49 protein-coding genes (2 of these 49 running past the window's edge) are annotated in these 57,671 nt (G+C 33.5%); 27 read left to right on the top strand and 22 right to left on the bottom strand.

Annotation, left to right across the window (positions count from 1 at the left end; all coding sequences use genetic code 11):
- The 5 genes from flgA to flhA all read left to right on the top strand — a co-directional run.
- Positions 1-669, top strand: partial view of a flagellar basal body P-ring formation chaperone FlgA gene (flgA, locus tag DKK70_RS16095; RefSeq protein ID WP_110434888.1) — the 3' portion only. 6 nt of this gene lie to the left of the window's left edge; only the last 669 of its 675 coding nucleotides appear in the window; its start codon lies off the left edge, out of view; the stop codon is at positions 667-669.
- A gap of 83 nt (positions 670-752) precedes the next feature.
- The gene (gene flgM / locus DKK70_RS16090; protein ID WP_110434887.1) at positions 753-1,052 is read left to right on the top strand and encodes a flagellar biosynthesis anti-sigma factor FlgM; all 300 of its coding nucleotides are present in this window, start codon (positions 753-755) and stop codon (positions 1,050-1,052) included.
- A gap of 22 nt (positions 1,053-1,074) precedes the next feature.
- Complete coding sequence (locus DKK70_RS16085; RefSeq protein WP_110434886.1) at positions 1,075-1,509, top strand: flagella synthesis protein FlgN; 435 nt, start codon at positions 1,075-1,077, stop codon at positions 1,507-1,509.
- 143 nt (positions 1,510-1,652) lie between these two features.
- Positions 1,653-2,783: a flagellar biosynthesis protein FlhB gene (gene flhB / locus DKK70_RS16080; protein WP_110434885.1), complete on the top strand. Its 1,131-nt coding sequence runs from the start codon at positions 1,653-1,655 to the stop codon at positions 2,781-2,783.
- A gap of 25 nt (positions 2,784-2,808) precedes the next feature.
- Positions 2,809-4,896: a flagellar biosynthesis protein FlhA gene (flhA, locus tag DKK70_RS16075; RefSeq protein ID WP_110434884.1), complete on the top strand. Its 2,088-nt coding sequence runs from the start codon at positions 2,809-2,811 to the stop codon at positions 4,894-4,896.
- A gap of 41 nt (positions 4,897-4,937) precedes the next feature.
- Here the strand turns inward: flhA and DKK70_RS16070 are convergent, their stop codons facing one another.
- The 3 genes from DKK70_RS16070 to DKK70_RS16060 all read right to left on the bottom strand — a co-directional run bounded on the left by DKK70_RS16070 (position 4,938) and on the right by DKK70_RS16060 (position 8,719).
- Entirely contained in the window at positions 4,938-6,320 is a 1,383-nt protein-coding gene (locus DKK70_RS16070) for an NCS1 family transporter (protein WP_110434883.1), read from the bottom strand.
- A gap of 53 nt (positions 6,321-6,373) precedes the next feature.
- Complete coding sequence (gene allB / locus DKK70_RS16065; protein ID WP_110424591.1) at positions 6,374-7,741, bottom strand: allantoinase AllB; 1,368 nt, start codon at positions 7,739-7,741, stop codon at positions 6,374-6,376.
- 342 nt (positions 7,742-8,083) lie between these two features.
- On the bottom strand, positions 8,084-8,719 hold the full coding sequence (locus DKK70_RS16060; RefSeq protein WP_110434882.1) for an NAD(P)-dependent oxidoreductase: 636 nt from the start codon (positions 8,717-8,719) through the stop codon (positions 8,084-8,086).
- Positions 8,720-8,853: 134 nt separating this feature from the next.
- Here DKK70_RS16060 and DKK70_RS16055 point away from each other — a divergent pair, with 134 nt between their 5' ends.
- The 6 genes from DKK70_RS16055 (at position 8,854) to treC (ending at position 16,759) form a co-directional block, all read left to right on the top strand.
- A complete protein-coding gene (locus DKK70_RS16055; RefSeq protein ID WP_110434881.1) occupies positions 8,854-9,192 on the top strand; it encodes a winged helix-turn-helix transcriptional regulator in 339 nt (112 codons plus the stop codon).
- A 153-nt stretch (positions 9,193-9,345) separates the two neighbouring features.
- The gene (locus DKK70_RS16050; RefSeq protein WP_110434880.1) at positions 9,346-10,764 is read left to right on the top strand and encodes an McrB family protein; all 1,419 of its coding nucleotides are present in this window, start codon (positions 9,346-9,348) and stop codon (positions 10,762-10,764) included.
- Positions 10,765-10,769: 5 nt separating this feature from the next.
- The gene (locus DKK70_RS16045; protein ID WP_110434879.1) at positions 10,770-11,858 is read left to right on the top strand and encodes a 5-methylcytosine restriction system specificity protein McrC; all 1,089 of its coding nucleotides are present in this window, start codon (positions 10,770-10,772) and stop codon (positions 11,856-11,858) included.
- 575 nt (positions 11,859-12,433) lie between these two features.
- Positions 12,434-13,396: a trehalose operon repressor TreR gene (gene treR, locus DKK70_RS16040; RefSeq protein WP_110434878.1), complete on the top strand. Its 963-nt coding sequence runs from the start codon at positions 12,434-12,436 to the stop codon at positions 13,394-13,396.
- 180 nt (positions 13,397-13,576) lie between these two features.
- Entirely contained in the window at positions 13,577-15,004 is a 1,428-nt protein-coding gene (gene treB / locus DKK70_RS16035) for a PTS trehalose transporter subunit IIBC (RefSeq protein ID WP_110434877.1), read from the top strand.
- 78 nt (positions 15,005-15,082) lie between these two features.
- Positions 15,083-16,759 (top strand): alpha,alpha-phosphotrehalase, encoded by a 1,677-nt coding sequence (treC, locus tag DKK70_RS16030; RefSeq protein ID WP_110434876.1) that lies wholly within the window; start codon positions 15,083-15,085, stop codon positions 16,757-16,759.
- Positions 16,760-16,824: 65 nt separating this feature from the next.
- On the opposite strand, the gene DKK70_RS16025 is transcribed toward treC, so the two are convergent.
- On the bottom strand, positions 16,825-17,886 hold the full coding sequence (locus tag DKK70_RS16025; RefSeq protein WP_110434875.1) for a nucleotidyltransferase domain-containing protein: 1,062 nt from the start codon (positions 17,884-17,886) through the stop codon (positions 16,825-16,827).
- A gap of 15 nt (positions 17,887-17,901) precedes the next feature.
- Positions 17,902-18,657 (bottom strand): nucleotidyltransferase domain-containing protein, encoded by a 756-nt coding sequence (locus DKK70_RS16020; RefSeq protein WP_110434874.1) that lies wholly within the window; start codon positions 18,655-18,657, stop codon positions 17,902-17,904.
- A 757-nt stretch (positions 18,658-19,414) separates the two neighbouring features.
- Here DKK70_RS16020 and DKK70_RS17745 point away from each other — a divergent pair.
- The 3 genes from DKK70_RS17745 to DKK70_RS16890 all read left to right on the top strand — a co-directional run bounded on the left by DKK70_RS17745 (position 19,415) and on the right by DKK70_RS16890 (position 20,607).
- Positions 19,415-19,687: a PAAR domain-containing protein gene (locus DKK70_RS17745; protein ID WP_110434873.1), complete on the top strand. Its 273-nt coding sequence runs from the start codon at positions 19,415-19,417 to the stop codon at positions 19,685-19,687.
- A 247-nt stretch (positions 19,688-19,934) separates the two neighbouring features.
- Positions 19,935-20,186, top strand: coding sequence for a hypothetical protein (locus tag DKK70_RS16010; RefSeq protein ID WP_110434872.1), 252 nt, complete (start codon positions 19,935-19,937; stop codon positions 20,184-20,186).
- Positions 20,173-20,607 (top strand): hypothetical protein, encoded by a 435-nt coding sequence (locus tag DKK70_RS16890; RefSeq protein ID WP_110434871.1) that lies wholly within the window; start codon positions 20,173-20,175, stop codon positions 20,605-20,607. Before DKK70_RS16010 ends, DKK70_RS16890 begins: the two co-directional genes overlap by 14 nt.
- Positions 20,608-22,048: 1,441 nt before the next feature.
- Here DKK70_RS16890 and DKK70_RS15990 read toward each other — a convergent pair.
- Entirely contained in the window at positions 22,049-23,269 is a 1,221-nt protein-coding gene (locus tag DKK70_RS15990) for an RtcB family protein (protein WP_110434868.1), read from the bottom strand.
- A gap of 263 nt (positions 23,270-23,532) precedes the next feature.
- Between DKK70_RS15990 and rtcR the strand changes: the two genes are divergently transcribed.
- Both rtcR and DKK70_RS15980 read left to right on the top strand, forming a co-directional pair.
- Positions 23,533-25,152 carry an RNA repair transcriptional activator RtcR gene (rtcR, locus tag DKK70_RS15985; RefSeq protein WP_110434867.1) on the top strand — a complete coding sequence of 540 codons (1,620 nt, stop codon included), beginning with the start codon at positions 23,533-23,535 and terminating at the stop codon, positions 25,150-25,152.
- Positions 25,153-25,302: 150 nt separating this feature from the next.
- The gene (locus tag DKK70_RS15980) at positions 25,303-26,700 is read left to right on the top strand and encodes an RtcB family protein (protein WP_110434866.1); all 1,398 of its coding nucleotides are present in this window, start codon (positions 25,303-25,305) and stop codon (positions 26,698-26,700) included.
- A gap of 132 nt (positions 26,701-26,832) precedes the next feature.
- On the opposite strand, the gene ggt is transcribed toward DKK70_RS15980, so the two are convergent.
- The 15 genes from ggt to DKK70_RS15905 all read right to left on the bottom strand — a co-directional run bounded on the left by ggt (position 26,833) and on the right by DKK70_RS15905 (position 45,104).
- Positions 26,833-28,578: a gamma-glutamyltransferase gene (ggt, locus tag DKK70_RS15975; protein WP_181416036.1), complete on the bottom strand. Its 1,746-nt coding sequence runs from the start codon at positions 28,576-28,578 to the stop codon at positions 26,833-26,835.
- A 286-nt stretch (positions 28,579-28,864) separates the two neighbouring features.
- Positions 28,865-29,260, bottom strand: a complete 396-nt coding sequence (locus DKK70_RS15970; protein ID WP_110434864.1) for a hypothetical protein — start codon at positions 29,258-29,260, stop codon at positions 28,865-28,867.
- Between the two features lie 107 nt (positions 29,261-29,367).
- On the bottom strand, positions 29,368-32,220 hold the full coding sequence (locus DKK70_RS15965) for a PIN domain-containing protein (RefSeq protein ID WP_110434863.1): 2,853 nt from the start codon (positions 32,218-32,220) through the stop codon (positions 29,368-29,370).
- Entirely contained in the window at positions 32,220-32,549 is a 330-nt protein-coding gene (gene gapS6a, locus DKK70_RS15960) for a GapS6a family protein (protein ID WP_110434862.1), read from the bottom strand. The genes DKK70_RS15965 and gapS6a overlap by 1 nt, the downstream gene beginning before the upstream one ends.
- A gap of 341 nt (positions 32,550-32,890) precedes the next feature.
- Positions 32,891-33,541, bottom strand: a complete 651-nt coding sequence (locus DKK70_RS15955; protein WP_146210891.1) for an IS1 family transposase — start codon at positions 33,539-33,541, stop codon at positions 32,891-32,893.
- Positions 33,542-33,663: 122 nt separating this feature from the next.
- Positions 33,664-34,545 (bottom strand): hypothetical protein, encoded by an 882-nt coding sequence (locus DKK70_RS15950; protein ID WP_110434860.1) that lies wholly within the window; start codon positions 34,543-34,545, stop codon positions 33,664-33,666.
- A gap of 208 nt (positions 34,546-34,753) precedes the next feature.
- On the bottom strand, positions 34,754-35,221 hold the full coding sequence (locus DKK70_RS15945) for an STY0301 family protein (RefSeq protein WP_110434859.1): 468 nt from the start codon (positions 35,219-35,221) through the stop codon (positions 34,754-34,756).
- A gap of 101 nt (positions 35,222-35,322) precedes the next feature.
- Positions 35,323-36,183: a pyridoxal kinase PdxY gene (gene pdxY, locus DKK70_RS15940; RefSeq protein ID WP_110434858.1), complete on the bottom strand. Its 861-nt coding sequence runs from the start codon at positions 36,181-36,183 to the stop codon at positions 35,323-35,325.
- 14 nt (positions 36,184-36,197) lie between these two features.
- The gene (locus DKK70_RS15935) at positions 36,198-37,478 is read right to left on the bottom strand and encodes an MFS transporter (RefSeq protein WP_110434857.1); all 1,281 of its coding nucleotides are present in this window, start codon (positions 37,476-37,478) and stop codon (positions 36,198-36,200) included.
- A gap of 303 nt (positions 37,479-37,781) precedes the next feature.
- Complete coding sequence (locus tag DKK70_RS15930; protein WP_110434856.1) at positions 37,782-38,462, bottom strand: hypothetical protein; 681 nt, start codon at positions 38,460-38,462, stop codon at positions 37,782-37,784.
- A gap of 15 nt (positions 38,463-38,477) precedes the next feature.
- Positions 38,478-39,302, bottom strand: coding sequence for a hypothetical protein (locus DKK70_RS15925; RefSeq protein WP_110434855.1), 825 nt, complete (start codon positions 39,300-39,302; stop codon positions 38,478-38,480).
- 523 nt (positions 39,303-39,825) lie between these two features.
- Complete coding sequence (gene licT, locus DKK70_RS15920) at positions 39,826-40,662, bottom strand: BglG family transcription antiterminator LicT (RefSeq protein ID WP_110434854.1); 837 nt, start codon at positions 40,660-40,662, stop codon at positions 39,826-39,828.
- Between the two features lie 14 nt (positions 40,663-40,676).
- On the bottom strand, positions 40,677-42,143 hold the full coding sequence (locus DKK70_RS15915; RefSeq protein WP_110434853.1) for a glycoside hydrolase family 1 protein: 1,467 nt from the start codon (positions 42,141-42,143) through the stop codon (positions 40,677-40,679).
- 12 nt (positions 42,144-42,155) lie between these two features.
- Positions 42,156-44,018: a beta-glucoside-specific PTS transporter subunit IIABC gene (locus DKK70_RS15910; RefSeq protein ID WP_110434852.1), complete on the bottom strand. Its 1,863-nt coding sequence runs from the start codon at positions 44,016-44,018 to the stop codon at positions 42,156-42,158.
- Positions 44,019-44,378: 360 nt separating this feature from the next.
- Positions 44,379-45,104: a hypothetical protein gene (locus tag DKK70_RS15905; RefSeq protein ID WP_110434851.1), complete on the bottom strand. Its 726-nt coding sequence runs from the start codon at positions 45,102-45,104 to the stop codon at positions 44,379-44,381.
- A gap of 555 nt (positions 45,105-45,659) precedes the next feature.
- On the opposite strand from DKK70_RS15905, the gene DKK70_RS15900 reads away from it, so the two are divergent.
- The 11 genes from DKK70_RS15900 to DKK70_RS15850 all read left to right on the top strand — a co-directional run bounded on the left by DKK70_RS15900 (position 45,660) and on the right by DKK70_RS15850 (position 57,364).
- Positions 45,660-48,461, top strand: a complete 2,802-nt coding sequence (locus DKK70_RS15900) for a sigma 54-interacting transcriptional regulator (RefSeq protein ID WP_110434850.1) — start codon at positions 45,660-45,662, stop codon at positions 48,459-48,461.
- A gap of 105 nt (positions 48,462-48,566) precedes the next feature.
- Positions 48,567-48,986: a PTS sugar transporter subunit IIA gene (locus tag DKK70_RS15895; protein WP_034884330.1), complete on the top strand. Its 420-nt coding sequence runs from the start codon at positions 48,567-48,569 to the stop codon at positions 48,984-48,986.
- 4 nt (positions 48,987-48,990) lie between these two features.
- Positions 48,991-49,476 (top strand): PTS system mannose/fructose/N-acetylgalactosamine-transporter subunit IIB, encoded by a 486-nt coding sequence (locus DKK70_RS15890; RefSeq protein ID WP_034884328.1) that lies wholly within the window; start codon positions 48,991-48,993, stop codon positions 49,474-49,476.
- Positions 49,477-49,501: 25 nt separating this feature from the next.
- The gene (locus tag DKK70_RS15885; RefSeq protein WP_034884326.1) at positions 49,502-50,248 is read left to right on the top strand and encodes a PTS mannose/fructose/sorbose/N-acetylgalactosamine transporter subunit IIC; all 747 of its coding nucleotides are present in this window, start codon (positions 49,502-49,504) and stop codon (positions 50,246-50,248) included.
- Between the two features lies 1 nt (position 50,249).
- Positions 50,250-51,122, top strand: coding sequence for a PTS system mannose/fructose/sorbose family transporter subunit IID (locus DKK70_RS15880; RefSeq protein ID WP_110434849.1), 873 nt, complete (start codon positions 50,250-50,252; stop codon positions 51,120-51,122).
- Positions 51,123-51,198: 76 nt separating this feature from the next.
- Positions 51,199-52,308, top strand: a complete 1,110-nt coding sequence (locus tag DKK70_RS15875) for a DgaE family pyridoxal phosphate-dependent ammonia lyase (protein ID WP_110434848.1) — start codon at positions 51,199-51,201, stop codon at positions 52,306-52,308.
- A 21-nt stretch (positions 52,309-52,329) separates the two neighbouring features.
- Positions 52,330-53,073: a 2-dehydro-3-deoxy-phosphogluconate aldolase gene (gene dagF / locus DKK70_RS15870; protein WP_110424564.1), complete on the top strand. Its 744-nt coding sequence runs from the start codon at positions 52,330-52,332 to the stop codon at positions 53,071-53,073.
- Positions 53,074-53,542: 469 nt separating this feature from the next.
- Positions 53,543-54,445 (top strand): L(+)-tartrate dehydratase subunit alpha, encoded by a 903-nt coding sequence (gene ttdA, locus DKK70_RS15865; RefSeq protein ID WP_086326586.1) that lies wholly within the window; start codon positions 53,543-53,545, stop codon positions 54,443-54,445.
- Positions 54,442-55,056, top strand: a complete 615-nt coding sequence (ttdB, locus tag DKK70_RS15860; protein ID WP_034884698.1) for a L(+)-tartrate dehydratase subunit beta — start codon at positions 54,442-54,444, stop codon at positions 55,054-55,056. The genes ttdA and ttdB overlap by 4 nt, the downstream gene beginning before the upstream one ends.
- 104 nt (positions 55,057-55,160) lie before the next feature.
- Positions 55,161-56,444 carry an MFS transporter gene (locus DKK70_RS15855; protein ID WP_110434847.1) on the top strand — a complete coding sequence of 428 codons (1,284 nt, stop codon included), beginning with the start codon at positions 55,161-55,163 and terminating at the stop codon, positions 56,442-56,444.
- Positions 56,445-56,521: 77 nt separating this feature from the next.
- Entirely contained in the window at positions 56,522-57,364 is an 843-nt protein-coding gene (locus DKK70_RS15850; RefSeq protein ID WP_110434846.1) for a fumarylacetoacetate hydrolase family protein, read from the top strand.
- Positions 57,365-57,406: 42 nt separating this feature from the next.
- Here DKK70_RS15850 and DKK70_RS15845 read toward each other — a convergent pair whose 3' ends face one another.
- Positions 57,407-57,671: the 3' portion of a GntR family transcriptional regulator gene (locus DKK70_RS15845; protein ID WP_086326590.1), read on the bottom strand. 377 nt of this gene lie beyond the right edge of the window; the window shows 265 of its 642 coding nt (coding positions 378-642); its start codon lies off the right edge, out of view — the gene reads right to left on this strand; its stop codon occupies positions 57,407-57,409.

Here is a 57,671-nt window from a genome sequence, read left to right as displayed (position 1 = left end):
AATTTTATTAAATTTATATGCTTTTTTTGTGTGTTGGGTAGCTCAAAAATAGTTTTAGCCACTTCACTAGAAAAACAGATTGAAAAACAGATTAGCGATCTAGTTTATCAACAAATTAGTGATACTAATGTTGAAAATATTACTATTGATTATCCGAATTTGAAGCCTGAATTGAATTGTGATGCACCAAGACTAACGATTTTAAATAAAAATAAGCAATGGGGAAATTTGACGATTAGTGCCAAATGTGAAAATAGCACTAAATATATTCAGGTTTATGTTGCTGTAACCGGTAGTTATGTGGTGGCCAATCAATCAATAAGCGCTGGAGCGCTAATGACGGAGCAAATGTTGAAAATGCAACCTGGTCGGTTGGATAAATTACCGCCAAATATTATTTTGAATAAATCTGAGGTGTTAAATCATATTGCTTTACGTAATATCGATAATGGTGAACCGATAAAAAATTCAATGTTGCAAAAAAACTGGTATGTTAAAGCTGGCCAGACGGTAAAAGTGATTGTTAATGGTGAGGGTTATTCAATTACTAGTAATGGTAAAACACTTAGTAATGGTGCGTTAGGTGAACTAATAAATGTTAAACTTAATACGGGTAATGTTGTAGAGGGTGTTGTCTCTGAAGATGGCATCATAATTTTGAATAAATAATATTAATGATTTTTTGATTTTTGCCGATAATTGGATTAACTATCCTATAAAACCATAATCATAACATTAATTGAAGGAATATTATGAGTATAGAAGCAACAAAAAAGGTAACTACCGTATCTGGGGTTCCTAATCGTAATCTAATAAATAAGCAAAATAAGAAAGCCAAGGTATCTGCGCTACAATCAAGTAGTTTGACGTTTAATAGTAATGTTAAATTGAACCAAAATACTATAGCAATGTTACATTCCACAGAGAATGATATTGATATCAATAAAATTGAAAAGATTAAACAGGCCATTACTGAAGGTAAATTAGTCATCAACCCACATAAAATTGCTGATGAAATTATTAAGCAAACATTTGAACATATTGACTGCTAATTATTATTGAAGGAATGTCGTCATGTTAGAATTAGATAACATTTTTAATAGTATAACGGTTATGTTGCAGGATCTTTCAGTTATTTTAGAAGCTGAACAGCAAATATTAATTGAAAATAGTTCAATAAATCAATTGAGTGAAGTTATAAATCAAAAAAGCCAATTGCTTATTGAGTTAAAGTTAGTTGATGAAAAACGACTAAAAGTAAGTCAGCAATACAATATGCAATCACCTTATAGTGAAAACCAAGAGATAGCTTTAAAATGGCAAGCAATTACAGATATGACGCAGCGATTAGCTCAAATTAATCGAGACAATGGTATACTTATTCAAAATCGAATGAACGTGACTCAAAAATCAATCGATTATTTGAAAAACATGAATAATCCCTCTGTTTATACTTATAATGGTTATCAACAATCAGAAACTATTTCTTCTGAACGCGCTAAAGTTTAATCTTTTTGATGTTATCTAACGGTAAACGAGATAAATAACCGTTAAATTATGGTCTTATTAAGCCAATAACTTTATCAAGTTGAGTTCATACTGTGTTATCAAGGTAAACGGTAATTAGATAATAAAATTGATTTAGTTAAGATATGGCTGATGATAGTGATCTAGATAAAAGTGAACAACCCACCGAAAGTAAATTAAAAAAAGCTAGGGAAAAGGGACAAATTCCGCGATCTCGTGAATTGACATCGTTAATTATATTACTAGTTGGTATCATGCTGTTCTTGTCAATGGGTGCAAATTTTGTCGGGAAGTTAAAAACAATTATTAAACAAGCCATCTTGGTTGCCTACCGAACCGATGATGATAAACAAATTATCTTCAATTTAATTGATTTGTTAAGTGCTGGATTTTGGGCAATTTTTCCTATTTTTTTTGGACTTGTAATTATAGCTATCATTGCACCACTTAGTGTTGGTGGTTTACTTTTTAGCTTACAATCAATCAAACCCGATTTTAGTAAATTGAATCCAATTAATGGTTTCAAACGAGTATTTGGTATCCGGATTTTATCAGAACTATTTAAAAGTATTCTTAAAGTGGTTTTAATCGGTTTTGTTGCATCACTTTTTTTATTAAATCAATTTTCAAATATGCTTTCGCTACCGAATATGTATTTAAATAATGCATTATCAGATGCTATGCAGATGATTATCTATTCTGGACTATTATGTGTTTTAGCATTAATACCTATGGTTGGGTTTGATATTTTTTATCAGATCTGGAGTAATTTCAGAAAATTAAAAATGTCAAAACAAGAAGTTAAAGATGAGTTTAAAGAGCAAGAAGGAAATACTCAAATCAAAGGTCGTATTCGTCAAATACAACAAGCAATGTCAAGACGTCGAATGATGAGAGATGTTCCCAAAGCAAATGTCATTATAACTAACCCTACCCATTATGCCGTAGCGCTACAATATGATGAAAAAACTATGTCGGCACCAAAACTTTTAGCCAAAGGTACCGATAATATTGCTATCAAAATTAAAGAAATTGCCAAAGCGCATAATATTCCACAACTAGAGGCTCCACCTCTAGCTCGTGCATTATATCGCTATGGTGAAATAGGAAAAAATATCCCAACAGAACTTTATGCGGCTGTTGCGCAAATTTTAGCGTGGGTTTATCAATTAAAACGTTGGTATAAACATGGTGGTGATAAGCCACGCAAACCGACAAATATTACGATCCCTGAATCTTTATCAGTGAATGAATAAATAAAGGCAACACTCTATTGTTATGATGAAATCAAAATTTACTAATTTATTATCAATAAATGCATTAAAGAAAGGTCATTATCAAATTTTAACTGGGCCATTGCTAATTTTATTGATTCTTTCAATGATGGTATTACCTTTACCAGCATTTGTTTTGGATCTGTTTTTTACTTTTAATATTGCATTATCAATTATCATTTTAATTGTTGCATTGTTTACTAAGCGAGTCTTAGATTTTGCGGCATTTCCTACTGTTTTGCTTTTTGCAACGTTATTGCGCTTATCACTCAATGTGGCCTCAACGAGGGTAGTATTATTAAAAGGACACACCGGTAGTGATGCCGCAGGTCGAGTTATTGAAGCGTTTGGCCATTTTTTGGTTGGTGGTAACTTTGCTATTGGTATTGTTGTCTTTGTTATTTTAGTCATCATCAACTTTATGGTTATTACTAAAGGTGCCGGTAGGATAGCTGAAGTTGGTGCTCGCTTTGCGTTAGATGGTATGCCAGGCAAACAAATGGCAATTGATGCTGATCTTAATGCAGGATTGATTGGTGAAGACGAAGCTAAAGCACGACGTGCAGAAGTTACCCAAGAAGCTGATTTTTATGGGTCAATGGATGGGGCAAGTAAATTCGTACGTGGTGATGCTATTGCCGCTTTACTAATTATGGTCATTACTATTGTTGGTGGTTTATTAGTTGGGGTTATTCAGCATGGTATGACGTTATCGGATGCTAGTCAAACCTATGTACTTCTAACTATTGGTGATGGTTTAGTTGCACAGATCCCCTCATTGATTATTTCAACCGCTGCTGGTGTTATTGTGACTCGGGTTTCCTCACAAGAAAACATTAGTGACCAAATGCTTAAACAGCTGTTTAATAACCCACAAGTATTGATTTTAACAGCGGTGGTTATTGGTTTGCTTGGACTTATTCCTGGTATGCCAAATTTGGTATTTTTAATGTTTACTGCAGTTTTATCACTAATTTCTTGGTGGTTAAGCAAACAAAAGAAAAACGAAAAATCAGTTGATAAAACCAAAACCAATGAACAAGCGACCAAACCAGCCAGCATCGAACCTTCATGGACTGACGTTAGTATTGAAGATAGCTTAGCTATGGAAGTTGGATACGGACTCATTCCTATGGTTGATCAAAACCAAAATGGTGAATTGCTTGGTCGAATTCGTAGTTTGCGCAAAAAGTTTGCGCAAACATTAGGTTTTTTACCGCCTCAGATTCATATTCGCGATAATCTCTCGTTATCACCTTACCAATACAAATTTTTTATAAAAGGTGGTGAAGTCGGCCAAGGCGAAATTATGAATAACAAATGGTTGGCAATCAACCCAGGTACAGTGACCGAAACCATAGAAGGTATTGCAACTACCGAACCAGCTTTTGGTTTGCCGGCATTTTGGATAGATAAAGGCGACAGAGAAAAGGCGCAAATATTGGGTTATACCGTTGTTGATACCAGCACTATGATTGCTACCCATTTCAATCATTTATTAACTCAATTTGCGAGTGACTTATTGGGTCGTCTAGAAACACAAGAATTACTAGATAGAATAAAACAAGAAGTACCTAAATTAGTTGAGGATTTTATTCCTGATGTAGTGCCATTAACTACTTTCCATAAAATTCTTCAAAACTTACTGGCTGAAAAAGTATCAATTCGTGATATGCGCACAATTATTGAAACAATTTGTGAACAGGCTCCAAACCAAAATGACCCATACCATTTATTGAGCGTGGTTAGAATAGCTTTAGGAAGAGTTATTACTCAGCAGTGGTTCCCAGGGGCTGGGCCTATAAGAGTCATCGGATTAAATATCAATTTAGAACGATTATTATTACAGGCCTTACAAAATACCAGTAATGTTGAACCGGGTTTAGCGGAAGATATTATTAATCAAGTTAAACAAGCTATTCATCAACAAGATGCAATTGGTGCTCCACCTGTTTTATTGGTTAATCATTCATTGCGGGCTATGCTTTCGCAATTTTTAAGAGCGAGTTTCCCACAACTGGCGGTATTATCAAACTTAGAAATAACTGATAACCGAGAAATTAAAGTGACATATCAAATTGGCAGCGACATGTGATAACACATTAAATTTGCTGCCATTTAATTGTCACTTAAAATTTATTTGTTTTCAAAAATGGTTCCATTTTTGAATGGCGAATTTTTAAAAGTGTATTTGGTTAATAAGATATAACTTATTCCGCCAACAACAAAGCCGACAATCCACGTTAAGCTTACTTCATAAAATGCAGCCGCCGAACCGATTAGCATAGCTAGAATCGCGGCTGGATTATAACCAGAGAATTGACCATTATTATCATATAACCTGTTTATATCAATTTTTTGGCGACGCAATAGATAATATTCCACCAATAAAATTGCCACAATTGGTCCCAAGAATGCGGAATAAATTAAAATAAATAAACCTAATCCTTTTGCTGAGGTATCTTGAACTAAAACCCAAGGGAAAGAAGCGATAGCTAATAACCCGGTAATGGTCACCGCCACTTTATATTTAGCTTTTGTTAATAACGTAATTACGTAAGCTGGTGGGATGATATTCGCAACGATATTTACCGCAACAGTACCTAACACGATAAAGGCTGATACCACGATGGTGATATATGGATTGTTTACCACAATTGCAAATGCTTTAACTGGATTAGAGTTACCGGTGACTGACGCCAACATCACCCCAATGGTAATAATAAAGCCGTAAGCGACAAATATTGGTAAAAAATAGAGAAGACCTCTTTTGCGATTGCTAAAACCGCTTTTCAGTTCTCGCGAATAATCTGCTGCACTTAAGAAGATTGCAGCATAATTACCTAAAAACATCATAATAAAACCACAAAATGGTAATCCCCAAGTTCCTTCTGTGTTCACCCATTTATCTATAATAATCTCTTGATGATTATTGAGTAATATAATAAAGACATAAATTAATGCACAAAGAATAACTACTGAAATTAACGTTTCTACCCATTTTATGGCATGGAATCCATATAGTGATAAGACAATTTGGAAAAATTGCAAAATAAGGAAACAGATAAATACATTATTAAAATCGCCATTAGATAATATTTTAATAATTTCATTGAGTGCTGTTGCACCTATCCAACTTTGAAATCCATACCAAACGATAGCAGGAATGCCTCGTAGCAATGAAGAAATAATCGCGCCTTTTATCCCAAATGACATGCGCAGTTGTACCACGTAAGGAATACCGGTACGATACCCTAAACGATCATTAAAGACAAAAATGGTGGTAATAATTAATATGGCAATAAACGTTGCGGCAAACGTTTGGAAAATATTCATGGTGGCGACACCCGCAACTACTAAGCTTGCCCCTAAAGTCATATTACCCAAATTCATACCATCACCAATCCACATAAAGGAATAGGCTAAAGGATTCATAGTTCGATCTTTGCTGGATTTGGGTAAGAGCGAACTATCAATCTGCGTTGGTGACGTCGGTGATTGTGCTGTGTTATTCTTCATGGTTTTCCTTTCCTACTTATTTTTTATCTATTTTTTATTGTTTTATATAATGATTAACGTCGAATAAATGTCCCTCTTGGAGTTGAATCAACACCAGAATTTATCTGATAAATGGTTTCGCCACGTAATAGTGTTTGCACAACTTGGGCACCAATTTGTCGTCCTACATAAGGGCTAAATTTATTGCGATATTCGAGATCTTGTTCTTTTAATACATAGTTTGAATGCGGTTTAATAAAGATAATGTCTGCGTCTTTACCAACTTTAATCGAGCCTTTGGCTGGTAAGTTATATCTTTCGGCTGGATTTTTAGCGATGATATCGGCAAATTGTTTTAACGACATACCACGCTTTTGTACAGCTTCATCAAACAGGATATCGACATTATTTTGTACTCCAGAGATTCCGCCCCATGCATCAAAAGCATTAGCTTTATCTTTTAGATCATAAGTGCATGGTGAATGGTCAGAAACGGCCGTGATAATGTGACCAGCAAAGAGATACTTCCATAATCCTTCTTGAGCTTGTTGATCACGAATTGGTGGTGAACATTTTGCAATTGGTCCAATGGCGTCTAGCTGATCAGTAGTAAAATAGAGATAATGGATACAGGTTTCACAAGTCACATTTACACCTTCTTGGCGTGCTTTGATCACTTCCTCAACCCCTTCTGGGCAAGCTACATGGCAAATGTGAATTGGGCATCCAGTTTGCTTAGCAAAAAAGATAGCTCGACGAATAGCTTCAACTTCAGTAAAGGCCGGACGAGTAGCCACATATTGTGATAATGTGCTTTCGCCTCGCGCTTTAGCTTGTTGCCCTAAGATATCTGTAATGGCGGCATTTTCTGCATGAATGGCTAACACTTTACCGGTTTTGGCAATTTGGCGCATCCCTTCCCATAGGGCATAATCATTTACATTAGCAAAATCACCATCAAGATTGGGATCCCCACAGGTTGCCATAAAGCATTTAAATGCCGCGACGCCTTCTTCAACTTGTTCGGCAATACCATTATTAGTCAGGTTATAAGGTACTAAGCCACCATAAGAAGCTACATCGACATAGAGTTTTCCTTCGCCGGCAGCATATTTAGTGCGAAGTGTTTCACCACTAGTTGTTGCTGGAAGTTGATTCAGCGGCATTTCAACAAAGGTTGTAACTCCGCCTTTTGCACATGCTTTGGTTCCTGTGACATAGCCTTCCCACTCATGACGTACACCGCCAGGTTCACTAATATGAACATGAATATCAACCATTCCGGGGCTAACAATCAAGCCCTCAGCATCAATAATTTTATCGGCTTGCACTAAATTAGGGCCAATTGCTGCAATTTTGCCATTTTTTATTGCAACATCGCTAAAGATCTCGCCAGATTCGAGAATAACAAGGCCATTTTTAATGATTAGATCGTACTGCATAATAGTTTTCCCAAGTAAAATGATTACAAATTAAACGTATAATAAATCATATTATCAGTATTATTGGTATTATCAAATTATTCATAATAATCTTTGATTTATGCAATAAACGTGCCAATTAATAAACAACTAAGTAATGACAGATATGACCTTATTTTCTTAGATTGATGATGCACTAAAATGATCCATTTGCGCGCAATGGATTAATTGTTTTGCACTATTTTGGGGTGTTGACAAGGAAGATTGCATTAGATGTATAAAATAAAAGATTAATTTATGTGCCTTACATTAAAATCAACCATTTGATTGTTGACTCTCTTAATGTAAGGCTTAATAAGAATATTATTCAGTGGCAACAGTAAAACGTTGTTTGATATGTTTTGCTTTTTCTGCTTCATCAATCATGGCGATCGCATAGTCAGCGTAGCTGATTTGACTTTTTCCTTGGCTGTTAACCAAAATTTCTTCGCCACCAACAATGTAATGACCTGTTCTTGGGCCATCAGCAATAAATTCAATCGCTGGACTTAGATAGGTCCATTGCACATCATTACAATTTCTTAATTGATCTAAAGCTTTCGCCATATTATTGGCTAATGGTTTAAATTCATCAGGGAAATCCGGTGAATCAACTAAACGAACAGTATGCTCTGGATTGACATATAAACTACCTGCACCGCCAACAACTAATAAACGATTAGGTTTACCGCTTAAAATATCGGTTAAATGTTTTAGACTAGTTTGATGTAGTGGTAGCGATTCAGGCGCCCAAGTACCAAATGCATCAATGATCACATCAAATGGTTTTAAATCGTCATAAGTTAATTGAAACAAATCTTTTACTAATACTTTCGCTTTTGAATCGGTATTTGAACTAGGATTACGCACGATCGCGGTAACATCATGCCCTCGAGATAATGCTTCTTTAACCAACAATTGTCCTGATTTACCATTTGCACCAATTACTGCAATTTTCATCTTATTCTCCTTATTACGATTTAGATAAATTAATTTTTTTAGCTTAATATCCAAAGTTTCTATTGTAAAGTAGGTACTAAGTAGTAATATAGTTACCAATTGGATACTATTGTTGAAATTAAAGGAAAATTATTATGCAGGCGATCGAAAATTTACCGCCATGTCCTGTTGAAACCACCCTATTATTAATGGGTGACAAATGGAAAGTGCTAATTGTTCGAGACTTACTTTCTGGCACCAAACGTTTTGGTGAACTAAAAAAATCACTCAACGGCATCTCACAAAAAGTTCTCACTTCGCATTTAAGAACGATGGAAAAAAATGGCTTAATTACCCGCAAAGTGTATGCTCAAGTGCCACCTAAAGTGGAATATACCTTAACCGAGGTTGGACAAAGTTTAAAACAGGTGCATGATGCGATGTTAGATTGGGGAAAAAATTATCAACATCAATGTAATACTACAATAAATTAAGTGATAAAAAATTCATTAGAGATATTCTAAATTTAGAGTTTAGTCACAAATAAAAAAATAAATTAATTTATTATTTAAAGATAGAATAAAATTTTCCCAAAGAATAATTTTTTACTATTAAAAGTATCAAATAATTGGATATAAGGACTCAAATTGGAAGGAATAAAAACTTACTGGTTTTTAAGTGCTAAATTTAGTGGTGGTTTGGATCAAACAGAACGTTTTATAAAAGATGGAATTTGGGAAAACGGCTATGAAAACAAATTTCTAAATGTAGTTCGTTCTATTGCCGTTGGTGAAAAAGTTGCTATTAAATCTACTTATAATTTAAAAAATAATTTGCCTTTTAATAATAAAGGTCAACCAGTCTCTGTGATGGAAATTAAAGCTATTGGCACAGTAACTAAAAATCATCAAGATGGTAAATTATTAGAAATTGATTGGCAAAAAACTAATTTAAATAAGAAATGGTATTTTTATACTAATTTATCCTCTATTTGGAGTGTTAAAGATGATTTTCCGTTGTCGAAACAGTTAATTGACTTTACTTTTTATGATAAACCACAAGACCTAGATTATTTTCGTAATGCCCCCTATTGGAAATCACGTTATGGTGATGAAGACGATTATTTCCAATATGATGACAATATAGATAATGATGATGTTAATCAACAATTAATAGCTAAACAAAGTTATAACTTAGTTGACTTAATTAAAGAAGGTTGTTTTGTTGACGAACAGCTAATATCTAAGATGATTTCAAGTCTAAATCGTAGAAAAAATATTATTTTACAAGGTCCACCAGGGACCGGTAAAACATGGCTTGCTAAACGTTTAGCTAATATTATCGTTGGTTATAAAAATTCAAATAATATCAAATCAATACAATTTCATCCTGGTATGTCTTATGAAGATTTTATTCGCGGTTATCGACCATCGAGTGAGGGTAAATTAGTTCTTATTGATGGGCCATTTTTGGAAATGGTTAATAAGGCAAGAAATGATTCGCAATCTAATTATGTAATAGTAATTGAGGAAATTAACCGTGGTAATCCAGCTCAAATCTTAGGGGAAATGTTGACACTGCTTGAAGCTGATAAACGAACACCATCAGAAGCTTTAGAACTGACTTATCGACGAGAACATGAAAATGGTATTTTTATACCTAATAATTTATACGTCATAGGAACTATGAATCTTGCAGATAGATCGTTAGCTATGGTTGATTTTGCCTTACGTCGTCGTTTTGCCTTTTTTAATTTATCACCGAACTTTGATGAAGGTTGGTTAAATTATATGATTGAAAAAACGAAACTTTCTCGACAAACCTTAGAGAAAATTAAAAATGCTTTGAATGATTTAAATCAATATATTACCGATGAAAGAATGTTAGGCAGTGCTTTTACAATAGGTCATAGTTATTTAACGCATGATAATGTTATACCTGATGCTTTGTCATGGTATACCGATATTATTGATTCAGAAATTAAGCCTTTATTAGAAGAATATTGGTTTGATGATAAAAATAAACTTGAAACTGCTTTGAATAAGTTAGTACTTAATGATTTATAAATGATATGACCCTTAATCATTTACCTTCATCAAATAATACTCTCAATAAGATACCAATAAGAAATATATGGTTACTTTTGTTATATGCTTCGGATTTATATAGAGACATCAATGAACAACAGAGAGTTAAATTTGAGGAAAACCCTGAAAAAATTATTGATCTTATTGCAGAACTTTATTTTAAAGTAGTCAATGATCGATTTCGCAAATCGTTATCAAACGGTTACCAATCTCGGATAGATACTTTAACAAGAGTTAGGGGAAAAATAGATAATTTTGGTACTGCAAGGAAATTTTTGTTAGAAAAAGGGCAGGTTCAATGTTCATATAATGAATTGACGTGTAACATTCCTAAAAATCAATATATTCATGGCGCAGCACATGTTTTATTCAATCAATTAACTGATCATAATTTACGTAATGAATGCAAAAAAATAATAAATAGATTTAATAGGTTAAAGGTTGGGCAATTAAAAAATTATAATTATAAAGCTGATTATTTTGATAAATATAATCGACAAGACATTCTATTGCTGTCTATAGCAAAGCTTATTTTTGAATTATCAATTCCAACGGAATTTGTAGGAAATCACTCGGTTAATATATTGAATAAAACGGATGAATGGTTAAGATTTTTATTTGAAAAAGCAATTGTAGGTTTTTGTCAAATTCACTTTGATCATAACAATTATTCAATATCATCAGGAACACAGTTTAAATGGCAATATACGCAATCTACAAATAATATTGAAAAATTTATGCCTAATATGAAAACTGATTTAATCATTGAAAATATTACGACACATAATCGATTAATCATTGATACTAAATGTACTTCAATTTTTTCTAAAAACAGTAGCTCTTTTAAAACATCTCATCTTTATCAACTCTATGCCTATGTTAGAAGCCAAGAGCAAATCAACGATCCATTATCTCTATCATCATCAGGAATGTTATTATATCCAACGGTGAATAAATCAATATATGAACATGTAATAATTCAAGGGCATAAATTAATCTTTTGTACGATTGATTTAACCCAAGATCCACAATCAATTAAAACTAGTTTATTAACTTTATTCTCTGATATATAGGTAAAACTTCAAATCAAAATATAGCACTAAAACTAGTAGGGTTTAAGCTTACTCAGAAAAGGGGCTATTCTGCCCTTTTTAATAAATATGCTTGGCGCTTAGCCCACAATCAAAATAAAATTCATCTCGGTTTAGATTTTTATTACGAGCAATAATTATTATCTTTGGATAAGGGTTTTGTTCAGTTTTCGATGTGGTCTATTTATAGTAATCGCCAATACCATCCTAGCGTAGGATTTGTTAAACACAATAAAGAGCTAATACTGTGGTTGATAAATTCGATGTAATCAACGTAATGATTAAAAATCACTTATTGAGTCAATTTAAGTTTTTAAATGATGGCAGTCATGAGAATAATTGACTTTGCTATCAAGATTTCGCAGTCGATAACAATAAATCTATTACTAGCAATATATGCTGATTGATTATAATAAAAACAAATTAAAACAATATATTAATATTATTTTCCAATAACAAATTAAGTTGTTTTGCCACCGCATAATAAGCGTCAATATCGCTATTTTCTTCAATCTATATTACTATGATTTAATTGATATTCATTTCGTAAATTGATTATGAGTAAGTCACTAACTAATTTAACCATTAAAGATATTGCCAAATTGAGTGGTGTTAGTAAATCCACTGTTTCGCGAGTCATTAATCACGATCCAATGGTGAAGGAATCAACTCGCAATAAAGTGATGGCAATCATTGAACAATATCAATTTACGCCATCGAAATCGGCTAGAGCAATGCGTGGTTATGGTAATAAAGTGATTGGCATTATTGTCACTCGCCTCGATTCCATCTCGGAAAATCATGCTGTTCGAAGTATGTTACCCATTTTTTATGCTAATGGTTATGATCCGATTATTATTGAGAGCCAATTTAGTGCGCCTAAAGTTGAAGAGCACCTGAGAATGTTAAAAGAAAAACAAGCTGATGGTGTGGTGGTTTTTGCTTTTACTGGATTAGAGAGTTCTCGGTTAGCATTTTGGCGAAATAAATGTGTGGTTATTGCAAGGCCTTTTCCTGATTATTCTTGTATTTGTTATGACGATGTGGGCGCGGTAAACAAAGCATTAACCTATTTATATCAAAAAGAGAAACACAAAAAAATTGGTTATATCGGTATAACTAAACAAGATCAGACCACCGGTGAACTACGTTATCAAGCCTATACTGATTTTTGTCATACTCATAAAATTAAGCCAAATGCGGTGCTTGGTAAGTTAAGTTTTTATTCAGGTTATGAACTTGCTGAATCAGTCTTACTTGATTCGCCAACAGCGATCGTTTGTGCCACCGATTCAATTGCCTTAGGTTTAAATAAATACTTATCTGAAAAAAATATTAATAATATTGTTGTTATTAGTATCGGTAATAGCGATCTTCTTAATTTTTTATTTACCAAAACGATTATCGTCGATCTTGGTTTTGATAAAGCTGGCACCTATGCCGCAAATGAACTCTTGCAAACGCTACAGAGCGAAGTAAAAGCGAAAATCATTACGGTGCCTTCCCAAATTGTTAATTAACGATTTTTAATCCTATAGTGCGATATTGCCGCAAAATTGTGAGGTTTGTCACAAAAAGGGAACGTTCCCATTTATTTAAATAGTAATTCCATTTATGCTTAATCTCTATCAAATTAGGATCGAAATGATTTAACTAAAAACCAAAATATTGGCTTAAATTGAAAATAAGGAGACTTAACAATGGCGAAAGCACCCAAAGTTTCAACCGCATCAATTATGCAATTAATTGAGCTGGTTGGCGGAAAAGAAAATATTGCTAGTGTCACCCATTGTTTAACCAGATTAAGATTTGCGCTTGCCAATCCGAAAATAGCCGATGTTGCAGCCATTGAAGAATTACCCTTTGTCAAAGGTTGCTTTAATAATGCAGGCCAATTTCAAATTATTATCGGTACTGATGTTGACAGTTATTACAAATTACTCATTGAACAATTAAATATCGACGAAGCGACGAAAGAGCAAACTAAAGCCGCAGCTAAGCAAAATATGTCATGGTTTGAACGGTTAATTTCAAACTTAGCTGAAATCTTTGTGCCATTGTTGCCAGCCTTAATTGCCGGTGGTCTATTACTTGGTTTGCGAAATGTGATTGGTGAAATGCCAACTATTGACGATAAACCGCTTACCGATACCTATCATTGGTTAATACCGATTCATAGTTTCCTATGGTTACCTTGTGAAGCGATTTTCCATTTTCTACCGGTGGCTATTTGCTGGTCTACGGTTAAAAAAATGGGGGGATCGCCGGTTTTGGGTATTGTTTTAGGTATAACGTTAGTTTCGCCACAACTGATGAATGCTTATAATTTGGGTAAAGTCATTCCAGACGTATGGGATTTTGGTTGGTTTACCATTGCTAAAGTTGGTTATCAAGCACAAGTTATTCCATCAATTTTTGCTGGATTAGCATTAGGATGGATTGAAACCCGCCTTCGTAAAGTTATTCCTGATTACTTAAATCTGGTTATTGTGCCAATCGTAGCCTTAATGTTGTCAGTCGTCTTAGCTCACTTTGTTTTAGGGCCAATTGGTCGTATGCTTGGTGATGGTATTGCTTATGTGGTTAAGTATTTAATGACTGGTGATTATGCCTTCATTGGTTCAGCTATTTTTGGCTTCTTCTATGCTCCTTTGGTTATTACAGGTATTCATCACACCACATTAGCTATCGATATGCAGATGACCGAAAGCATGGGTGGCACGCCTATTTGGCCAATTATCGCCTTATCCAATATCGCCCAAGCATCAGCGGTGGTAGGTATCATCTTAATAAGTAAAAAACATAATGAACGTGAAGTATCCATTCCTGCGGCAATATCCGGCTATCTCGGTGTGACAGAGCCTGCGATGTATGGTATCAATTTACGCTATAAATTCCCGATGTTCTGTGCCATGATTGGTGCCGCTTGTGCCGGATTAATTTGTGGTTTATATGGGGTGTTATCCAATGGTATCGGCGTCGGTGGATTACCCGGTATCCTATCAATAAAACCAGTCTTCTGGTCGATTTATGCCTTGGCTATGTTGGTGGCGATTGTGGTGCCAATCGTATTAACCGCCATTGTTTACAAAATAAAACAGAAAAAAGGCACGTTAAATATCCGATAACGGTTATAAATAGGGGATTCACCACGGTTTTTACCGCTGGTGAATTTGAATCTACTGATTAAAAATAAAGAGCAAGCGATGAATAAAATAGCTATCCCTTGGTGGCAAAACGGTACCATTTATCAAATCTACCCTAAAAGTTTTCAAGCTAGCCAAGATCAGGCAACTGGTGATTTGTTAGGTATTATCAGTCGATTAGATTATCTAAAAAAACTCGGTATTAGTGCCATTTGGTTAACGCCGATTTATCCATCACCACAAATTGATAATGGCTATGATGTTGCCGATTATTACGATATCGACCCAGCCTATGGCTCAATGGCCGATTTTGAATTACTGATTAAACAGGCGCATGAGCGTGGGATCCGTATTATGATGGATATGGTGTTCAATCACACCTCGACCGAGCATCCATGGTTTAAATCAGCTTTAGATAAAGCCAGCCCGTACCGCTCATTTTATATCTGGAAAGATGCTAAGGCTGACGGTAGTGAGCCAAATAATTGGCGCTCCAAGTTTGGTGGTAAAGCATGGCAATGGCATGAACAATCTGGGCAATATTACTTACACCTATTTGCCAAAGAGCAAGCTGATCTCAATTGGGAAAATCCACAAGTTCGTAACGAAATTAAAAAAGTATGCCAGTTTTGGGCAGATAAAGGTGTTGATGCATTAAGATTGGATGTGATTAATTTAGTCTCCAAACAACAGGATTTTGCTGATGACAACAATGGTGATGGTCGACGTTTCTATACCGATGGTCCTAAAATCCACGAGTTTTTACAAGAGGTGAGTCGCGATGCTTTCCAACCTAATGATCTCAAAACCGTTGGTGAAATGTCCTCGACCTCATTAGCCAACTGTTTGCAATATGCCTCATTAGACGGAAAAGAGCTCACTATGACTTTTAACTTTCATCATTTAAAAGTTGATTATCCAAATGGCTATAAATGGGCATTAGCTAAACCAGATCTGCTAGAGTTAAAGAATATTATTGGTGATTGGCAAACTGGGATGCATGCTAAAGCATGGAATGCCATTTTTTGGTGTAATCATGACCAACCGCGAATTGTGTCACGCTTAGGTAATGAAAACCAATATCACCGTGAATCCGCGAAAATGCTTGCTATGTTGCTATATGGATTACAAGGCACGCCATATCTCTATCAAGGTGAAGAGATCGGCATGACCAATCCACATTTTGATAATATTGACCAGTATCGTGATGTTGAAAGCCTAAATATCTACCACGAAAAAATAGCTGAAGGGATGAATGAAGCGGAAATTTTAGCAATTTTAGCGAGTAAATCACGTGATAACAGTCGTACACCTATGCAATGGGATGATAGCTTAAATGCTGGTTTTACAACGGGAAAACCATGGATTGAGGTGGCAAATAATTACCCACAAATTAATGTCAAAGCCGCATTGGCTGATCAGAATTCGATCTTTTACTGCTATCAAACATTAATTAAGTTACGTAAAGAGTATCCAATCTTTATTTTTGGTGATTATCAAGATTTAACCGCCAATATTGCTGATTATTGGTGTTACTTGCGCCGTTATAATAATCAACAACTATTAGTGATAATCAATCTAACCGAAAAACCCGTTAACTGGCAGTTACCAAAAAACTTACAAAGTGCTAATTGGCAAAGATTATTGAGTAATTATCAGCAAGCAACGGCAGTCGACGCTGAAATCCAATTAAGACCATACGAAGCATTATATTTATTGGCTGGTGATGATAAATAATAAGCTTTAGTAAAATTGAATGTAAAAAAGCGCCATTATTAAAATGAGCGCTTTTTTATTAATCATTATGATTGATATAAGTGATTACGCATAGTTAGCAAAACTGCTAATGCTTTTTGGCTATTAGGTTGATCTGGTAATCGTGATGATAATGATGCAGTTTCGATTTTTGCTAATAGTGATTCAGCAAGTTGCATAATCTCATCATAACTTAATTTACCCTGCTTAATGGCTAACAGTTCATCACGATTAGGTCGTTTATTGGTAATGGTTCCTTTTGTCATGATTTCGTAGGCAACTTGCAATAACCGAATGGTATGCATCATGTTTTTAGCATCAAAGTCATTACCATTTTCAATATTATTTTTATAACGTTGTTGATTACGATTGGCGACCCATTGCCAATACGCTTTATAGTCACGGCAGTGCGATGAGAAGCCATCACGATTAAAACTCAAATAAGCCATCACAGGGGTATCGATTTTCACCGAAGATAAACAGAGTTCCGTGGAATCTTCATGCTGAATAATGCCATGATAACCACAACTACCTGACGCATCATAGAAGAGAGCATATAAATCCCTACCATGAGGTATATTAACTAAACCACAACACTGTTGCTGTAAACCATTTTTGGTTAACCAGTTGGTAATTGGATAAGTATGTTGCCCTTGAATAATATAACAAAAATCCAGTACTGTTTTTCGTTTAACTTCCACTGGATTATTAATTTTTTTATTCAACCCTTTAGCTTTTTTTATTTGCGATATTGCATAATGAGCAAATGTTTGTTCGGTTTGTTTAGATAAAAAAAGATCGAGGGTCAACTGCTGCATAATCGGATGTTGATATAAAATACATTCCGAGCTGGAAGCTAACACTTCTAAAATATTAGGGTTATTTTTAAGCAGTAATTCAACAAACCGGCCTAATTCATAATAGACAATATCATTCGAGGCATTACTAATTTGCGGAATATATTCAAGTCCATAAAATTTTTCTTTCGGTAGGTAAAATACCCCTTTGATATCAGTATCGGATTTTTCAGTGGCTAATCCAAAAGCACGACTACCACTGATAACTTCAAATAAGATTAAATTTTGCCTTTTTAAATCATCAATTGTCATCTAATATTCTTTTCCCTATTGTAAATCCATCAATGTTTTTATGAAAAATTGATCTAATTTAGCCGGTTTAAAATGTCGTTCAGTTATTGGCGCAACCTGTTGCAAGATATCATTCATCGACTGTTCAATAAATAGTAATATTTCAGGATCGATAGCAATAAGTTGTGATTCAGCCATGGTTGCTTTTTGCTCAATAATCTTATTGATTTTGTTACGTAAATTATCGGGCAATAGCGTCAATAATGGTGCTATTGCCATCGGCGCGATTTGCTGTTTTTCTAAACACCATTTAGCACATAATAATGGTCTTAACACATAAAATAACTTTTTGACACCAATTTGCTGCCCTTCACTACTTTGCCAAGCACTTTTCGCTATACCTAAATAGTGAAAAATATTACCGCGGGCATTAAAAAATTCTGCACATAATTGCCATAATGGCTCAGCAATTGCAGCATTTTGCTGATAAATAATTGGTGACTGTAACCACTCAAATGGCGTAGTATTCGATTTGCGAATTAACTGTAATGTTTTTTTCAAATCCCACCCATGTAAATCCAACTCATCGTCGATTGGAAAAGTCAGATGAGAAGCAGGATTATCAATTGATAGATATTTATCAAGTGGATGAACATAAATAAAACGAACATCATAATCACTATTTGGTGAGGGAAATCCCCATGCTCGGCTACCAGACTCACAGGCAAAAATGATGTTAATGTTATATTGTTGTTCTAATTCAATAAGTTTTTCTTGTATACGGTTTTGCATTTTTAATAACATCCTTATTAATTTTTATAATAACCATCAATTGAACAAAATTTTTAATCATTCATTTCAGCTATTAATGCGGCTAAATCTTCTTTAATCTCGTCATCAGGTTCAATGATTGCCAGTTCTTGTATTGCCGTTTTGATCTATCAAAGCTGGTGGATTATGCCAACTATCATTATTTCAACTACCATTATCTCAACTACCATTATCTCGTTTATGATTTTTGGGCGCGATGCTACAAGGTACCGCTTTTTCTATTTTGGTTCTTTAGGGCTGAGCAATTAATGCCCATGGCACAATGTCAATACTCAATGAGAAAGGCTTAAGGCGTTTGCATAACGGATTACTTTGCAACCAACTCACGTAATTGCCTTAAGAGTAGAATGCTACTTAACAGGTAAAATTTCTCGAAACATCGTTACTCTACTTATAACGGTACAACCTTTTGTATGGATTTAATAAATAATATAATCATAAAAAATAAACTGTTGGAATTTTTAGATTAAAATTCATAAGTTAATTTACCATTCTTAAGTGATGAATTAAATTATCATTATTTAACCATTTCTCTCAAGTAACAATTATTATAAAAATAAGTTGATTATATGCAATAGATACTCAATTACTAATAAACGTAACTTACTTATTTCATTAAAATATCTTTACAAATATAAGCTTGATCTTCTACATCTTTTTCATAAAATCACAATAAACTGCTCAAAAAAGCAACAAAGTTACTATGATGAGTAAGTAAATAGCCATTATAGATGATATAACCACGACTGGCGGCAGAATTATTTCAGGATCAGCAGACAGCTTTAATGCTAACCAAGGTATAGCTTGCATTGGCGATTATGCTTCATGTCCTAAGTGCCAAAGTACCAAAGTGCCAAAGTACCAAAGTACTGGAAAAATTATAGAAGGAACTTACAATTTTATCGTTGCTGGAAAGCCAGCAGCTTATGACGGTTGTATCGTTGCATGTAAATGTTCCCCAATAGGCTGTAATAAAATTATCGCGTTGTAAAGTGCTGTTTTTGTGAGTGTTGGGAAAGAAAATAATAGTTTAAGCCCTATCATCAATAACTCTATTACTCAAAATAATATAAGCAAAAATTTAAATAATGATGCCACAAAAGCGGGGCAACATGAAATAGAAGCGTATTTATTTACTGTTAGGGGCTACATTTGGATTTGGTGAACATTCTGCCCTATATATTAATTTTAATGAGGAAGATAAATATCCATTAATTTTCGATCCTAATGGTGATTATATGCGGCGATATCGAGGGCAAGCCGAAGCTTTTTACGATGATGGTGATTTTCCTTTTTCAATAGAAGAATACAAAAAATTTCATGAATTAGTTGGTGATTATGAGACGGGATATCTCCCATATTGTGCACGGGCTGTTTCATCAGTATTAGATGAATATGGATTAGACGAGACTTATTTTTTACCCGGCTCATTAGAAGATGCGGTCAAAGAAGTCGAAAAGAAAAAAGGATTATCCAATGAAAACCATTAATCTATTTATTATAGTGTTGTTTAATTTTATCGGAGGATTACTGAGTTATCTTTGGTGTTATCGATTCTTTATCAGAAAACATGGCACGCCAGAATTATATTATTTAGTATTTTATGGGGTGTGTTATTTCTGTCTTATTCTTATTTCAATCTGGATATTAAATAAAATAAAAAAAACTTTCGCATTGATAAGTATCGGCGTAATTACTGGGACTGTAATTACTTTTATCGCATGGATGGTTACACCTTTTATTTTAGGTATTTATAAAGGAGCGACTCTAAATATTGAGGGTTTTTTTATATATTTGTTTATAACTTTACTTATAACTCTCAATTTTATTATCTATCCAATAGTTTTATTATGTTGCCGTTACTCATTTTTATGGATTGAAAAAAGAGTTAAAAGATTTAAGAGAAAATAATTAATCAATGAAAACCGTTAATCTATTTATTATAGTGTTGTTTAATTTTATCGGAGGATTACTGAGTTACCTTTGGTGTTATCGATTCTTTATCAGAAAACATGGCACGCCAGAATTATATTATTTAGTATTTTATGGGATGTGTTATTTCTATCTTATTCTTATTTCAATCTGGATATTAAATAAAATAAAAAAAACTTTCGCATTGATAAGTATCGGCGTAATTACTGGGACTGTAATTACTTTTATCTCATGGATGGTTACACCTTTTATTTTAGGTATTTATAAAGGAGCGACTCTAAATATTGAGGGTTTTTTTATATATTTGTTTATAACTTTACTTATAACTCTCAATTTTATTATCTATCCAATAGTTTTATTATGTTGCCGTTACTCGTTTTTATGGATTGAAAAAAGAGTTAAAAGATTTAAGAGAAATTAATTAATCAATGAAAACCATTAATCTATTTATTATAGTATTGTTTAATTTTATCGGAGGATTACTGAGTTACCTGTGGTGTTATCGATTCTTTATCAGAAAATACAGCACGCCAGCATGGCAGTATTTAGCATTTTATGGGGTGTGTTATTTCTGTCTTATTCTTATTTCAATCTGGATATTAAATAAAATAAAAAAAACTTTCGCATTGATAAGTATCGGCGTAATTACTGGGATTGTAATTACTTTTATCTCATGGATGGTTACACCTTTTATTTTAGGTTTTTATAAAGGAGCGACTCTAAATATTGAGGTTTTTTTTATATATTTGTTTATAACTTTACTTATAACTCTCAATTTTATTATCTATCCAATAGTTTTATTATGTTGCCGTTACTCGTTTTTATGGATTGAAAAAAGAGTTAAAAGATTTAAGAGAAATTAATTAATCAATGAAAACCATTAATCTATTTATTATAGTATTGTTTAATTTTATCGGAGGATTACTGAGTTACCTTTGGTGTTATCGATTCTTTATCAGAAAATACAGCACGCCAGCATGGCAGTATTTATTATTTTATGGGGTGTGTTATTTCAGTTTTATACTTATTTCAATCTGGATATTAAATAAAATAAAAAAAACTTTCGCATTGATAAGTATCGGCGTAATTACTGGGATTGTAATTACTTTTATCGCATGGATAGTTACACATTTTATTTTAGGTATTTATGAAAGATTGGGTCTAAATAGTAAGTCTTTTTTTCCATATTTGTTTATGATTTCATTTATGACTCTCAATTTTATTATCTATCCAGTAATTTTATTATGTTGCCGTTACTCGTTTCTGTATATTGAAAAATGGCTAAAAAATAGAAATATTTAGATTTGTTAAAAAAAAAACATTTAGTTAAATTTAATAGAAACAAGGTAACTAATTATATAATCGATAATTACCCTATTATTTTTATTATGATTATCGAGGAAGTTATCCTCGATATCATTTATCCCTTCACACACACCACTTGTCGTAGTTGATGAACAATCTCAACTAATTCATTTTGTGCTGTCATCACTGCATCAATATCTTTATATGCCATTGGAATTTCATCAATCACATTGGCATCTTTACGACATTCAACATGTGCAGTGGCTTTAATTTGGTCTTCAATGGTGAATTTCTTTTTCGCCTCAGTGCGACTCATAACCCGTCCCGCACCATGAGAACAAGAGCAAAAACTTTCTTCATTGCCTAGTCCGCGAACAATGTAGCTTTTCGCTCCCATTGATCCTGGAATAATCCCTAATTCCCCTTTACGGGCTGAAACCGCTCCTTTACGAGTAACAAAGATCTCTTCACCAAAATGATGCTCTTTTTGCACATAATTATGGTGACAGTTAATTGCCGACATATGTGTTGTAAATGGTTTAGTAATAATTTTACGCATAGCTAAAATCACATTGGTCATCATAGCTTCACGGTTAAGTCGAGCAAACTCTTGTGCCCAATGAACGGCATCGACATAATCCTGAAAATGTTCAGTACCTTCTTCTAAGTAAGCTAAATCTCTATCTGGTAGATTTTTTATATGGACTTCCATATCTTTTCTCGCCATCTCAATAAAAAAACGACCAATAGCATTGCCGACACCACGTGATCCACTATGCAACATGATCCAAACTCGGTCGGCTTCATCTAAACAGATTTCGATAAAATGGTTACCTGTACCAAGTGTTCCTAGATGTCGATAGTTATTGGTCTTTTCCAAATGAGGATACTTGTCAATTAGCTTCTGAAAACCTGGTAACAATTGTCGCCAATATTGGTCGATCAAAGCAGGTGGATTATGCCAACTACCATTATCTCGTTTATGATTTTTGGGCGCGATACCATGTGGTACCGCTTTTTCTATTTCGGTTCTTAACGGTAATAAATTATCTGGTAAATCTGTTGCCATTAATGATGTTTGTACGGCTATCATCCCACAACCAATATCCACACCGACGGCAGCAGGAATAATGGCTCCAATTGTTGGTATTACACTACCAATAGTCGAACCTTTACCAACATGAACATCTGGCATTACCGCAATATGCTTAAAAATAAAAGGAAGTTGTGCTGTTTTGCTTAATTGCTCTTTAGCTCCAAGCTCCACAGGTACTCCTTCTGTCCACATCTTAATCGGTTTGGCATTTTCGGTTTGTAATAAATGATATTGAGTCATTTTTAATTCCTTTTCTCTTTTTCATCTCATTTAACAAGTTATCACTTGTTAATAAGTTTAGTTTTATAAAAATATTTTTTGCATCAATATATTAATTATTGCGAAAAGCGTGCCAATTAATAAAAAAACCTAAAATTATTTTTTAATTATATGTTTTTAAACAAAATAAATTATTTTCTTCAAGATTAATTAAAATTCGCATAGTATTTTTAAATGGTATTTTTTATAATTTTAGATATTAATTTATAAAAATAGATAAATTTATGAAAAAGAATGTGGTATTTGGTTTTCTCGGAAATGTCCTTGATCGACGAGGCAAAGGTAAACGACGTTGGCGGCATTGGCGACCAACCATTGCTTTATGTCATCATGCCGATAAACCTATTACTCGTTTAGAGTTACTTTATTATCAAAATGATTATCATTTGCTTTGTGAAATCATTAAAGATATTAAACTGTTATCACCACAGACTGAAGTTCGGCCAATTGTGATAGACATAGCCGATCCGTGGGATTTTGAGCAAGTCTATACTTGCTTATTTGATATTGCCGAAAAATATACCTTCGAACCTGATAAAGAAGAATATTATGTTCATATTACTACTGGGACACACGTTGCGCAGATTTGCTGGTTTTTATTGACTGAATCACGCTACTTCCCCGCCAAATTACTCCAAATGTCACCGCCACAACCAAAAGATATTAGCGCTAGCAATAATGAATTAAATGATGATGACATATTGGTAATGACTCCTCGTGGCACAATGAATCAGATCGATTTGAATCTACATCGATATGATAAGATCCTAACTCGTTTTCAACACTATGCTAATCAGGCCACCGATCTTTTAAAATCGGGTATTGCCACCCGTAATCAGCAATTTAATCAGCTCATAGCCGAAATAGAACAAGTTGCTAGCCGATCACATGCGCCGATTTTATTGTCTGGGCCAACTGGTGCGGGTAAATCATTTTTAGCTAAACAGATTTATTTACTCAAACATAATAATCATCAAATTCAAGGGCAATTTGTTGAGATCAACTGTGCAACATTACGCGGTGATGGCGCAATGTCAACCTTGTTTGGCCATGTTAAAGGGGCGTTTACTGGTGCCAATATTACCCGCACCGGATTACTAAAAAGTGCCGATGGTGGCTTACTGTTTTTAGATGAAATTGGTGAATTAGGTCTTGATGAACAAGCGATGCTATTAAAAGCGATAGAAGAAAAACAATTTTATCCATATGGCAGTGACAAACCGATTCAAAGCAATTTTCAATTAATTGCTGGTACCAATAAAGATCTCAAACAGGCTATAGCACAAGGTGAGTTTCGTGAAGATCTTTTTGCCAGAATTAACCTTTGGAGTTATCAATTACCAGGATTGGCGGAAAGGAAGGAAGATATCGAACCCAATATAGATTTTGAGCTAGCCCGTTATGCCAAAGAATATGGCATTATGCCACGATTTAATCAACAATCCCGTAATGCCTATCTGAAATTTGCCACTTCTCCTCAAGTAAAATGGCAAGGCAATTTTCGTGAACTCAATAGTTCGATTACCCGTATGGCGACATTAGCGCCACAAGCCAATATTACATTACAACAAGTTGAGCAAGAAATCGGCCGTTTACAGCAAAATTGGCAGCAAACAACCAAAAGCTATAACGATTTAATGCCAACTGAAATTGATGAATTTGATCGTTGCCAGTTAGAAAAAGTATTAGAAATATGCCAAAACAGCGCCTCCTTGTCTGAAGCAGGCCGAGCACTATTTGCTGTTTCAAGAAGCAAAAAACAGCGCAGTAACGATGCCGATCGTTTAAAAAAATACTTAGCTAAATTTGGCCTGAGTTGGGAAATAATACATAGTAATAATTGATGCTCTAATAAAAAAATGATTTATCAGTTTACATTTTAATAAACATTGGTCTAGAATACGCCCACTTTCCTGAATAGTGCTGCTGCAGGAAACAGTAATTATCCTCTCAAATTTAGAGGACGGTATTTTATTGTTTTCTAGGTGGCTATTATGTCTACATTTACCCGTTTACAAAAACGTTTATCCCGATGTGGGATTGAAACTCATTTTAATAATGATATTTATACATTTAATAAACAAGATATTACGGCACAAGTATTATTACCTAATCCGTTACCTTTAGAAGAAAAAGCGGTTGAGCAGTTACTTGATTTTGCATCGGTAACTATGCCCAATAGTGATGGCAAAGTTTGCGCTGCAAGGGCTACGCCAGACTTTCATCCCGGTGCGATTGCACCTGTTGGAAGTATTGTTGCCACGACGCCTGATTTAATTATTCCTGCGGCGATAGGCACCGATATTAATTGTGGTATGCGCCTATTTATTACCGGTTTAAGCCTTAATGAGGTGGATGAACAAAAATCAAGTCTCATTGAACAATTGAAACAGGTGTTATTGCACGATGAGCGCGATGTGCCAGTTACCCCTACTTCTTTTCAGGCGCTCTTTGATGAAGGTCTTACCGCTTGGTTGAATGCTTTACCGCAACAAGGTTTATGGAATAGTGTCAATTTTGATCGACTAAGGCATGAGATTAGCAAAATTTCTGGCAATGATCTTCTTTCAGCCGATAGCCAGTATGCTCCCGAAGCCTTTTTTGAAAAACGAGCAATTATTCGTCCGTCAAGTTTAGGCACAGTAGGTTCAGGTAACCATTTTGTTGAATTACAAATTGTTGATGAAATTATTGATCGCCATGTCGCTTATCAATTAGGTTTAAAGAAAGATGCTATTGTGGTTATGATTCATACTGGATCACGTGATGTCGGTTTTTATATTGGCAAGCGTTGGCAAGATAAAGCCAAAGCATTATGGCCGGTCGATCAAAGATACCCTAAATCAGGTCTATTTGCTTTGACCGACAATCATGCTCAAGAGTATTTGCAAGCGATGGGGGTTGCAGCGCGTTATGCTTGGATAAATCGCATTGTGATCACAGAGCTGGTGCGTAAAACCTTTAACACACTCTTTAAGCAGGATGCGAGTCAATTATTGGTCGATATATCACACAATGTCATTTTTCCTGAAAATGGCATGAATATTCATCGTAAAGGCGCAACACCTGCACATTTAGGTGAAATCGCTTTAATACCCGGCTCTATGGGTGATTATTCTTATGTTGCAATCGGAAAAGGTCATCCTGATTGGTTATGGTCTTGCTCGCATGGTGCTGGACGAGCAGAAAAAAGGCAAACGATGCGCAGTAAGAAATTGGCTTCAGATAACTCTTTATTGCCATGGCAATGCGTTACTTTGAAACAAGAGCGACTATTTGAGGAAGCGCCTGCTGCATATAAACCGATTACGCCAGTCATTCAAGCGCAAGAAAACGCTGGTTTGATTCAAACCGCCGTTAAACTTAAACCTTGGATAACCTTTAAAGTATGATGTAAAAAAGATGTCAGTTTCTTTAAAAAATTGGCATCTCTATAGCGAGTAAATAAAGATAATGGCTGATGTCATTATCTTTATTATTTTAGTTCTAGCATTTCTGATTTGATCTATTATTTTAATCAATCATTAATAACCCGCCGCCAAGCCATCACCACGAGGATCGGTTGCCCCCATTAATCGATGATTATCGGCATCAATTAAAATTGCACCGGCATGCCCCATGGTATCGGTATAATCATCAACAATTTTCACATTATGTCCACGCGATTTAAGAGTATCAATAATATTCTTAGCGACTCGCCCTTCTATTTTAAGATCATTAGATGATGCACCCCAAGTTCGCCCATGTAACCATCTTGGTGCATTAATGGCATCTTGAGGAGACAAATTAAAATCGACAATTCGCGTGACAATGGCAGCTTGAGTTTGTGGTTGCCCTTCTCCTCCCATAGTGCCATAAACCAGATAAGGTGCACCCTCTTTAAATAACATGGCCGGATTTAAGGTATGAAAGGTTCGTTTATTCGGCTCTAAACGATTAATATGATTGGGATCGAGTGAAAAAAAGCTCCCTCTGTTTTGCAGCAAAATTCCGGTATCTTTGGCGACAATTCCTGAACCAAAATCATGATAAATACTTTGAATGATAGAAACCGCATTCCCTTCTGCATCAACAACACCAAACCAAACCGTATCCCCTTTGGGATCTAATGGCTTAATATCGATACGTGCAGTTTGCATATCAATTTGTTTAGCTTGCTTTTGACCATGTTGAGAGGATAATAAGAACTCAAGCGGGATAGGGTTAAAATCAGGATCCGTCAAATATTTATCACGATCGGCAAACGCTTGCTTGGTCGCCTCAATGATTAAATGATAATAATCAGCACTGCCTTCGCCTAATGATTTAACATCAAAATTATTTAATATATTCAGAATCTCTAAAGAAGCCATCCCTTGTGTATTAGGAGGCAAATTATAAGCCGTATACTGTCGATAATTAACATGAATAGGCGAAACCCATGTTGCTTTATGGTTAGCAAAATCCTCTAAGGTCAACACACCGCCATGACGCTTTAAATCATCAACAATTTTCTCAGCAATATTGCCTCGGTAAAATTCATTGGCGCCATTATTGGCAATGGATTTTAGTGAAGTTGCTAAATCAGATTGTTTAAGAATTTCGCCGATTTGATAGACCTCACCACTTTTTTTTAGAAATACTCTTTTAAACTCATCAAAACGTTTAAGATCGCGAAACTCTTTATCCTTAGTATCAATATTGACTGTAGACCAATAATTTAAACTCGGTGAAACGGCAAATCCATGTTCAGCGTAATTGATTGCCGAATCAAACAACTTATTCCACGGTAAAGAGTTATTCATACTTTTTGACGCATATTGATAAGCTTCATCCCAACCAGAAACCACCCCAGGGACGGTATTAGCAGCCAAATAACCACGCGACGGAATTTTATCTAACCCTTGTTGCTTATAAAATGCAATCGACGCCAGACTACCCGATCGCCCGCTTGCATTTAATCCCTTAATTTCTTTGGTTTTTGAATTATAAATTAGCCAAAAATTATCACCGCCAATAGTATTCATTTGTGGATAAACAACTGCTAATGTCGATGCAACCGCAATAGCAGCATCAACCGCATTACCACCTTGATGTAACACATCCAGACCTGCTTGAGTTGCTAAATAATTTGGCGAAGTCACCATAACATGGGTAGTGATTGGATTAAGACATCGAGAAGGCGTCTCACAATATTTACCTGTTTCTGAAAAAGGCAACGGTTCCGCCTGACACAAGCCACTCACGAGCAACATACTTAATAACAGCTTAACTTTATATTTCTTTTCCATTTTAACCATTCCTCATCTATTAATTATAACTAAGAAATGCATTTTTTATGCCAAAAATTATAAACCCAAAGCTATTAAGTAAAATTACAGTGACATATCAACATTGATTCATAACCAAAGACGTGAAATCTATCTTTAAAGGCTATAAATATTAATTAGCTTAGCTAAAAACAGCCCAATAACACGAGACTATTAAAAAATTAAAATGAAATAGTGTAGACTTCTGAATAATTTTCACATGAAATTTCAGGGTAAAAGGGCAAGGGTTATAATTAAATGTTTTAAATTATTTTTCTAAATTATCAAAGTTAGATATTAGCCTATTAATTTCATCAAAACTCATAAAATGGCCCAAAATAAAAGAACTTCCAGCTATTGATAACCATTCAAAAAGTGATTCAATGTTTTTATGAGCTTTAACAAGAAGCCATAAATAAAATGCTATTTTTTCTTCACTTTTTAAATCGCTTGGATATTTCAATATATTATTACAACAAGCATAAAAAACATTATCTGCACCAAAGCTAGACGGGTTATTAATTTTAAAATTTTGCTTAGGATTAGCTAATACAAATTTGCCCTGTATTATACCATTAAATATAAAGGTGGATAAAATTAATGCAAGGAATTTTGCATACTTTTCAAAATTATTATCTATTGCTAGAGGATATTTATTTATCATTTTTACAAGCCAGATATCCGCAAAATTATCTTGTGATTCTGCTAATAAATAAAAATCATCTAAAGTTGATACATAAGGAATACATTCAGACTCATTGAGATAAAGGCCTAATTTTTAGATTGAAAATCTAATGAATTTCCTAATTTAGCAAATAAATTTATTGGGTTATAAATTTTTATATTAAAACTTTGTAGATATTCAACAAATGCTTGGTCAATACATAATAAGTGGATATCAAGGCTAATGGCTGACAGTATTGTCGAATATGTTCCGATGTCCATAAATTTTTTATAAACTAATAGGTTATGATCAAAATCAATGAGTCTAGGATAAATAATATCAGCTATCTCGATGATGTGTTTCATTTCTATGATTATATCACTATAATTTTTTATTATATCTTCCGAAGTTGTTCTTGTAAGTTTTCCATTCTTATCAACCCCTGCAGTCAAATATTTTCCTGATTCAATTCTTGCAATCCAATCTTCTAAATATAATTTAGTTTCAATTGTTATTTTTAAATTTAGTCCAGCTTGTTCTATATTTTTTGATAGCTGAGTTAAAGTTAAATAACAAATAGTATAAATATCTACAATAATATCTTTTGCTGACTCATCTCCAAGATTAATTAAATTGTGTTTTACATATTTATTATCTGTAAATTGTTCTAAAGCAGCTTGAAAAGGATCTTGAACTTTACCCATAAAATAGGATTTAATGATCATTGGATAGAATGGATTTTTAAAAATTTCAGTCTGTTGATCATCCTTATCTAAGGTAAATTTTTCTTTAAAAAATTCAATCATTTCATTTGGATCATCAGGTACAGTAGAATAACAAAAACAATCACTTCCATCGTTTAATTTATTTCTTAGTTCATGAGCTAACCTTATTGCAGTTTCATATGGGGTCATTCTTTCAAGAATTTCAATGACATTCATAGAATATTTACGACTTTCTCCAATTGATAATTCGTTTAAGAATTTTGCTATTGGTGATGAGGCATCTAGAATCATTTCATGATTTAAATCTGGATTTTCTACAATTAATCTAGTGATGGTTTCATTGTCTAATTTATAAGTTATTCCACCTAAACAATTATTGATCTTGTCTGAAACTAATAGTTTATTATCATTAATACCTAAACTAAGATGAAAATTACTAATATAAAAAGCTGCTTTATTGGGATCTTGGAGAAACCATGAAACAATAATTTTTTCAACTTTATTGAAAAGATTATTTTTAGCCATCAATATTAATAAATTATTGCCAATCTTACTTGGTTGATTAAATAGCTCTAGTGGGATATCGTTCAATATGTTTTCGATTTTTTCTGTTCTTAACCTTATGTTTAAATGGACTAAATATTCCCAAGATTTTAAACATGATTTATTATAATTTAAGGCCTCTTTAATTATTTTTACTGCTTCAACAAGATTTCCTTCAAATTCGGTAATTGCTGCTTTAATGATAAAAATATCGTTATTCCATGTTTTTTTTTCAACCTTATTTAGGAACTGGAATAGTTGTGAATATTGTTGCCCTGTAGATAAAATAATTATATAAATATAGATTAATTCAGAATTCCAGAAACTATCCTGAATTGGAATTAACAAGTTAAGTAACCGACTTGATTCATAAACTAAACCTATATCAAATAATATTTCGGCAATCTCTAAAATATATTCAGGGTTTAATTCTTTTATTATTTCCGAATATTTATTAATTAATAAATTAAAATCACATCGAATTTTATTAATGTATTGCAAGTCTTTATTATTTGTCACAGATAATGTTTTTAAATAAAAAGAATTGAAATCTGACTCTGTTTTATCTTCGATAGACAACTCTCCATATTCTTCGAGCCAATCTCTTATTTGTTGTGAAGATGCCAATTTGCTTACAAGAAAAACTTCTTTCAGTGAAATCTGTTTTTTTCTTAATACTTTTTCTACTACTTCTTTTTTATAACTTTTATCCTCAAATACTTTTTTGAAGTCTATACCTGATATATCAACCTTTTTAAACACAATATTTTGATCAATAAAATAAGCTGCAAATTTATCTATTTTTTCAACTTCATTTATATATTTTCTACATAATGAAAGTAAGTCCTTGTGATCACCCTTTAAATAATGAATAAGAGGGGTTGCGATATTAAAAATACGGAAATTTCTATTTTCAGACGCCTCAAACGAAAGTATTAATTGATTACAAATATCCATTAGTTCACTTCGTAGTTCTGCCGAACAGAGCCAATAATGAGTATTACTTATAATCGGATTTAATTTTACTGCTCTTGAGTATAATATTAAAAATTCGCTATTATAAGATTTAAAATTGTGATCTAAAAATTGTGCAACTTGATATGCAAATTCGCCTTTATTATGACGCAATGTTCCATAAACAATACCTTCTAATTCATTTTCTGTTAGAGAAAATTTTTCTGAATTAAAGATTTTTAATAATTCATCTTCATCAGCTAAAAAGTGATAATAGGATTTTTTAGTATATTCACCAGGATTTTTTTCATACAGATAACGTTCTTTTACTGCTTCATCATTATTTTGATGACAACTTAATTTAATTAAAGCTGACAAACAAAGATCTCTAATTAATAAGTTTTCATGTTTTGATAGATATGTATTAATTACTGATAAGGCATTATCTATATTTTCTTTTGCAATGAGATTCGCATGTATAGAAAGTGTTTCAATTATTGCAGAACTTTCCTCATCTAAGCAACCAAGTGACTGTAAAGTGGTAAGCTTTATTTTTGCTTCATCAATTTTATAATCCCTTAAATCATTGAGAATTTGTGTGACATTTTTTTGGATACTTTTAGGGGCAATTTCTTGATAAATATTTAAATTTTCAATAGAAATATTTTTATTCCCGCTAATATTATCACCAGTACCTTTATGAATCTGAATTGAATGATTGAATTCATTTTTATTCATTATCTGTTACCATTGATAATCTTATTGCCAATGATATTGTCTCCTGTGCCAGAGTGAATTTGAATATCAATATCAACATTATGGGCTGAAATTTTGCTTAGTAATTCTTTTATCTGATTTGAAGAATTTATCTCTCTTTCTATTGCTTTTTCACTCATTTCATCATTTAAATTTAATTCTTGCAGTTTGATTGCTAATTTCTCTAAAGTAGCATCATCAATTAACCATTTTTTTAAATTGTTTGCTAATACATCTTTTGTTAAAAAGACCCCTCTTTTTAATATATCGTAAATAACACCAGATAGTATTGTTGTTGTTATAAATTCCATCTTCAAACCTTTCAATAAATTAAGTTATATTTATATAAAATACTGTATAATTATACAATAAATTTGTCTTTAACAATATGTATAATTTTGTTCTATAGAATTATTAAAAATGATCCTATGAATTTTCTGATAAGAAGAAATAATTTATTTATATCTCCATTAGATATAATTAATGAACAATTTTGAACTAATGGTTTTTTGTATCATAAAAAATACTAACATCTAAACTATCCCACTAAAATTGCAGATAAATCGATACTTTTCTAAAGAGCCTTAATAAACCACCAACGATATTATAAGACGGTATAGACTCCTTAATATTTATTACAAATATAATAATATTATTTTGCTTTAATATGTGGACTATTCGCATTAATATCTAACCAGATTTGACGATAACGCTGGCGTCGCTTTGTTCGGCAATAGTTAACTAAAAGTGTAAATCCTTGTTCTTCCATCAATGTAAAAAAATAGCGCTGCCATTTAGCTGCGGTATTGGCATTAATGCCTAATTGTTGCTGAATGGTTTTATATGTTTCACCTTGCAGCAATAAATCAATAAACGGCAACCATCGTTCATGGTGAGATAACTTATTAAGTTGATATTTTTTCAGTGGATTAAAGGTTCGCCGACAGGTTTTACAACGAAAATTAAGCCGATGACCAATGCGAATAGTATTCAAAGAGTGGCAATAATCGCAAGGCATGACAGCCGTCTTAAGTAGTCCAGTAAGCCACAACTTAAAAGCCTTAGCTTGCTGAAAAACTTCTGTTGGTTTTGCTTGAGCAAGGTTAAGAATCGCTTGATAAAGACCCGGTTCATATTGTGCTAACAACTGACGGATAACATTATCCCACCGCCGTGCCACTCGCGCTAAAAGGTTAAATTTATCTGCAATAAAGCTATGTGGTTGATTGCTTAATGTCATTGGCGCAATATTTATGAACAATGAAGCAGGTTTAAAACGTCGACATAAAGGCGTTGTCGCCACCAAATCCGGCAACGCCAGCAAAAAACGCTCAGAGGCAAAGATTGATATGAGATTTGGGATATAAAAAAGTTTGTAACATTATTCGTTTACAAACTACCTATAAATTATTTTTAAAGTAAATATTAATATTTTCTATATTCTAATTCTGTACGTACTATCCTTTGCGCATTAATAAATGATTGTCCATACATCTTAAGATAATTTTTACTAATTGGATAATCATTATTTATATCGGTAAAATCATCCCACCATGGATGATCCATCCGATCAAAATTAATAATTTCCGCAGGAAAGACTTGTCCACAATATAATTTCTCAAACTTATCGGGCGTTAGTGTTCTTCCAAAACATTTTAAATAAAATCCATTATTTCTTAATTTGTTAATTAAGTTATAAAAACTTACTAATTGCAAACTTCCTGTCCTGCCAACATGATCACTCAAGTGCCAAATTCGATTACAAATTATATATTTCCAATCGGTTAACTTTAAAACAATAAAAAACTCTGATATTTCACTTTCACAACGTATAAAATAAATTTCTTCTGGTTGAAGACACTCTATATCCTCGTAATAATTAATGGGATAAAACCTTATATATTTATTATTATTAAACGGTTGCTCGATTCCTTCAGTCATCCATAGATAATTGATACCGAATGTTTCACAAAATTGTTCAAGAAATTCAAAAGATGGTTCTTCTTCACCTATTGAATATTTTTCAAGTGAACTAATTTTATCTAACTTCATTATTTTTGCTAGTTTTGCTTTAGTAAAGCCACCGTAGCATGAAGTAAAATTCATAAGTGTTAATACATATTGAAATCGTTGTGTTAATTGATCTGTTTCGGTAAAAGAAGAGACATTACTCTTTAATGTTGTTTCTTTTTTTTCTGGTTCTTGGGAATATTCAATTTTCTTATTTCTTTTTTTTAAAAAAACGTTTTTTATCCATGATAAAATAGATACGCCGATTCCTGAAAAAAACCATTTATAATCGTCCATTTTAACCATCCTGTAATTTGATTATTCTCTTTATATTGTCACGATTGTTAAATCATCAATGATAAGATATTATTAAAACTTTTTAATATCAATAATATATGTCTTATATTGTATTAATTGTTATATCACAAAAATAGTATAGATAATGAATTAGTTTTAATTGTGAAATAGTCCAAAATTAGGGATATTCATATTGTATAGATGAAATTTATTCCACCTTTTGCCATTCACTCGTACTACAGATAAGTTTGGCTTTTATGGCTTGGTTTTTATCATTTGCATAAAGTGCCCAGCAACTTTTCATCGATGGATCGAGTTTCTTTATCAATTGGACTTCATCGTGATTATAGCTACAACTAACGTAGCTGCCACCTTCATCATAGACAGAATTAACTTGCCAAGTGAGGTCATGTTTTTGGCCATCGATAATCCCAATTTCAGGCTTTAATTGGAATAATTTAACCGGTTCATCGGAATAAACACCTATACCACTGAGTAACAGGTGGCGATCTTTTTTATCGGAAACTTGCCAGCCTTCGGGAATATTTTCCAGCTCGGGATGGTCGGATTTAATGTTGATTCTGGCCGGGCAATCAATTTCGTCAGCATTGGCTATACTTATAGCTGCAAACCAAACCATTGCCACTAAACTTATACTGAATATCTTGCCACGCATATCATCAATCCTATTTAAATTGTATCTTACTCTATTGTTAAGATTTTTAATTATAGCAATAATTTAAATCAAGTTAGCTGATTATTCAAATTCTGTTTTTATCAGAATTGTGTTGCGCGATACTGTAAATTAGGTTGTTTAATCCACTCTTGAGCATCAATGATTGCCAGTTCTCTGGCATCCTTCTGTTTTGTTACCGCCAGCACATGATTAGCTGCATTAGCGGCTAACTCAAAGGCATTTAGTTGTGATTTGCCATTAACTAAGTGGGCCGTGAATAAACTACAAATTAAGTCCCCAACACCTAATGGGCGATAAGGGAAGTCATATAATGGTCGTGCAAGGTGATAGTTTTGCGATTTGGTGGCCAAAATCATCTCAAACAACTCTGTGGTTTTGCCTGCATGAACTAGATTTTTGACTAATACCGCTTGGATAGGTTGATTTTGTAGTTTTTTGATTGCTGTTTGTACATCGTCAAACGTCTTAATTTCGATATTCGATAATAATTGCAGCTCTAATAAATTGGGGGTGATATAGTCTGCGTGTTTGATGGCTTGTTTAGTGAAGAAATCAATAATATTTTGCGGCAATGAGCTACCTTTATAGATATCACCGCCCATAACCGGGTCGCAAACATAAATGGCATTCGGGTTATAGTATTTAATTTTTTTTACCGCTTCGAGGATCTCTTCGCCCTGTTCGGCAAGGCCGATGTAACCCGATATGACAGCATCAATTGATTTTAGAACGCCAATTTTTTCTAAGCTGTTTACTATTCTGGTAATTTGTTGAGCGCCCAGCACAATACCATCGTAATCTGGGTAAACCGTATTACTCGATAGTTGTACTGTGTGGATCGGCATAACTTCAACGCCTTGTAATTGCATGGCCAATGTGGCAACTTTGTTGCCAGCATAACCATAAACAACATTAGATTGAATTGATAGAACGGTTTTCATAAATAGTCGCCTTTTTATTCATCATAATAGTGATAGCCACTTAATAGATAGATGCTGATAATGGATAGCATTGCTAAACCGCAATAAAATAAGGCTAATGGTAACCAATTAGTTCCGTTTTCATAAATAATATATCCACCCAACAATGGAATTAGGCTACCAAAAATGGCTGCGCAAGCTTGATAGCTCATGGATAAGCCGGTATAGCGAATTCTGGCTGGAAAAACTCGGCTTAAATAACCAGCTATTACTCCATAGAAACCACTGTAACAAAGTACATTTAATGAAATACCAATAATAAAGCTAGTTTTTGTTCCTGCCTGAATAATTGGAAACAACAGAAAGACTGACGCCATAGCGAATACCGCCGAGACAATTAAAAAGCGTGTTGCTGAGAACTTTTCTGAAAAGTAAGAGATAAACGGTTGCGCAATAAAGTGTACCATCGCAATCCAAAATAACGCATCAACGATGACCTTTTTTTCAATACCAAGTGCCATAGTAGTATACCCAATCATTAGCGTATTAGAAAAAATACCACTAAATGACAGTACATTGGCGCATATGGCTAATATCAGTATTGGCGTTGCCTGTTTAAACACCTCAATAATTGGTACCGATTCTTTTTGTTTCAGGCTAGCTTGCTTTTTAGCTGATTCAATAAATACGGGTGACTCGGTTAAGGTAATTCTGGCAATGATACCAACAATTAATAGAACAAAACTGACTAAAAACGGGATACGCCAATAACCACTATCAATAAGTTTATCAGTAGGCAAGCTAATGATATAAGAAAAAACCAGTAATGCGAGGATATTACCTGCCGGGCTACCCCACTGAGCAAATGATGAGAAAAAGTTTTTCAAGCCTTTCGGCGCATGCTCATTGGCCATTAATACCGCACCACCCCATTCACCACCGACAGCAATACCTTGTAATATTCGTAAGCCAACTAACAGTATTGGTGCGGTGATCCCCGCTTGTGGATAAGAGGGTAACAAGCCAACACACGTTGTAGCAATGCCCATTAACAGCAAGGTAATAATTAACGATTTTTTACGCCCCAAACGGTCGCCAATATGGCCAAAAATGATTGCGCCTAATGGTCGAGATAAAAAACCAACGGCAAAAGTGGCAAAAGCCCCTAAAACTTGCAAAAATGGATTATCATAAGGGAAGAAGAGCTGACCAAAAAATAATACTGATGCTAACGCATAAATATAAAAATCATACCACTCAATAGTAGTACCAATAAAAGCAGCAAAAGCAACTTTTTTAGCAGATGAATTGGGCATAGTTAGACCTTGGCGGAGCCGATGATGAATGTAGTTAGTTGAAACAGAGAAACTAACACAAAACCATTAATATCACAATTTGTAATCTGATAAGAGAGGGAAAATTATCTAAAAAGCCAAAGTATTAAAAAACTAAAGTATTAAACCACAATGTCAGCTTTATAAAAATAGTTCGATGAATTAGTAAAACTCTATGTTTTATTCAATTATATATATTATGCTTAAAATAATTGAATTAGCTACTAGCAATGACTTAATTTTTTATTAAAAATTAGCTATTGCTAGTAATTTACTTGGCGATTATTATTCAATAATAAATTTTTCTAAAGGTGGATATTCTCTGATAACGCCTTCTAACGCCTTATTGTTACTTAGGATAAGTTGGTTGCTTTCCAATAATTCAATAGCTGGTTTAAATAATATTTCTTCAATATTGTCGGAGTTGATCTTCATAAGCTCAACACTATAAGTCCAACAATTGATATATTTAAGCTCATCGTAATGAGGAGATAAAACATATTTATTTTCATCATCAATAAAAATAAATTTACCAGAATTGTCTTCAAAATATTCTTTTTTACTTACTGGGTATTTAAAATATGACTCTTTATATACCATATCTTCCCAAAAAATAATATGAATTAATGGAAAAGGCTTTTTATTTATTGCTTTATGAAAAACTGTTTCGCCACTAAAACACAATTGAAAGCTCAAATAGCCATGAGGTTTTGTTCCTTTCTTGGCATTTAGCTTTGAAATCGGAACACTTAAGCTAATCCACTCACAAAACCAATCGTTGTTAAACGTTGTTGTTGTGTATTTTGTCGAATCTATTTTGTATTGCTTAGCATTTTTATCAAAATAGGCTTTGATTTTATCTGAAATAGTACTTTTTAACACCTCGACTTCTTCAGTGAATCTTTTGTACTCATTTAATGCATTGGTAATTGCTATACCTTGTTTGCGCATAATATTATTTTCCATTGTTGACCACTCCAATTAAATGTTAGATGAAGATACATCAGTTCCAATATTGCGAAAATGATAATTAATTTTTAAGTCAGGAACTATGTTGAGGTTTAGATTGGTGAAAGCGTTAAATGTTCTGAGATCTAAACAATCCAAAAAGCTGATTAAATCATCGCCAATATTTCGAAAATGATAATTAATTTTTAAGTCAGAATCTATGTTGAGTTTTAGATGAGTGAAAGAATTAAATGCTCTAAAATCCAAACAATTCAAAAAGCTGATTAAATCATCTAAATAATGCTGTAATTTTGGATTATGACTTTGATGCTTAATTTTATGTATTTTATGTAAAAAATTTAACCACGTTAAACTTTTCCAATTCTTATTTTTACTGGCTTTAATAGCATTAAACGTATCGACATAATTAGCTAAATAGATTAAATAAGATGTTGCATCCTCTTTTGTCGATTTAAAAAACTGCCACTCTCTTTCTATTTGATCTTCTGAAAAAGAATAAGCGCCCCATTTTAACTCAAATATATAAATTTCCTTTTTGTCATTCACGTCGAAATTGAAGACAATATCAGGTTCACAACTTTTACGTTCTTTATTAAAAGTAGCTTTTTTAGATGGCCAAAAATAAATATTAGCTTCAACCTGTAACTTATTATTATCATCTAAATTATTTTCAATGCCGGCGATAGACCTAATAAAGTAGTAAATATATTGATCTTCAAAATAACGTAGCGGACCAAATATTGTGGAGGTAATGATGTCTTCTCGAGGTATTTTTCTAATATTATTTTGTTTTTTTAGCAGGTAATGGCATTTTTTCTTAATAACTGCATGTAACACTTTCCAACTCCTTAATATTTTCAAACTATCAATAATAGTTCTTCCTGAAATTAGTTAGTAACACCGTTCGATAAATTAATCATAAATATCATGGTATTAATCAACTACAATATTTATTTTAATTGTAGTGATTATACATCGTATTACATAGAATCATAGGGATTTGTTAACTATATTATTTACCGTTGATATGGTTAAGGTTTAATCTAATTATATCCATTACCAATAACGACGTTAGTACTATCAATGCATGTTAACTAGTTAAGTTGGCAATTAGTGTTATTTTATTAAGATAACTATATTATTTAGATTACAAGTTATGATCATACGCCATTTTAAAATCCAATTTTGCCATATTGCTAAGGCTAATCAATTAAAAGCAACTTTTTAGTAAAACAATTAGCTATAACTAATTGAAAACTAAATGATCTCTCAAGATTTTTTTAGAATCAAAGAAGATAAAATTATCTTATCAGGATTGCTTACCTAGTTATTATCCGTTTAGATATACTGCTAAGACTAATTATTTAGTATTGCGTATTAGTCTATTAATATGGATCCCCAAATAGACCACCTCATCATCGGATATTGAATAATGATAAGTTTGATCGATGTACTGTTTTACTTTCTCTGCAATATGCATCGCATAAGGATAAAGCGAGGATATTTGTTGATAAAGATCATTATTATCTTCTTGTAATTGATTATTGGCATAAAATCGTTCTACAAAAAACTTAATATGGGTGATAAAACGGCTATAGTGAATTGATGAGGTATCAATTGGCACGCCAACGGAATACTTCACCAAATTCACTATCGAATTTATCATTTTGGCATATTGAAATGCGTTAAGATTTTGCGTGTTGGTGGTTTGAGCGTTAATCAGATGAAATGCGATATTACTCGCTTCTTCTTCGGGAAAAGCGAGATCATATCTGGCATTGAGTAACTCAATAGCTTGCTTAGCAATATTAAACTCTTGTGGATAATAATTTTTTATTTCCCAATATAGTTTGTTGGGGATGAACAGACCCTGTTTAACTCTTTCGACCGCAAAGTAAATATGATCTGTTAGGGTTAAATAAATATTATTATTCAGTTTTCTGTTTAAGTCATTTTCAGCTAATGTGATGATTTCTTTGGTTATCTGAAAAAATTGAAAAGGCACTTCCTTGACTAAATCGGTGATATAAGCAAGCTTGACATTATTCTCTAAAAAGATTTTATCGACTCGCTCATCATCAATAGTATCACCTGGTTTTTTACCAAAACCAATGCCTTTGCCTAATACAATTTTCTCGATACCCTCTTCTTCGACTAAAACGACACTAGAATTTAGTACTTTCACCACCAAAATCATTATTCACACTCCAGCTATTTGTCGTAAATAGCTTTACCATTGGTTTCAATCACTTTTTTATACCAATAAAATGATTCCTTTTTATATCTAGCTAAGGTGCCATTACCTTCATCATCTTGATCGACATAAATAAAACCATATCGTTTCGACATTTGCGATGTACTGGCGCTGACTAAATCTATTGGTGCCCAACTGGTATAAGCAATTAACTCCACGCCCTCATCAATGGCTTCTTTCATTTGTTTAAAATGTTCTTTAAAGTATTCGATTCGATAATGGTCATGAACGGTACCACCCTCTAACTTATCAACCGCGCCGATACCATTTTCGACGATCATCATTGGAATATTATAGCGGTCATAGAGTTCAATTAGCGAAATTTTTAACCCTTTAGGATCGATTTGCCAGCCCCATTCAGTGGATTTTAAATAAGGATTTTTAACGCCGATAATCGTATTACCGGGTATGCGATCTGCATCAGGGTTTGTCGATTCAGCCTTTGACATATAGTAGCTAAAAGATAAGAAATCGACGGTATTTTGTTTAAGAAGTTGCTTATCGCCCTCTTCAAACATAATATCAATTCCTTTTTGTTTTAAATTAGCCAATGTAAGTTTAGGATATTCGCCTTTAATTTGTACATCGGCGTAAAAATAGTTGTCTAAGGTTTTTTGCAACGCCAATTCCACATCCTCAGGCTTACATGTCAATGGATAAGTGGTTAATTTAGTGAGCATACAGCCTATTTTACAATCTGCAATTTTTTCGCGGGCGATTTTGGTAACCAGTGCACTTGCTACAAATTGATGATGTAACGCTTGATAGATATCTTGTTCAAGTTGCCCGTCTTTACATTTATCCGGAATAATTCCGGCTGTAGTAAACGGGTGTCGATAAATACTATCTATTTCATTAAAGGTTAACCAATATTTTACATAAGCGCCAAACTGGTCAAAACAAACGGTAGAAAAACGGACAAAATCATCAATTACTGAACGTTTTACCCAACCATTATATTTAATACTTAATGCTACTGGCATTTCATAATGTGATAAGGTGACAATAGGTTCTATTGCAAGTCGTTTCATCTCTTTAAAAACATTTTTATAAAACTCAACGCCTTCAGGATTTGGCGTAAGTTCCTCACCAGTAGGAAACAGTCTGGTCCAAGCAATTGATAAGCGTAATGTCTTAAATCCCATTTCAGCAAAAAGTGCTAAATCTTCTTTATAGCGATGGTAAAAATCAATACCTCGTCGTTTTGGGTAATTTTTATCAGAAGGATCGCTTATCGCTGCCATTACTCCTTCACAGGTTACCGCCATATGAGCAACATAATCTTTGACATCGAGATTTGGTTTATAGGTTGCTATATCTGCAACAGAAATTCCTTTGCCATCAATATTCCATGCGCCTTCGATTTGATTGGCGGCTATCGCTCCGCCCCATAAGAAATTATCTGGAAATGCTAAATTTTTCATTGGTTACTCTCCTTAGCTTAATATCTTTGGCTTAATTTCTAAAATAGTATCGTCGTTAGTGACCTGTTTATTTTCATTAAAAGTAGAAATAGTATAGTCTTCTGGATTGGTGACTAAAAATATTACAGTAGGATCTAGTTGTTTATTTTTGATGATGTTGATATCAAATTTAATTAAATCATCACCAATATCGACAATATCGCCAACATTAACCAGTGTCTCAAAGCCATCTCCATTGAGTTGTACCGTATCGATTCCTATATGAAAAAGCAGATCAGCACCATTGTTTAATTTAATACTCAATGCATGTTTAGTATGGAATATCATAGCGATAACCCCTTTACATGGTGATTTTAAAAGGCCATCATTGGGAATAATACCGATACCTTGACCAACAATACCAGTAGAGAAAACATTATCGTTAATTTCCGTCATTGGTATCACTTTACCCTTAATTGGGCTTCTAATTTGGATAACTTCATCTTTAGTTATATTTTTAGTGTTGTTATTTAGCTTTTCATCATCAATCTCAACACTATCTTTGAATAGTATGGCGGAAAGAATAAATGCCACTAAAAACGATATCCCTAAAGTCACAAATGCCCAGACTATGTTCATCGCATTGTCTTTATCAATGTACATGGTCATACTGGCTAAACCTGGACCTACCAGAACAAATGCTTTTAATAAAATAATGCCAGCAAAAGCGCCACCAATTAAACCAGCGGTCATCACGCTATAAAGAATTTTTTTATTTACAATTGTCACACCATATAACGCAGGTTCGGTAATACCAAAAAGGGCGGATAATCCGGCAGATAAAGCAATCGATTTTAATTTACTATTTTTAGTTTTAATACTTACGCCAAAACAAGCACCTGACTCGGCAATATTATGTGCTAAAGAAGCCGGCATATATAACATTTCACATCCAGTTTTACCCATTGCATCAATGGCATAAGGCAGCATTGCTTTATGCATGCCGGCAACAACCATAAATGGGAGTACCGCGGCTAATAATCCGGTGGTAATCCATGAAAAATGGGTATAAAAAAATATAATAAATTTAGAAAATATCACACCGGCGTTGTAGCCAAGGGGACCAAGTAATAGTAGAGAGACGGGTACTGTTATGATTAAACTCATCATTGGCACAAAGAACAGACGAATAACTTTAAATGAATATTTCGTGAAAAATTTTTCAACAACAGAATAAAAAAGGATGGTTAAAATGGCTGGAAATATTTGAAACGCATAATTGATATTCTCTAAAGGCAGAGAGAAGAGGCTGCTGTCTTTTTGTAGCAGAGCCACCATATCAGGAAGGATTAATGCACTTACCGCGGATGCCGCTACTAATGGATTCGCTTTTAGTTTATTCGCCGTGGTAAATGCGACCAGTATTGGTAAAAAATATAAGGGCGCACTACCAATTAATTGCAAAATTTTATAGTTCGATCCATTCTCATCAATCAATCCGAGCATGGCAAACAGTATTACAAAAGATTTCAACAGACCACCGCCAGCAATTGCTGGAATTAATGGTTGAAAAATTGAAACAAGAAAATCGAGTAAAATAGCACTTATTTTTTTCTTGCTATTAGGCTGATGGTTAACGCTATTTTCGTTAATGTTGCCAATTAATTTAATTATTTCGTTATAAACTTCAAACACATCATTACCAATAATTATTTGGCATTGAACGTTTTGCCGTACGCCTATAACACCCTCAATTTTTTCTAAAGCCGCAATATTAATCAGGTTATCATCTTTTAAGGTAAATCTTAGCCTTGTTGCACAATGTTCTAAATGCGCGATGTTACTTTTGCCACCAATATTATCTAGAATGGTTTCTGCTATTTTTTGATAATCCATTACTATCTCCTATTGCTTTTGTTAGTGGTAAAAAAAAAGCAGAACCTAACAAAATGCTGTTTTACCTACGCAATTTATTAAGGTCCTGCCTGCTCTACCAGTCACATGCCTGTTTAATAGCATACAAACATACAATAGGTGCTGAGTCAATTTTCATTTAGAAGAACTGTGAACTAGATCTCAATCACTACCGCAGAATAATAGTTAAGTTAACTAAGAGTGTTATCATTTATTAAGATATAAAGAGAATAAAATGCCAAAGAATAACTTTTAGAGTTAAAAATAAAGGACAGAATATTAAAAATAGAATCTGTCCATTTTAAGTTTTGATTTTAATTAAGAATCTTGGTTGCTTAGCGATTAATATATAGGTTCCGGTAAAGGGTATTCAACACCGTTATAATATAATATATATTCTCTTTTTGTTGATTCAGTGATTTCTTCAACACATTCCCCTTCGCTATTTACTTTAATGATACCCTTTTGCTCTTTATCAGAAACAATCAGATCTTTAAAATTATTGGTGCTACTGTTTCCTAATAATAAAACAGCATCATTGTTATGAAATTCACCTTTACAATTGTACATTTCACCACCAGATGTTTTTAACACTAACTGATTAACAATGCGATTTAATTTTTCATTTTGCTGTACATAGAGGTTAATTTGTTGTTCATAAAAAGGGTAGACACTAGAGCTACCGCGAAAACCAACCCGTACTCCAAAAGCTCGGGATTCATTATTGAGTTGATAACGAGCAGTATCGATTCCAAAACCAACTAATTGAATAGCATCACTCACAAACGCATCGGGTTCCCAATTATGAGCAATTACTTCACCACTTTGTGTATCAATAAGTAATACATCAAGATCATAAAAAATAGAATCATCTGATCCACGAGGAAACGGTAAAACCACAATTGTTTTACTTTCATCAGCAGGCCATATTTTACAAACCGGCATATCACTTTCACGAGAAGAGTGGTATTTTTCAAGTAATTGATCAATCCATTTTTCACAATCAGCACTACTTACCATAGGCAAACAAAGCGTAATCAGTAGTAGTAATTTTTTTATGTTTTTCATTGGGGGGATCCTTAATTTTATATCAACTGATTTTAAGTTATTCCATTAACCTTTATTTTTATCAAGAAGTTTGCGAATGGCTACGTGTACCACAATACTGTATTTTATTTCTATAATATTAAATTGATAAATTTCATCACTAGGTTCAATAAATAGAATATTATCATTTACTATAAAATCACTATAGATTTCTATATTATTTGTAGCTATCTTATTGTGAAAATTGAAAATAAAATCCAGTTAAAAAATATTATCACCCACTTTATTCGCAATATCAATTCGAATTGCTTTACTGTTGTTTTTCATTATTAACTTTGATTAAATTCTCAATTATTAGCATCCATTAGCTTGTTAAGCAACACTTGATGTTCCACTGTCTTATCATCATTTAGTATTGAGATTGTTGAATTATAATTTTTATTTTTTTCTCGGTTAGATTTGCGGGTCTATCGGTGATAATTACCCTATTACTCATAACCAAAATGTTAATTTGACTTAATCCAACAAAACTATGTTATATTATTGTTATTGATTTATTTATAAAAATTACTGTTTATGACTAAACGCAAACAGATAATTCATCATGAACTTATTCGTCTTACTAATACTTTGAGGGATAAATTTACTACCGACTTGACTAAAGTTTTGGGTTTTGATGCCAATACGATTGGACATAATTTAGGTATAGCGCGAAATTCTGTAAGCAAAGAATTAAATCAACTAACTTTGGATGGTTTAGTTTTAAAAATCAAATCTCGCCCCGTCTATTTTTTAGATAAAAAATCCTACGAAGAGTTGATTCAACGCCAATTAACAGTAAACGTTTATGATGAAAGTACCCAATATCAGTTATTACCGAAAGTTGCTGAACCGATAATAGATCCATTTAGCCAATTGATAGGTTATGATCGCAGTTTGAAAACGGCTGTAGAAAAAGGGCGTGCAGCGGTACTTTATCCTGATGGTTTACATGTATTATTAACGGGGGATTCTGGTGTTGGAAAAACTTATTTTGCAGAGTTAATGCATCAACTTAGAGAACAACAAAATAAGCAACCGGTCCCTTTTATCTATTTTAATTGTGCTGAATACTATAACAACCAAGAGTTACTTTCTTCACATCTATTTGGTCATAAACAAGGCGCTTTTACTGGCGCTTCGTACAATAAAGTCGGCCTGATTGAACAAGCTAATGGTGGCTTATTATTATTAGATGAAGTACATCGATTGAGTAATGAAAGTCAGGAAAAATTATTTTTAATAATTGATAAAGGAGAGTTTCATCCTTTAGGTTCAAGTGATAAACCAATAAAAGTTAATATTCGTTTAATTTGCGCTACCACAGAAAATATCCAATCAAGTTTACTGCGTACTTTTTTAAGACGTATTCAAGTTTATATTACGCTCCCTTCAATTGAGCAACGTAGTTTAGAAGAGCGTGCTGAACTTATTTTCCATTTTATATTACTTGAAAGCAGAAAGATAAAACGTTCGATTGCTATTGATAAAATTGCTTTAATTTATCTATTAAGTAAACCATTAAAAGGTAATATCGGACAGTTAAAAAGTGATATTCAGTTTTTATGTGCCCAAGGATGGGCGGCAGATCTTAATCAACTATCCTCAACCTTATTGCTTGATAAGCGTTTTATTGAAGAACCCTGTGCGCCGACTCCAGAAGTGACCACACTAATTAATGCTTTATTCAAAAATGATGCCCAGATTGAGATATCTACCACAGATAAATTGCAGTTGAAAAATACCTTATCATTATTATCCGCCAAAGAAGATAGTGATCTTTTTTATACCTTTATTACTCAAGAATATGTGAATTTACGTAATAGTCATGTATCGCCACAAGAAACACTATCGATCTTAAAAAAGAAACTGCGAAATATTTTTGATTATGGCATCAATCAAAAAAATAGTGGGCATAGTCAATATTTACATAGTGAACAGTTAGAAAAACGAATTAGTAGCCTGACAGAATATATTGAAGAAATTTTGGGATTTGTTTTACAAGATCATCTTAAAAGTTTATTACATAAACACTTTTTAACCTTATTAGCTTATATACAAAAAGGATTAATTCCCAATTTGTATTCATCTAATTTGATTTTAGACCACTGTAAAGATGAGTATGAAAATGCGGTATTAGTTTGTAAGCGTATAGAAGCTATTTTTTATATCCAATGCCCGTCAACGGAAATAGTGTATTGGTGTTTATTTTTAAAAGAATGCCGTTTAAATCGCTTAAAAAAATCAGCGCCTGACAATTATAAAGTTATATTTATTGCTCATGGTGACACTACCGCAACCAGTATGGCTAATTATGTTAATCGAATTTTAGAATATCAACTAATCACACCGATTAATATGCCATTTGAGCAATCAGTGCATGACACATTAGCCATTTTAATTGAAAAAATTAAGCAATACGAATGCCAACAATTGATTTTAATTGTCGATACCGGTTCATTAGTTCATTTTGGCAATGTTATTCACCAATTATTCAATATTAATGTGTTACTTTTGCACAATATTACACTTTCAGCACTATTAGATTTTAGTTTGGATATAACTTATGCAGCCAAAGATTTTGCTGAAATAATTAATTTAATCCAAGATAAAAATATTGATTATAAGTTGTGTGATCAAGTCGATGATGATCACGAACAAGTATTAATGATATCTTGTATTACCGGTATGGGTACTGCGGTTAAAATTAAAAATGTGATTGAAGAAAGCTTTAAAGAATTACTGATTAATACTCGCATATTGATTGTTGATTATAATGATATTCGTAGTCCGGAACGATTACGTAATATATTGAATACACAAGAGCGTGTAGTAGGTATTATTGGTACTTTTCAGCCAGAACTACCCGATATTCCATTTATTTCATTAGAAGAACTTTTCTCCGAGCAGGGTCCGGAATTGGTGATCAGCTTACTAAAACCTCATATGAGTGAGAATGAACGCCGGTTAATTATTGAAAAAAGCACCATGAAATTCATCGGTGCGTTAACATTAGAAAGTATCATTAACCAGATCTCTGTATTAAATCCACAGCGTATCTTGCGGGAAATGGAAGATCTTTATCAGTATATTTGTCAAAAACTTGATCTGCATCCTTCCAAACAAGTGACACTTCGCTTTTTAATTCACTGCTGTTGTATGGTAGAACGTATTGTAATTAGTCGCAAACCATTACAGATGGCAATTGATAATCAGACAATTCATTCTAATTACGCGATATCTGTCATCAAAGAAGCCTTTTTACCTATTGAAAAGAGTTACACTATTCGCCTCTCTGATGCAGAATTTTTATATATCTATGAATTATTATACTCTTAGTTATTGATTATTAAGCAATAAATTATCATCCTTGGTAGCTGACAAATTTGTTGGCACGTTTTTTGCTCCTGTTATTGTAAGTTAATAGTAATAAGGAGCAAAAAGTTGAATAACTCATCATCTCAAATTTTATTACTCACTCATGGCGATTGGGGAAAACAGCTTAAAGAAAGTTTAAGCATGATCCTTGGCAAAATCGAGGGAGTATTTGATATCGCGTTAACCGCTAACGATACATTCAATGAATTTTATGAAAAAGTTAAACAGCAAGTGGTTACCATGCCAAAAGGCTCGCTGATTCTTACTGACTTCATAAGTGGCACCACTTCTAATGTCGCAGCACGTCTAAGTCTTGATTACCCTATTGCGGTTATTTCAGGACTTAATGCTTTGTTGTTGATCGAAGCAATTAATCGAAAAGATGAAGGGCCACTAATGAATATCGTTGACGAGTTAGTCGGAGTTGGCCAAGAAAGCTGCAAAGATGTGCTAGCGGAAATAAAACAAAAATTTCAGGAGAACTAAAACTATGGCAAATATCGTGTTATGTCGAATTGATAGTCGTTTAATTCATGGTCAAGTCGTAACAAAATGGGTTGGTCAGTCTCAAGCCAATCGAATAGCTGTGGTTAGCGATGAATTGGAAAACGATCCATTTATGAAAAATATCTACTTAATGGCAGCTCCTCCGAATGTCAAAGTAGATTGTTTTGGTAATCAAAGCTTTGTTAAATCATGGTTAGAAAATCAACTTGGTGATGGAAATGTACTAGTGTTATTCCCTAATTTAACCACTGTTTGTCAAGCTGTTGAAATGGGATTCAATATTGATCAAATACAAGTTGGTGGCTTAGGTGGTGGACCTAATCGTAAAGCTGTTTTTCAAAATATTACTTTAGATGATGCTGATGTTGAGATACTCAAAAAACTTAAGCAAGCGAGTGTGAATGTTTACTTCCAAACCATCCCAGAAGATAAACCTCAACCAGTCGATGATGTTTTAAAAAAATATTAATGATTTATTTAATTAGGAGAGATGTATGAGTACCTTAATGATTGCAGTCTGCATGGGACTTTATTATTGGTTTGCTCGCTTGCGATTCGGTTATACCCTGTCAGCAATGCTTCTACAACCAATAGTTGTCGCCATTTTTGTTGGATTGTTAACCGGTAATATGCCTGCATCAATGATAATCGGTGCTGGAATGCAATTAGTCTACTTGGGGGTCACTTCCACACCAGGAGGTAATGTGCCATCAGACCCCGCTTTAGCTGCCTGTATTGCAATCCCAATTGCCGTACAATCGGGTATGGATACCAATATGGCAATTGCGCTTGCGATTCCATTTGGCGTTATTGGTGTTTTCGTTGATCAGTTACGACGTACTTTAAATGCTATATGGGTACATATGGCTGATAAACATGCCGAACAAGCAAATATGGGTGGCATTATGCGCTGTGCTTTTGTTTATCCATCTATTCTTGGGTTTGTTATTCGCTTTCCTGTTGTTTTTGCGGCGAATTTCTTTGGTCAGCCAGTAGTAGAAAAATTCTTAAGTTTAATGCCGACATGGTTAACCCACTCCTTTGAAATTATCGGTGGAATTTTACCTGCGTTAGGTTTTGCTATCACCATCATGGTTATCGGTAAGAAGAGTTTATTACCTTATTTTATTGGTGGCTTTTTCGCTGTTCTTTACTTAAAAGTTGATGTAATGGCTATGGCTATATTTGGAACCTGCTTAGCATTTTTAATTAAAGGTTTCGCAAATAAAGAGGATGTATAAGATGAATGGAAATCAAGTTAGTTCTGATACTATGCAAAATGAATTGATTGAAAAAGCTAAACAAAGTAGTCGTTTAACTAAAAATGATATTCGTAAAGCTTGGCTTATCTACTATTTAGGTGCTGAGTTATCAAGTTCTTATGAACGTTTACAAAGTTTAATATTTTGTGCATCGATGACACCAATTATTAAAAAACTCTATCACACCAAAGAAGAGCAAGCAGAAGCATTAAAACGTCATTTGAACTTTTTTAATACTGAAGCAACGTTTGGCTCAATGATTCAAGGCATTGCTATTGCAATGGAAGAGCAAAAAAGTTTGGGTGAGAATATATCTGATAGTTCAATAACCGGCATCAAAACAGGATTAATGGGACCGCTTGCTGGTATTGGTGACTCTATTATTTGGGCTGCTATTATGCCTCTTTTAATTGCACTATTTATCCCTTTTGCCGCTAATGGTAGTGCAATGGGGGGAATTATGCCATTAATTCTATATCCGGCAATTACCTTAATTTTGAGCTATGGTTTGATTAATAAAGGATATACCGTTGGTCGTGATTCCATTATTACGCTATTACAAGATGGTAAAATGAAGCAGTTAATTTATGGCGCCAATGTATTAGGGCTAATTATGATGGGCGCTCTCTCAGCTAATTATGTTAATTTAACAACGCCGTTAGTATTTAGTACCGCAGAAGGCACGAAAGTGGTGGTACAAGAAATAATTGATTCAATTGCACCAGGGTTATTACCTCTGCTTGCCGTATTCTCGATCTATTTCTATCTCATCAAAAAAGGACCTCGTTATACCACAATTCTTATATCTGTTGTGGTAATTAGCGTCGTTAGTTCCCTACTCGGAATATTATAATTTTTCTAGAAAATCAGCACTAAATATTAGCAATTTATTTAGTGCTGAAATTATAGTGATTAATCGGTGAATAAAAATGTCTATCTATGAAAAATATCATCTAAAAAAGGTGCTTAATGCATCTGGTCGAATGACTATTTTAGGTGTTTCGACACCACGAAAAGAAGTTACTCAAGCAGTGACTCTAGGTTTAAATGAATACTTTGAGATGAAAGATTTGATCGATAAAACCGGTCAATATATTGCTAAATTACTCAATGCTGAAAATGCGGTAGTTGTTTCATGTGCGTCAGCCGGAATTGTGCAATCGGTGGCGGCACTGATCGTCAAAGATGATCAAGATCTTCTATATAATCTTCACTCATCAAACAAATATGTACCAAGAGAGATTATTGTACCCAAAGGGCATAATGTTAATTTTGGTGCGCCTATTGGAACAATGGTTTCATTGGGAGGCGGTATTGTTGTTGAAGCTGGCTATGCCAATGAATGTAAGCCAGAACATATAGAAGCAATGATTAATTCTGATACGGCAGCCATTTTATATGTGAAATCACACCACTGTGTTCAAAAAAGTATGTTATCTGTTGCTGAAGCATTAAGTGTGGCGAAAAAGCATGCGCTACCCTTGATTGTCGATGCCGCAGCAGAAGAAGATTTACAAACTTATTATCAACAAGGTGCAGATATCGTTATTTATAGTGGTGCTAAAGCAATCGAAGGTCCGACTAGTGGTTTAGTGGTTGGTCGTCATCAAGCAATCGAATGGGTAAAAAAACAATCTAATGGCATTGGTCGTCCAATGAAAGTTGGTAAAGAAAGTATTTTAGGATTAACCAAAGCTATCGAATTGTATATGAGTGAGCCAATTAATGAGACTGGCCAACAGATGATTGAAAAGATGACACCATTTATTACCAGCTTAAATAAATTAAACGGGGTATCCGCTAAAGTTGTATGGGATGGTGCTGGTCGAGATATAGCGCGTGCTGAAATAAGTTTTGATAAAAATACAATCGGTAAAACGGCTAACGATATAGTAAAACTGATGAAAGAGGGTGATACCGCTATTTACTTTCGCGAGTATAAAGTCAATGAAGGGAAAGTTGATGCTGATGTTCGTAGCGTATCGGCAGCACAATTAGATGTAATTTATCAAAAAATTAAAATGATTATTCAACAATAGTTGTATTAAAGGAATAAAAGTATGACTAACAAATGTATCCCTAATTATTATCAAGATAGAGTGTGTCTAAATGTACTAGCAAATTCCATCGAAAATGCTAAAGAAGTGTATGAGGCAGCACAAACTTATGTTGTAGTTGGTGTTCTCTCTAAAAATTATCCTACTAATCAGCTGGCAATAACTGAAATGAAAAAATATGCAATGGCGATTGATAACGCTATCTCTATAGGTTTAGGTGCCGGTGATCCTAATCAATCTAAGATGGTTTCAGAGATTTCTAGTGTATTGCAACCACAACATATAAATCAGGTTTTTACGGGTGTTGCCACCAGTCGAGCATTACTCGGACAAGATAATACTGTCATTAATGGTTTAGTTTCACCAACAGGTAAAGTTGGATTGGTTAAAATTTCAACCGGGCCATTAAGTTGTAAAGCGCCAGATGGCATAGTTCCAGTTGAAACAGCTATTGAAATGTTAAAAGATATGGGGGGAAGCTCAGTAAAATACTTTTCAATGGATGGTTTAAAATATATTGATGAATTCAAATATGTAGCAAAATGTTGTGCTGAACTTAATTTTGCTCTTGAACCGACTGGCGGAATTGACTTAAACAATTATGCAACCATTTTAAAAATAGCCCTAGATGCTGGGGTTAAAAAAGTGATTCCTCATATTTATAGCTCAATTATTGATAAAAACAGTGGAAAAACAAAGCCTCAAGATGTAAAAACATTAATGGATATGACAAGAGAGTTGTTATAAATACTAAAATTAACTTAACAGTATTGACTGTTAAGTTAAGTCCACTTTAAACCTAAAATTCAATAAAATAACCTCATTTAATAAAAAATTACTCATAGCAAAATCTTTCAATTTTAGTTTTATGGCTATGTTATCCTGATAATAAATCTAATAAATTCAATAAATTAAACTCAAATTAAGCATTAGAAATTAATAACCGAAACTCCATCGTAAACTAATTTGGTGAGAACTTGCTCACAAATAATTGGATACATTATTAAATACATTGAATTAAAAATAAAATTTATATAATTTAATAATGACTAAGTAATTGGGTCAATAATTCTCATATTACTTAGTGTTAGGAGATTAAAAATATTAGATGGAAGCATGTTCTTTTAGGAAAACACCTCATAGATAGGCAATTAATTTTCTCAGAATATATTTTTCTAAATATCTAAATCTATCACCATCAACTAGGAGATAATTTATGTCAGATAAAGATAAACTTGTGACTAATATGACCGAAATAATGAGCAAGTTTGTAGCCCTTGTAGGTAAGAAATTACCTGACGATGTTGAAAATAAACTTCAAGATCTAAGCAAAAAGGAGACAAGTCAATTAGCAAAAGTCATCTATAGCACTATGCAGGAAAATCAAAATCTTGCGATGAAATTGAATCGGCCGTGTTGCCAAGATACGGGCGTTTTACAGTTTTCGGTAAGATGTGGTACGAATTTTCCTCTTATTGGTGAATTAGAAAACATTTTAACTAATGCAGTATTTCAAGCCACAATTACCGCCCCTCTTAGACACAACTGTGTTGAAACATTTGATGAAAAAAACACTGGCAAAAATATAGGTACAAATGCGCCTTATATTTTTTGGGATATTATTCCTGATAGTGATGTCGTTGAAATTGATACTTACATGGCTGGTGGCGGATGTACTTTGCCAGGTAAAGCAATGGTACTCATGCCTGGTGCTGGTTATGAAGGGGTAACTAAATTTGTTTTAGATGTAATGACCAGCTATGGATTAAATGCTTGTCCTCCGCTACTTGTTGGTGTTGGTGTGGCTACTTCAGTAGAAACAGCAGCACTTTTTTCCAAAAAAGCGCTTATGCGCCCAATCGGATCTCGAAATGCCAATGAAAAAGCCGCTAAATTTGAACAGCTGCTTGAAGATGGCATAAATAAAATAGGATTAGGTCCTCAAGGTATGTCTGGTAAATATTCAGTTATGGGAGTCCATGTTGAAAATGGTGCACGTCATCCATCGGCGATTGGTGTGGCAGTAAATGTTGGTTGTTGGTCTCACCGTAGAGGAACAATTGTATTTGATAAAGAGTTGAATTACCAAACGATAAGTCACAAAGGAGTAACACTATGAGCCAAAAGAAAATATTAACCACCCCAATAAAATCTGAGGATTTAGAAGGAATTAAAGCTGGGGATATCGTTTACCTAACTGGCTATATTGTAACTTGTCGTGATGTGGCTCACCGTCGATTAATTGAACAAGGATTAGATTTACCGGTTGATATAAATGGTGGTGCAATTTTTCATGCAGGACCAATAGTTAAAGCATTATCTGATAATGAATTTCAAATGATATCTATTGGACCAACAACTTCCATGAGAATGGAAAAATTTGAAAAAGAATTTATTGAACAAACAGGCGTGAAATTAATAGTTGGTAAAGGTGGAATGGGGCCAAATACTGAAGAGGGTTGTAAAAAATATAAAGCAATTCATGTTGTTTTCCCGGCTGGATGTGCTGTTGTTGCTGCAACACAAGTTGAAAAAATAGTTGATGCTAAATGGCGAGATCTTGGTATGCCTGAAACATTGTGGGTATGTAAAGTAAAAGAATTAGGTCCTTTGATTGTATCAATTGATACCGAAGGGAATAACTTATTTGAAAATAACAAAATCATTTTCAATCAACGCAAGGAAGAAGTTTATCAAGAAATTATTCCGCAAGTCAGGTTTATTAAATAACGGTAACTATCCATAAGTAACATCAAAATTATAAAGGTTAACGTTATGTTGGAAGTTTTAATAAAAGACAAAAAATTTGTCTTTAGTGAGAAGGATGAAATGTAATGAAACAAAATTTAGAGCAAACAGCATTAAGAAAAATCACATTACGAATAGTTCCTTATGTCATGCTAGTCTATTTCATTGGGTTTTTCGATAGAATAAATATTGGTTTTGCTGCTTTAACGATGAATCAGGAGTTGGGATTTTCTGATGCCGTTTTTGGACTTGGCGCTGGACTTTTTTTTCTTGGTTATTTTATTACTGATGTCCCATCTAATATTATTTTGCAAAAGGTGGGACCTCGTATTTGGTTAGCTAGAATATTGCTAAGTTGGGCTGTAATCACAGCATGTATGATTTATGTTGAAACAGTTACTGGTTTTTATATTATTCGTTTTTTATTGGGAGTAGCTGAGGCCGGCTCTTTTTCTGGAATCATATTGTATTTATCCACATGGTTTCCAATAAAGAAACGCGCTCAAATGATAGCGTTCTTTATGGCTGCGGCACCAATTTCAGCCATGATTGGTTCACCTTTAGCCGGAATCATTATGAGTTTACACGGTGCATTTGGATTTAAAGGATGGCAATTAATGTTTTTAATGTGTACGATTGCTGCCGCGGTAATGGGGATATTTACATTATTTTATGTTAATGACAAACCAGAAAAAAATAGCTGGCTAACAGAAGACGAAACTAAATGGTTAGTCGATACTCTTGCAAAAGAGAAACAAGGGGAAAAAGCAGTAATAAAAACCAGTATATGGAAAGGATTAACTGATATTAGGGTATTAACCTTAGCGATTGTTTATTTTGGTACTTCTGCTGGACTTTATTCGATCAATATTTGGTCTCCAATGTTTTTTAAATCTTTTGGCTTATCCACAATTCAAGTCGGTTATATTAATTCCATACCACCGGCATTAGCTGCAATCACGATGATCTTGTGGGCGAAACATTCGGATAAAACAAATGAACGAACCTGGCATGTTATTTGTGCGTGTTTACTTGCCTGCGTTGGTTTCATTATTGCCGGCCTTGCTACAGCGTTAATTATTGCAACCATTGCCTTAGTTATGGCTAATATTGGTATATCATCTTGCAAACCACCATTGTGGAGTATTCCATCTCAATTTTTAAATGGACCAGCTATTGCTGCCGGATTAGCGGCGATAAATGCCATAGGTAATTTAGGCGGATTTGCTGGACCGGCATTAATTGGTTGGTTAAAACAGGCGACTGGTGATTTTTCTTATGCACTTTATTTTGTTGCCGGAATGTTAATGATTTCAGCCTTTTTAACGTTAATTATTGGTATCAATAATAAAAAACGACAAGCTCAATAACAAAATTGTTATATGAATTTAAATAAAAATGCCACTTTAGTCAGAAGTGGCAATTAAATTTGAAAAAGGAATTTATTATGAAGCTATTAAGCTTTTTGTCACCACTAACACATGAAAAAACATGGGGTTGTGTTAAAAATGACAATGTATATGACTTGAAAAAACAGTTAGGTGACAACTATCCAGATCTAAAATCAGCCATTTCTAACAATATTTTAAGTGAATTAAAACAATTGAAATTGGCGCATCCAGATTATCCGCTAAATGAAATTCATTTTTTACCTGTTATTGATAATCCAAATAAAATAATTTGTGTGGGAATGAATTATCCAGAAAAAAGAAAGGAATTTGAACAATCTACCAATGCCCCAACACTTTTTATTCGATTTCCTGATTCGCTTGTTGCACATAATGAATTCATGCATAAACCCAATTCAACAAATGAATTTGATTATGAAGGTGAATTAGCAGTAATTATTGGTAAAACGACCAGTAACGTATCAAAAGAAAAAGCTCTAGAGCATGTTGCTGGTTATAGCTGTTTTATGGATGGTTCCGTCAGAGATATGCAATATACTTGGTTTACTTCAGGTAAAAATTGGCCCAAAACGGGGGGGTTTGGGCCTTGGCTAGTCACATCTGATGAAATTACTGATCCGCAAAAACTGCACATTACAACTTCATTAAATGGACTCCAAGTTCAAAGTGAATCTACAGGAAATATGATCTACTCTATTTCTTATTTAATTGAGTACATCTCAAGATTCAGTAAACTTGAAGCCGGTGATGTTATCATAACAGGTTCACCAGGAGGCGTTGGCAAAAAAAGAACCCCCCCGCTGTTTATGAAAGAAGGAGATATTATTGAAGTTGAAATTAGTCAAATTGGTAAATTAAAAAATAAAATTTTGGACTGTTAACCTAAACTTCTGTTTTTCCTTACTTATGTAAAAAATTAAAACTTAAAAACGTGTTAGCATATCTTCCATGCTGCGAATGATATGCTGATACATAAGATTTTTTGCCAATTCTGCATCATATTCAATCATTGCATTCAAAATATTACCGTGTTCTTTAGATGAAAGAATAGCGTATTCTTGTTCAGAAATATTCGAACCTAATGATAATCCATTCCACATTTCCGATAAGATAGAATTAATTTTATTATTGCCACATGCGGCCCAAATTGCCATATGAAATGCTTGATTATAATTGGTATAATCAACG

Origin of the sequence: Gilliamella apicola, from assembly GCF_003202655.1 — a bacterium.
Classification (GTDB): domain Bacteria; phylum Pseudomonadota; class Gammaproteobacteria; order Enterobacterales; family Orbaceae; genus Gilliamella; species Gilliamella apicola_R.
This window is presented reverse-complemented; position numbering and strand designations above follow the sequence as displayed.

Bases quoted from the DNA above. Each gene is read 5' to 3' on its own strand.
- DKK70_RS15880 (WP_110434849.1), top strand. From the start codon at position 50,250: ATGAATGGAAATCAAGTTAGTTCTGATACTATGCAAAATGAATTGATT.
- DKK70_RS15945 (WP_110434859.1), bottom strand. From the start codon at position 35,221: ATGCGTGGCAAGATATTCAGTATAAGTTTAGTGGCAATGGTTTGGTTT.
- flgM (WP_110434887.1), top strand. From the start codon at position 753: ATGAGTATAGAAGCAACAAAAAAGGTAACTACCGTATCTGGGGTTCCT.
- ggt (WP_181416036.1), bottom strand. From the start codon at position 28,578: ATGGAAAAGAAATATAAAGTTAAGCTGTTATTAAGTATGTTGCTCGTG.
- DKK70_RS15910 (WP_110434852.1), bottom strand. From the start codon at position 44,018: ATGGATTATCAAAAAATAGCAGAAACCATTCTAGATAATATTGGTGGC.
- DKK70_RS16020 (WP_110434874.1), bottom strand. From the start codon at position 18,657: ATGCAAAACCGTATACAAGAAAAACTTATTGAATTAGAACAACAATAT.
- DKK70_RS16025 (WP_110434875.1), bottom strand. From the start codon at position 17,886: ATGACAATTGATGATTTAAAAAGGCAAAATTTAATCTTATTTGAAGTT.
- DKK70_RS15965 (WP_110434863.1), bottom strand. From the start codon at position 32,220: ATGAATAAAAATGAATTCAATCATTCAATTCAGATTCATAAAGGTACT.
- DKK70_RS16060 (WP_110434882.1), bottom strand. From the start codon at position 8,719: ATGAAAATTGCAGTAATTGGTGCAAATGGTAAATCAGGACAATTGTTG.
- DKK70_RS16010 (WP_110434872.1), top strand. From the start codon at position 19,935: ATGCGGCGATATCGAGGGCAAGCCGAAGCTTTTTACGATGATGGTGAT.
- DKK70_RS16055 (WP_110434881.1), top strand. From the start codon at position 8,854: ATGCAGGCGATCGAAAATTTACCGCCATGTCCTGTTGAAACCACCCTA.
- DKK70_RS16890 (WP_110434871.1), top strand. From the start codon at position 20,173: ATGAAAACCATTAATCTATTTATTATAGTGTTGTTTAATTTTATCGGA.
- treR (WP_110434878.1), top strand. From the start codon at position 12,434: ATGAGTAAGTCACTAACTAATTTAACCATTAAAGATATTGCCAAATTG.
- DKK70_RS16045 (WP_110434879.1), top strand. From the start codon at position 10,770: ATGACCCTTAATCATTTACCTTCATCAAATAATACTCTCAATAAGATA.
- DKK70_RS15890 (WP_034884328.1), top strand. From the start codon at position 48,991: ATGGCAAATATCGTGTTATGTCGAATTGATAGTCGTTTAATTCATGGT.
- pdxY (WP_110434858.1), bottom strand. From the start codon at position 36,183: ATGAAAACCGTTCTATCAATTCAATCTAATGTTGTTTATGGTTATGCT.
- DKK70_RS15850 (WP_110434846.1), top strand. From the start codon at position 56,522: ATGAAGCTATTAAGCTTTTTGTCACCACTAACACATGAAAAAACATGG.
- DKK70_RS15970 (WP_110434864.1), bottom strand. From the start codon at position 29,260: ATGATAAATAAATATCCTCTAGCAATAGATAATAATTTTGAAAAGTAT.
- DKK70_RS16085 (WP_110434886.1), top strand. From the start codon at position 1,075: ATGTTAGAATTAGATAACATTTTTAATAGTATAACGGTTATGTTGCAG.
- flhB (WP_110434885.1), top strand. From the start codon at position 1,653: ATGGCTGATGATAGTGATCTAGATAAAAGTGAACAACCCACCGAAAGT.
- DKK70_RS15950 (WP_110434860.1), bottom strand. From the start codon at position 34,545: ATGGACGATTATAAATGGTTTTTTTCAGGAATCGGCGTATCTATTTTA.
- dagF (WP_110424564.1), top strand. From the start codon at position 52,330: ATGACTAACAAATGTATCCCTAATTATTATCAAGATAGAGTGTGTCTA.
- DKK70_RS15935 (WP_110434857.1), bottom strand. From the start codon at position 37,478: ATGCCCAATTCATCTGCTAAAAAAGTTGCTTTTGCTGCTTTTATTGGT.
- ttdA (WP_086326586.1), top strand. From the start codon at position 53,543: ATGTCAGATAAAGATAAACTTGTGACTAATATGACCGAAATAATGAGC.
- DKK70_RS15885 (WP_034884326.1), top strand. From the start codon at position 49,502: ATGAGTACCTTAATGATTGCAGTCTGCATGGGACTTTATTATTGGTTT.
- rtcR (WP_110434867.1), top strand. From the start codon at position 23,533: ATGAAAAAGAATGTGGTATTTGGTTTTCTCGGAAATGTCCTTGATCGA.
- DKK70_RS16070 (WP_110434883.1), bottom strand. From the start codon at position 6,320: ATGAAGAATAACACAGCACAATCACCGACGTCACCAACGCAGATTGAT.
- gapS6a (WP_110434862.1), bottom strand. From the start codon at position 32,549: ATGGAATTTATAACAACAACAATACTATCTGGTGTTATTTACGATATA.
- DKK70_RS15905 (WP_110434851.1), bottom strand. From the start codon at position 45,104: ATGAAAAACATAAAAAAATTACTACTACTGATTACGCTTTGTTTGCCT.
- licT (WP_110434854.1), bottom strand. From the start codon at position 40,662: ATGATTTTGGTGGTGAAAGTACTAAATTCTAGTGTCGTTTTAGTCGAA.
- DKK70_RS15990 (WP_110434868.1), bottom strand. From the start codon at position 23,269: ATGACTCAATATCATTTATTACAAACCGAAAATGCCAAACCGATTAAG.
- flhA (WP_110434884.1), top strand. From the start codon at position 2,809: ATGAAATCAAAATTTACTAATTTATTATCAATAAATGCATTAAAGAAA.
- DKK70_RS15980 (WP_110434866.1), top strand. From the start codon at position 25,303: ATGTCTACATTTACCCGTTTACAAAAACGTTTATCCCGATGTGGGATT.
- DKK70_RS15930 (WP_110434856.1), bottom strand. From the start codon at position 38,462: ATGGAAAATAATATTATGCGCAAACAAGGTATAGCAATTACCAATGCA.
- DKK70_RS15900 (WP_110434850.1), top strand. From the start codon at position 45,660: ATGACTAAACGCAAACAGATAATTCATCATGAACTTATTCGTCTTACT.
- DKK70_RS15855 (WP_110434847.1), top strand. From the start codon at position 55,161: ATGAAACAAAATTTAGAGCAAACAGCATTAAGAAAAATCACATTACGA.
- allB (WP_110424591.1), bottom strand. From the start codon at position 7,741: ATGCAGTACGATCTAATCATTAAAAATGGCCTTGTTATTCTCGAATCT.
- DKK70_RS15875 (WP_110434848.1), top strand. From the start codon at position 51,199: ATGTCTATCTATGAAAAATATCATCTAAAAAAGGTGCTTAATGCATCT.
- DKK70_RS15915 (WP_110434853.1), bottom strand. From the start codon at position 42,143: ATGAAAAATTTAGCATTTCCAGATAATTTCTTATGGGGCGGAGCGATA.
- ttdB (WP_034884698.1), top strand. From the start codon at position 54,442: ATGAGCCAAAAGAAAATATTAACCACCCCAATAAAATCTGAGGATTTA.
- treC (WP_110434876.1), top strand. From the start codon at position 15,083: ATGAATAAAATAGCTATCCCTTGGTGGCAAAACGGTACCATTTATCAA.
- treB (WP_110434877.1), top strand. From the start codon at position 13,577: ATGGCGAAAGCACCCAAAGTTTCAACCGCATCAATTATGCAATTAATT.